General features: G+C 63.4%; 54 protein-coding genes and 1 tRNA gene (2 of these 55 running past the window's edge). 26 read left to right on the forward strand and 29 right to left on the reverse strand.

Going from position 1 to position 57,025, the window contains the following annotated elements:
- Positions 1-617: the 3' end of an iron ABC transporter permease gene (locus HCO70_RS13095; protein WP_172296816.1), read on the forward strand. It extends 1,039 nt beyond the left edge of the window; the window shows 617 of its 1,656 coding nt (coding positions 1,040-1,656); the start codon falls outside the window, past its left edge; it ends in the stop codon at positions 615-617.
- 50 nt (positions 618-667) lie between these two features.
- Positions 668-743 (forward strand) — tRNA-Thr (locus HCO70_RS13100).
- Between the two features lie 450 nt (positions 744-1,193).
- Here the strand turns inward: HCO70_RS13100 and HCO70_RS13105 are convergent.
- Positions 1,194-1,919, reverse strand: coding sequence for a hypothetical protein (locus HCO70_RS13105; protein WP_172297409.1), 726 nt, complete (start codon positions 1,917-1,919; stop codon positions 1,194-1,196).
- A gap of 49 nt (positions 1,920-1,968) precedes the next feature.
- Between HCO70_RS13105 and HCO70_RS13110 the strand changes: the two genes are divergently transcribed.
- Complete coding sequence (locus HCO70_RS13110; protein WP_172296818.1) at positions 1,969-2,127, forward strand: hypothetical protein; 159 nt, start codon at positions 1,969-1,971, stop codon at positions 2,125-2,127.
- 176 nt (positions 2,128-2,303) lie between these two features.
- On the opposite strand, the gene HCO70_RS13115 is transcribed toward HCO70_RS13110, so the two are convergent.
- On the reverse strand, positions 2,304-4,253 hold the full coding sequence (locus HCO70_RS13115) for an FAD-binding monooxygenase (RefSeq protein WP_172296820.1): 1,950 nt from the start codon (positions 4,251-4,253) through the stop codon (positions 2,304-2,306).
- A 126-nt stretch (positions 4,254-4,379) separates the two neighbouring features.
- On the opposite strand from HCO70_RS13115, the gene HCO70_RS13120 reads away from it, so the two are divergent.
- The gene (locus tag HCO70_RS13120) at positions 4,380-4,850 is read left to right on the forward strand and encodes a MarR family winged helix-turn-helix transcriptional regulator (protein ID WP_172296822.1); all 471 of its coding nucleotides are present in this window, start codon (positions 4,380-4,382) and stop codon (positions 4,848-4,850) included.
- Between the two features lie 33 nt (positions 4,851-4,883).
- Here HCO70_RS13120 and HCO70_RS13125 read toward each other — a convergent pair whose 3' ends face one another.
- The 7 genes from HCO70_RS13125 to HCO70_RS13155 form a co-directional block, all read right to left on the reverse strand.
- Positions 4,884-6,185 (reverse strand): ammonium transporter, encoded by a 1,302-nt coding sequence (locus HCO70_RS13125; RefSeq protein ID WP_172296824.1) that lies wholly within the window; start codon positions 6,183-6,185, stop codon positions 4,884-4,886.
- Between the two features lie 35 nt (positions 6,186-6,220).
- Complete coding sequence (locus tag HCO70_RS13130; protein WP_172296826.1) at positions 6,221-7,312, reverse strand: glutamine synthetase beta-grasp domain-containing protein; 1,092 nt, start codon at positions 7,310-7,312, stop codon at positions 6,221-6,223.
- 70 nt (positions 7,313-7,382) lie between these two features.
- Positions 7,383-7,658, reverse strand: a complete 276-nt coding sequence (locus tag HCO70_RS13135) for a DUF1127 domain-containing protein (protein WP_172296828.1) — start codon at positions 7,656-7,658, stop codon at positions 7,383-7,385.
- Between the two features lie 34 nt (positions 7,659-7,692).
- The gene (locus tag HCO70_RS13140; RefSeq protein WP_172296830.1) at positions 7,693-8,256 is read right to left on the reverse strand and encodes a YgjV family protein; all 564 of its coding nucleotides are present in this window, start codon (positions 8,254-8,256) and stop codon (positions 7,693-7,695) included.
- A complete protein-coding gene (locus HCO70_RS13145) occupies positions 8,253-8,519 on the reverse strand; it encodes a DUF1127 domain-containing protein (RefSeq protein ID WP_172296832.1) in 267 nt (88 codons plus the stop codon). The genes HCO70_RS13140 and HCO70_RS13145 overlap by 4 nt, the downstream gene beginning before the upstream one ends.
- Before the next feature lie 129 nt (positions 8,520-8,648).
- Positions 8,649-9,347, reverse strand: coding sequence for an STAS domain-containing protein (locus tag HCO70_RS13150; protein ID WP_172296834.1), 699 nt, complete (start codon positions 9,345-9,347; stop codon positions 8,649-8,651).
- An 83-nt stretch (positions 9,348-9,430) separates the two neighbouring features.
- Positions 9,431-10,654, reverse strand: coding sequence for a cytochrome P450 (locus HCO70_RS13155; protein WP_172296836.1), 1,224 nt, complete (start codon positions 10,652-10,654; stop codon positions 9,431-9,433).
- 193 nt (positions 10,655-10,847) lie between these two features.
- Here HCO70_RS13155 and HCO70_RS13160 point away from each other — a divergent pair, with 193 nt between their 5' ends.
- Positions 10,848-12,419, forward strand: coding sequence for an alpha/beta hydrolase (locus HCO70_RS13160; protein WP_253913269.1), 1,572 nt, complete (start codon positions 10,848-10,850; stop codon positions 12,417-12,419).
- A gap of 298 nt (positions 12,420-12,717) precedes the next feature.
- Positions 12,718-14,817 (forward strand): ATP-binding protein, encoded by a 2,100-nt coding sequence (locus HCO70_RS13165; RefSeq protein ID WP_216665423.1) that lies wholly within the window; start codon positions 12,718-12,720, stop codon positions 14,815-14,817.
- A 3-nt stretch (positions 14,818-14,820) separates the two neighbouring features.
- On the opposite strand, the gene dtd is transcribed toward HCO70_RS13165, so the two are convergent.
- Together dtd and HCO70_RS13175 are read right to left on the reverse strand one after the other, a co-directional pair.
- Positions 14,821-15,264: a D-aminoacyl-tRNA deacylase gene (gene dtd, locus HCO70_RS13170; protein ID WP_172296840.1), complete on the reverse strand. Its 444-nt coding sequence runs from the start codon at positions 15,262-15,264 to the stop codon at positions 14,821-14,823.
- A gap of 4 nt (positions 15,265-15,268) precedes the next feature.
- Positions 15,269-16,189, reverse strand: coding sequence for a carbohydrate kinase (locus HCO70_RS13175; protein WP_172296842.1), 921 nt, complete (start codon positions 16,187-16,189; stop codon positions 15,269-15,271).
- A 149-nt stretch (positions 16,190-16,338) separates the two neighbouring features.
- Here HCO70_RS13175 and HCO70_RS13180 point away from each other — a divergent pair, with 149 nt between their 5' ends.
- Positions 16,339-16,755, forward strand: coding sequence for an Hsp20/alpha crystallin family protein (locus HCO70_RS13180; protein WP_172296844.1), 417 nt, complete (start codon positions 16,339-16,341; stop codon positions 16,753-16,755).
- Between the two features lie 36 nt (positions 16,756-16,791).
- Here HCO70_RS13180 and HCO70_RS13185 read toward each other — a convergent pair whose 3' ends face one another.
- Together HCO70_RS13185 and HCO70_RS13190 are read right to left on the reverse strand one after the other, a co-directional pair.
- Positions 16,792-18,207 (reverse strand): hypothetical protein, encoded by a 1,416-nt coding sequence (locus HCO70_RS13185; protein ID WP_253913270.1) that lies wholly within the window; start codon positions 18,205-18,207, stop codon positions 16,792-16,794.
- Positions 18,208-18,244: 37 nt separating this feature from the next.
- Positions 18,245-19,327, reverse strand: coding sequence for a TFIIB-type zinc finger domain-containing protein (locus HCO70_RS13190; protein WP_172296846.1), 1,083 nt, complete (start codon positions 19,325-19,327; stop codon positions 18,245-18,247).
- A 22-nt stretch (positions 19,328-19,349) separates the two neighbouring features.
- Between HCO70_RS13190 and HCO70_RS13195 the strand changes: the two genes are divergently transcribed.
- Positions 19,350-20,030, forward strand: a complete 681-nt coding sequence (locus tag HCO70_RS13195; RefSeq protein WP_253913271.1) for a hypothetical protein — start codon at positions 19,350-19,352, stop codon at positions 20,028-20,030.
- A gap of 27 nt (positions 20,031-20,057) precedes the next feature.
- Here HCO70_RS13195 and HCO70_RS13200 read toward each other — a convergent pair whose 3' ends face one another.
- The 9 genes from HCO70_RS13200 to HCO70_RS13240 form a co-directional block, all read right to left on the reverse strand.
- On the reverse strand, positions 20,058-20,549 hold the full coding sequence (locus tag HCO70_RS13200) for a cytochrome b (RefSeq protein WP_172296848.1): 492 nt from the start codon (positions 20,547-20,549) through the stop codon (positions 20,058-20,060).
- A gap of 70 nt (positions 20,550-20,619) precedes the next feature.
- A complete protein-coding gene (locus tag HCO70_RS13205; RefSeq protein ID WP_172296850.1) occupies positions 20,620-21,744 on the reverse strand; it encodes an SPFH domain-containing protein in 1,125 nt (374 codons plus the stop codon).
- A gap of 168 nt (positions 21,745-21,912) precedes the next feature.
- Positions 21,913-22,347, reverse strand: coding sequence for a globin domain-containing protein (locus tag HCO70_RS13210; RefSeq protein WP_172296852.1), 435 nt, complete (start codon positions 22,345-22,347; stop codon positions 21,913-21,915).
- 69 nt (positions 22,348-22,416) lie between these two features.
- Positions 22,417-23,322, reverse strand: coding sequence for a DUF2927 domain-containing protein (locus HCO70_RS13215; protein ID WP_172297417.1), 906 nt, complete (start codon positions 23,320-23,322; stop codon positions 22,417-22,419).
- 49 nt (positions 23,323-23,371) lie between these two features.
- Complete coding sequence (locus HCO70_RS13220) at positions 23,372-24,565, reverse strand: toxic anion resistance protein (protein ID WP_172296854.1); 1,194 nt, start codon at positions 24,563-24,565, stop codon at positions 23,372-23,374.
- 26 nt (positions 24,566-24,591) lie between these two features.
- Positions 24,592-25,473 carry a 5-bromo-4-chloroindolyl phosphate hydrolysis family protein gene (locus HCO70_RS13225; RefSeq protein ID WP_172296856.1) on the reverse strand — a complete coding sequence of 294 codons (882 nt, stop codon included), beginning with the start codon at positions 25,471-25,473 and terminating at the stop codon, positions 24,592-24,594.
- Between the two features lie 3 nt (positions 25,474-25,476).
- Complete coding sequence (locus HCO70_RS13230) at positions 25,477-25,680, reverse strand: hypothetical protein (RefSeq protein ID WP_172296858.1); 204 nt, start codon at positions 25,678-25,680, stop codon at positions 25,477-25,479.
- Between the two features lie 195 nt (positions 25,681-25,875).
- Positions 25,876-26,718 (reverse strand): pseudouridine synthase, encoded by an 843-nt coding sequence (locus tag HCO70_RS13235; RefSeq protein WP_172296860.1) that lies wholly within the window; start codon positions 26,716-26,718, stop codon positions 25,876-25,878.
- A gap of 38 nt (positions 26,719-26,756) precedes the next feature.
- The gene (locus HCO70_RS13240) at positions 26,757-27,227 is read right to left on the reverse strand and encodes a GNAT family N-acetyltransferase (RefSeq protein ID WP_172296862.1); all 471 of its coding nucleotides are present in this window, start codon (positions 27,225-27,227) and stop codon (positions 26,757-26,759) included.
- 110 nt (positions 27,228-27,337) lie between these two features.
- Here HCO70_RS13240 and HCO70_RS13245 point away from each other — a divergent pair, with 110 nt between their 5' ends.
- From HCO70_RS13245 to HCO70_RS13255, 3 genes are all read left to right on the forward strand, one after another.
- Positions 27,338-27,790, forward strand: coding sequence for a nucleoside deaminase (locus tag HCO70_RS13245; protein ID WP_253913272.1), 453 nt, complete (start codon positions 27,338-27,340; stop codon positions 27,788-27,790).
- 72 nt (positions 27,791-27,862) lie between these two features.
- Positions 27,863-30,490, forward strand: coding sequence for an AAA family ATPase (locus HCO70_RS13250; protein ID WP_172296864.1), 2,628 nt, complete (start codon positions 27,863-27,865; stop codon positions 30,488-30,490).
- An 80-nt stretch (positions 30,491-30,570) separates the two neighbouring features.
- Positions 30,571-30,843, forward strand: a complete 273-nt coding sequence (locus HCO70_RS13255) for a DUF4242 domain-containing protein (protein WP_172296866.1) — start codon at positions 30,571-30,573, stop codon at positions 30,841-30,843.
- Between the two features lie 203 nt (positions 30,844-31,046).
- Here the strand turns inward: HCO70_RS13255 and HCO70_RS13260 are convergent, their stop codons facing one another.
- On the reverse strand, positions 31,047-31,505 hold the full coding sequence (locus HCO70_RS13260; RefSeq protein WP_172296868.1) for a DUF2267 domain-containing protein: 459 nt from the start codon (positions 31,503-31,505) through the stop codon (positions 31,047-31,049).
- A 76-nt stretch (positions 31,506-31,581) separates the two neighbouring features.
- On the opposite strand from HCO70_RS13260, the gene HCO70_RS13265 reads away from it, so the two are divergent.
- Entirely contained in the window at positions 31,582-33,357 is a 1,776-nt protein-coding gene (locus tag HCO70_RS13265) for an SLC13 family permease (RefSeq protein ID WP_172296870.1), read from the forward strand.
- 91 nt (positions 33,358-33,448) lie between these two features.
- Here HCO70_RS13265 and HCO70_RS13270 read toward each other — a convergent pair whose 3' ends face one another.
- Positions 33,449-34,324 carry a porin gene (locus HCO70_RS13270; RefSeq protein ID WP_216665424.1) on the reverse strand — a complete coding sequence of 292 codons (876 nt, stop codon included), beginning with the start codon at positions 34,322-34,324 and terminating at the stop codon, positions 33,449-33,451.
- A 650-nt stretch (positions 34,325-34,974) separates the two neighbouring features.
- Complete coding sequence (locus tag HCO70_RS13275; protein ID WP_371742215.1) at positions 34,975-37,254, reverse strand: NADP-dependent malic enzyme; 2,280 nt, start codon at positions 37,252-37,254, stop codon at positions 34,975-34,977.
- A gap of 416 nt (positions 37,255-37,670) precedes the next feature.
- On the opposite strand from HCO70_RS13275, the gene HCO70_RS13280 reads away from it, so the two are divergent.
- The 6 genes from HCO70_RS13280 (at position 37,671) to HCO70_RS13305 (ending at position 43,326) form a co-directional block, all read left to right on the forward strand.
- Positions 37,671-38,063, forward strand: a complete 393-nt coding sequence (locus tag HCO70_RS13280; protein ID WP_172296876.1) for a cytidine deaminase — start codon at positions 37,671-37,673, stop codon at positions 38,061-38,063.
- Positions 38,064-38,066: 3 nt separating this feature from the next.
- The gene (locus HCO70_RS13285) at positions 38,067-39,374 is read left to right on the forward strand and encodes a thymidine phosphorylase (RefSeq protein ID WP_172296878.1); all 1,308 of its coding nucleotides are present in this window, start codon (positions 38,067-38,069) and stop codon (positions 39,372-39,374) included.
- Complete coding sequence (locus tag HCO70_RS13290; protein ID WP_172296880.1) at positions 39,374-40,570, forward strand: phosphopentomutase; 1,197 nt, start codon at positions 39,374-39,376, stop codon at positions 40,568-40,570. Before HCO70_RS13285 ends, HCO70_RS13290 begins: the two co-directional genes overlap by 1 nt.
- Positions 40,567-41,559: an adenosine deaminase gene (locus tag HCO70_RS13295; RefSeq protein WP_172296882.1), complete on the forward strand. Its 993-nt coding sequence runs from the start codon at positions 40,567-40,569 to the stop codon at positions 41,557-41,559. Before HCO70_RS13290 ends, HCO70_RS13295 begins: the two co-directional genes overlap by 4 nt.
- A complete protein-coding gene (upp, locus tag HCO70_RS13300) occupies positions 41,552-42,184 on the forward strand; it encodes a uracil phosphoribosyltransferase (RefSeq protein WP_172296884.1) in 633 nt (210 codons plus the stop codon). The genes HCO70_RS13295 and upp overlap by 8 nt, the downstream gene beginning before the upstream one ends.
- Positions 42,185-42,255: 71 nt before the next feature.
- The gene (locus HCO70_RS13305; protein ID WP_172296886.1) at positions 42,256-43,326 is read left to right on the forward strand and encodes an SPOR domain-containing protein; all 1,071 of its coding nucleotides are present in this window, start codon (positions 42,256-42,258) and stop codon (positions 43,324-43,326) included.
- A gap of 60 nt (positions 43,327-43,386) precedes the next feature.
- Here HCO70_RS13305 and HCO70_RS13310 read toward each other — a convergent pair whose 3' ends face one another.
- Complete coding sequence (locus HCO70_RS13310; RefSeq protein WP_253913274.1) at positions 43,387-44,202, reverse strand: hypothetical protein; 816 nt, start codon at positions 44,200-44,202, stop codon at positions 43,387-43,389.
- A 15-nt stretch (positions 44,203-44,217) separates the two neighbouring features.
- Complete coding sequence (locus HCO70_RS13315) at positions 44,218-45,735, reverse strand: malonyl-CoA synthase (RefSeq protein WP_172297421.1); 1,518 nt, start codon at positions 45,733-45,735, stop codon at positions 44,218-44,220.
- A 246-nt stretch (positions 45,736-45,981) separates the two neighbouring features.
- Between HCO70_RS13315 and HCO70_RS13320 the strand changes: the two genes are divergently transcribed.
- The gene (locus HCO70_RS13320; protein WP_172296890.1) at positions 45,982-47,607 is read left to right on the forward strand and encodes a long-chain-fatty-acid--CoA ligase; all 1,626 of its coding nucleotides are present in this window, start codon (positions 45,982-45,984) and stop codon (positions 47,605-47,607) included.
- Here HCO70_RS13320 and HCO70_RS13325 read toward each other — a convergent pair.
- Entirely contained in the window at positions 47,604-48,257 is a 654-nt protein-coding gene (locus HCO70_RS13325; protein WP_172296892.1) for a GntR family transcriptional regulator, read from the reverse strand. The two genes, HCO70_RS13320 and HCO70_RS13325, sit on opposite strands and share 4 nt — an antisense overlap.
- A 184-nt stretch (positions 48,258-48,441) precedes the next feature.
- Here HCO70_RS13325 and HCO70_RS13330 point away from each other — a divergent pair, with 184 nt between their 5' ends.
- The 7 genes from HCO70_RS13330 to HCO70_RS13360 all read left to right on the forward strand — a co-directional run bounded on the left by HCO70_RS13330 (position 48,442) and on the right by HCO70_RS13360 (position 55,919).
- On the forward strand, positions 48,442-49,464 hold the full coding sequence (locus HCO70_RS13330; protein ID WP_172296894.1) for a TRAP transporter substrate-binding protein: 1,023 nt from the start codon (positions 48,442-48,444) through the stop codon (positions 49,462-49,464).
- A gap of 96 nt (positions 49,465-49,560) precedes the next feature.
- Positions 49,561-50,382: a TRAP transporter small permease subunit gene (locus tag HCO70_RS13335; protein WP_172296896.1), complete on the forward strand. Its 822-nt coding sequence runs from the start codon at positions 49,561-49,563 to the stop codon at positions 50,380-50,382.
- Entirely contained in the window at positions 50,375-51,970 is a 1,596-nt protein-coding gene (locus HCO70_RS13340) for a TRAP transporter large permease subunit (RefSeq protein ID WP_172296898.1), read from the forward strand. The genes HCO70_RS13335 and HCO70_RS13340 overlap by 8 nt, the downstream gene beginning before the upstream one ends.
- Before the next feature lie 109 nt (positions 51,971-52,079).
- Complete coding sequence (locus tag HCO70_RS13345; protein ID WP_172296900.1) at positions 52,080-53,588, forward strand: UxaA family hydrolase; 1,509 nt, start codon at positions 52,080-52,082, stop codon at positions 53,586-53,588.
- Between the two features lie 16 nt (positions 53,589-53,604).
- Positions 53,605-54,030: an EamA family transporter gene (locus HCO70_RS13350; protein ID WP_216665425.1), complete on the forward strand. Its 426-nt coding sequence runs from the start codon at positions 53,605-53,607 to the stop codon at positions 54,028-54,030.
- Positions 54,031-54,079: 49 nt separating this feature from the next.
- Positions 54,080-55,012 (forward strand): DMT family transporter, encoded by a 933-nt coding sequence (locus tag HCO70_RS13355; protein WP_172296902.1) that lies wholly within the window; start codon positions 54,080-54,082, stop codon positions 55,010-55,012.
- 13 nt (positions 55,013-55,025) lie between these two features.
- Entirely contained in the window at positions 55,026-55,919 is an 894-nt protein-coding gene (locus HCO70_RS13360; RefSeq protein ID WP_172296904.1) for a sugar kinase, read from the forward strand.
- 8 nt (positions 55,920-55,927) lie between these two features.
- On the opposite strand, the gene argE is transcribed toward HCO70_RS13360, so the two are convergent.
- Positions 55,928-57,025: the 3' portion of an acetylornithine deacetylase gene (argE, locus tag HCO70_RS13365; RefSeq protein WP_172296906.1), read on the reverse strand. The gene runs 57 nt beyond the window's last position; only the last 1,098 of its 1,155 coding nucleotides appear in the window; the start codon falls outside the window, past its right edge; it ends in the stop codon at positions 55,928-55,930.

The raw sequence follows: 57,025 nt of genomic DNA on the forward strand, positions 1-57,025 counted from the left end.
GCGGATCGGCGGCGGCGATCACGGTGGTGGCGGCGTTGTTCCTCGTCTACGGCCTGCGCCAGTCGCGAAACCGCCTGCCGAAACTGCTGCTGCCGCTGACCACCATCGGTTACGCCGCGCCGGGGGCCGTTCTGGGTGTCGGCCTGCTGATCCCGATGGCGGCGGCGGACAATGCCATCGCCGACGCGGTGGAGGCACTGACCGGCGCCGATATCGGCCTTCTGATGACCGGCTCGGCCTTTGCCATCGTCTATGCCTACGCGGTGCGGTTCTTCGCCATTGCTCAGGGGGCGGCGGACGCCGCGATCGGGCGTGTCTCGCCGAGCCTGCCGATGGCGGCACGGTCGCTGGGTCGAACCGCGGGCGGCACCCTGCGCGAGGTCTACGTGCCGCTGATCCGCGGGTCGGTCGGCACCGCGCTGCTTCTGGTCTTCGTCGATTGCGTCAAGGAACTGCCCGCAACGCTGCTGCTGCGCCCGTTCAATTACAACACGCTGGCCACCCGCGTGCACGAGAAGGCGTCGCTGGAACAGATCGGCCAGGCCTCGCCGGCTGCCCTGCTGGTCGTGGCCGTCGGGCTGCTGGCGGTGCTGATGCTGGCCCGCGCCAACCGTTAGGTCTTGCGGGACGGCGCCGGACTGCGTAGATCACCCGCACTTGCAGCCGTGCCGGCATAGCTCAGATGGTAGAGCAGCGGTTTTGTAAACCGAAGGTCGGGGGTTCGATCCCCTCTGCCGGCACCACCCTCACCGATTCACGCGACACGTTTCGATCCCGAAGGACGCTGGGCTCAGCACATGGGCGAGACGAATGCGTGGTTTCGTTGGCTGAGACAGGGCGCATTTGTGCCGTTTTGGACCGTTTGAAAAGGTTCGGCGAGCCTGACGCGGCGGAAAGTGATGCCTATACAAAAGGTTATCTATGAAGGCACACTTCGATCCCATATCCAGAATGCATTGATACCAAAGTCGATTCTGGGTGTGTGCGTGTGCTGAGTGAGATGTTGGGTGTTTATTTTCCAGTAACGGATACCGCTTTCTTTTACGTGTCAGCCGCTCCGGCGTACATGCTGGCATAATAGATCCTTTCTCGGCCCGGCAGAGCGACTGTCCTGCCGGGCTGACTATCAATTTGGGGGCAGGGAGCCTCGCCATCCGGCGGGGCTCTTCATTTTTTCGGCTATGGCCGTGCCACTAAGGGAACAGCAGCTTCGCCGTGAAATTCAGCGTGTCCGCCGGCATGACCCCGGCATCCGCAAAGTTGTGTTCGTAGGCCAGAGTGAACTGAACCGGCGTATCGCCGATCGGTTGCAGTTTGTTGATTGCCACGCCCAGAGGCAGGCTGGACCATTGATCGGCCTCCCAGTCATACGTGATCGACATGTCCGAGGTGCCCAGAGACCAGCCGTTTCCAAGCGAAACGTTCACGATCGGCTGGATGATCGAAATGTTCACGTCCGGCATCGACTCGTCGCCGCCCACGGTAAAAATGTTCTGGTTGAACACGCCCCACAGCCCCCAGTCGGCCGATGCGATGAAACCCGCCGCCGGTCCAATCCCCCATTTCTCGGCGCTCAGCCCGTCCGATCCAGTCGGCAGCAGCGCCACGGCGCCAACACCGAACCGGCCCCAGGGCTGCTCGAAGGTCGCGAGATTGAAGATCGTCGCGTCCGACCATCCCGTGCGCCCGCTCGGGCTCTCGGTGACATAGGGCAGAGTGACCCGGAAGATGTTATCCACGCCGCCCAGCTGGAACGGAATGGCGGCGCGGAACTGCAGGAGGTTCTTCGTCGCATCTTCATCGTTGTGGTAGTTGTAGGTGTAGAAATCTTGCAGTTGAATTGCCGTGACGGACGCGGTGGGATCGTTCGCGGCCTGGCCGAGATCGTCCTGCGCCACTGCAGCCCAGGAAGAAAGCATTGCTGCAACGGCAGTTGCGGCCGCTGCGAAACCGCGCGGAGATACGTTCATGGAACTCATCGAAAAACCCATAGGTTTGATATTGAGGGAAAATTCTGGCTACCGAACTCGGAAGAGAACAGTCGCAATGGCGCGCGGCTGGCACGAAAACTGGGAAGAGTTTGGCCCTGAAACTGCGCTGCATGACTGCCTCGCGCCCACCAAGTAAACGGGGCCATGATCTCACAACTTCAGGTTTATAACAACGCTTTCGGCATTGCCCTTTTGATCATGCGGTCCGGGAAAGGTCCCCTCATTGCCGTTGCCGAGCAAGTGCCCTCCAAACGTCGCCGGGACCTGCAACGACAGGTCCGGGCGATTAGCGCATGGCTCAGCCGAGTTCTGCTATGCCGGTTCCATCGCTTTGACCGGCGCGGCCACCGGCAACATAAACGCATCGAAATACGCGGCCAGCGCGCCGTACCCGTCCAGCGGCAGCACCTGCGCCACGTACTGATCCGGCCGCACCAGCACCATGCACCCCTTCGCACGGTCGATGCCCCGCAGATCGAAGATATCGCGCCCGCCGCTCAGGTCCGCGCAGAACATCTTCTCGTAATCGCGAAGCCCGTGCCGGCCCTTCGCCGGCAGCAGCAGCGTGGGCATGTCCTGCAGCCGCAGGTCCCGGTGGTTCTGCTGGAACACCGCGCGCACATCTAGGATGGAGTCGATATCGGCCCCCTCGGCGGTGTATTTTACCACCGGAGACGCCGGATCGTCCGCCAGCCAATCGCACAGCTTCCCGACCGCAGATCCCACTGCCATAGGATCCCCCGCATCCGCAAAGGCATACAGCCGCCAGCGCCCGTCCGCCTCCGCCGCATGGCCCAGATGCATCGGCTTCGCATCCCCCAGCCGGATCGCCGGCGCCGAATGGAACCGCGTCCCGATCACGAACCCTTCCGCCAGCCCCTGATGCTCCGACGTCCCCGTCAGCAGCGACGGCGCATAGACCGTCGCCGTCCCCGCCGTGTACCGCCCGTGCTGCACGAAATACCGCTGCACCTCCTCCGGATCGACCCCCGGCGCCTCCGGTTCGTCCGAGGACCGCAACGGCGCGCTCAGCATCTTCGCCCATTCCCGGTCGAAATCGATCAGGTTCTTCGCGATCGCCTGCCGCTCGTCGGAATAGGAATGCAGCAGTTCCGGCTTCGCCTGACCGCGCAGCACATGCGCCAGCTTCCAGCCCAGGTTGAACGTGTCCTGCATCGACACATTCATGCCCTGGCCCGCTTTCGGGCTGTGTGTGTGGCAGGCATCGCCCGCGATGAACACATGCGGCAGGCGCGTGTCCAGTTCCGCCGCCGGCACATCGTCGAACTTGTCGGTCAGCCGCTGGCCGATCTCGTAGACCGACCACCACGCCACCTCCTTCACATCCAGCGAATAGGGCCGGAACACCTTCTGTGCCGCCGCGATCAGTTCTTCCAGCGTGATGTTCCGGCTGCGCACCCGCTCGTCCTGGCCCAGTTCGTCCAGTTCCACGTAGATCCGCACAAGGTACCCGCCCTCGCGCGGGATCAGCACGATGCTGCCGCCCTCGGTCGACTGGATCACGTTCTTCAGCCGGATGTCCGGGAAATCCGTTACCGCCAGCACATCCATCACGCCCCAGGCCTGGTTCGCGGAATCGCCGCGCAACTCCCGCCCGAGGAAGCCGCGCACAGCACTCCGCGCGCCATCGCAACCGACAACATACCGCGCCCGAAGTGTCTTGAGCTGCCCTTCATGCGCCGGGTCGGTGTGTTCCAGCGTGACCGCCACCGGATAATCGCCCTCGCCGATCTCCATCCCCGACAGCCGCCGCGAATAATCCGGCACCAGCCGGTTCGGCGACTTGCGCATGATGTCGAGGTAGAAATCATGCACCCGCGCCTGGTTCAGGATCACGTGCGGGAATTCCGACAGGCCCTCTTCCACGTCGTCCACCCGGCCGCTCCGCGCGATGTTCCCCGGCGCTTCCGTGTCCGGTTTCCAGAACGCCGTCTCGCTGACCCAGTAGGCCTCGCGCAGCACCCGCTCGGCGAACCCGAACGCGTTGAACATCTCCATCGTGCGGCAGGCGATACCGTCCGCCTGACCAAGCTGCAGCGGCCCGTCCTTCTGCTCCACGATCCGGACCGAGATATCAGGAAAGGCGGCAAGCTGCGCCGCCAGCGTCAACCCGGCTGGCCCGCAGCCGACGATCAGGACATCCACCGTCTCCGGCATGCCGCTGTCCTGCGATTCGGCGCCCGGGGCTGGCTGCGCGAGGTCGGGATCACCGGTATGAAATCCGTTGAGATGAAACTGCATGGACCTTTCCTCCTCCACTCGCGGCCAGTGCCGCCCAGGTCGATTTTCGCGCCAATCCTGCGATCGGCTATTTACTCAGCATACTGATTGTCAGTATACTCGTCAATAACCGGAACGGAGGAGACGATGCAGGAAACCAACGACATGCCCGGCCACCTGATCCGGCGGTTGCAGCAGGCGGCGGTGGCGATCTTCTATCGCGAGGTCGCGGAAACGGATGTCGACGTCAGCCCGGTGCAGTTCGCGGCCCTCGACGCGGTATCGAAGGCGCCCGGCATCGACCAGGCGACGCTGGCGGGGCTGATCGCCTATGACCGCACGACGATCACCGGCGTGGTCGACCGGCTGGTGGCCAAGGGCTACCTGCAGCGGACGCAGAGCGAAAAGGACCGGCGCGCCAAGGTTTTGAAGGTCACCGAAAAGGGGCAGGCGGCGCTGCTACAGGTGCGCCCGGCGGTCATGGCAGCGCAGACAGTGATGCTGCGTGGTCTCGACGAGGCAGAGGCCGAAGCCTTCATGACGCTTCTCAGGAAAGCACTCGGCGCCGTCAACGAACTCAGCCGCGCGCCGATGGTCGCCCGCGAAAACGCAGGCTGAACGGGGCGGCCGCAGCCGCCCCGCCCGAAGGTCTTAGCCGAGGTTGTGGGCCGCCAGCCCGAACTCGGCCAGGTCGCCGCCTGCCTGCTCATCGGCATCGCGCAGCCGCGCGCCCATGGCCGCATCGATGATCTTCCAGACCACCCACGAGGCACCGCCGACGAACAGCGCGACCGCCGCAACGCCGATCAGCTGCGTGGCAAAGCTCGCGTCGGGGTTCGACAGAGCGACGGCCAGCGTCCCCCAGATCCCGGCGGCAAGGTGAACAGGCACCGCGCCCACCGCGTCATCCAGACGGGCCCGCTCCATCAGTCGGGCCGCGCCCATCATGATCAGCGCACCCACCGAACCGATGGCCAGCGCCAAGGCGACCGACGGCGCCGACGGCTCCGCCGTGATGCTGACCAGCCCGGCCAGCGCGCCGTTCAGCATCAGCGGCAGGTCCAGCTTGTGGCGCATCAGCCAGCTCGCCAGCGCCATCGTCACCACGCCCGCAGCCGCCGCCGCGTTGGTGTTGACGAAGATGTTCGCCACCGCCACCGCATCGTCCACGGACGAGAAGGACAGCTGCGATCCGCCGTTGAACCCGAACCAGCCCAGCCAAAGGATGAAGGTCCCGAGCGTGACATAGGGCATCGAGGTCGGCGCGATCGCCAGCGGGTTGCCCGCCGCGTCGAACCGGCCCATCCGCGGCCCCAGCACCATGATCCCGGTCAGCGCAACCCAGCCGCCCACCGAGTGCACGATGGTCGAACCGGCGAAATCGCTGAAGCCGATCTCGTAAAGCCAGCCGCCGCCCCAGGTCCAGTGACCGACGACCGGGTAGATCGCCGCCGCCAGAACCAGCGTCGACAGCGCGAACGGCCAGAACCGCACCCGCTCCGCCAGACCGCCCGAGACGACCGATGCCGCCGTCGCGACAAAGACCATCTGGAAGAACCAGTCCGCCGCCGAGGCATGGCCAGAGATGTCCTCGCCCGACAGCGCGGCCGCGTCGTCGGCGCCCCAGATGTCCGGAATCCCGAACAGCCCGGAAACGGACGTGCCGTACATGACCTCGTAGCCCACGAAGTAGAACGCGATCCCCGCCAGCGCGTAGAGCGAGACGTTCTTCGCGCAGATCGCGGTGACCGACTTGCCGCGCACGGTGCCTGCCTCCAGCATCGCAAAGCCCGCGGCCATGAACATGACCAGAGCGCCGCACAGAAGCAGGAACAGCGTGTTCAGGATGTAGGCGGCAACGGCATCGGATAGTGTCGTGCCTGCCGCCGCTGGTCCGGCGGCCAGCAGGGCCGCCAAAGCGACCATGCCGGCACCGGTAAACCGATGTCTCATCGTTAAATCCTTAAAAGATAATCTTTAGTTGAAACTCAGTCGGCCGCTGCCGCGACCTGCGGCATCCGGTTGGCGTTGTCCGCCTTAACGCAGACGGTTTCCACCAGGCACATCACCACGCGGTAGGGGTCCGCGTTGGCACCCGGGCGGCGGTCTTCGAAATAGCCGAAGCCGCGTCGCGCCACCGGCTGCGGGATGCGGATCGACGCGCCGCGATGCGCCACGCCAGAGCGGAAGTCCTCGATGCTGCAGGTCTCGTGCAGCCCGGTCAGCCGCGCCGCCAGCCCGGCGCCGTAATGCGCGATGTGATGCGCGTGCCGCTTCGACAGCGCCTGAACAGCGGCCTGGATCGCCGCCGGGCCGGTGCGCCGCTCGCGCGTTGCGGCGGTCGAGAAGTTGGTGTGCATCCCGGCGCCGTTCCAGTCGCCCATCATCGGCTTGTTGTCGAACGAGATCCGATACCCGAACCGCTCCGCCTCGCGTTGCAGCAGGAAGCGCGCCAGCCAGACATGGTCCGACATGGTCAGCGCATCCGCCGGCTCGCCGTCGATTCCGCGGAACCCGATCTGGAACTCCCACTGGCCCGGCATCACCTCGGCATTGATACCGTAGATCACGATGCCCGCATCCAGACAGGCCTGCGCATGCGCATCCGCCAGCTCACGGCCATAGGCGACATCGGCGCCGACGCTGCAGTAATAGGGCCCCTGCGGCGCCGGGAACCCGTTCACCGGAAAGCCCAGCGGCCGGCCATCCCTGTAGATGGTGTATTCCTGCTCGAACCCTGCCCAGGGATCGGCCTCGGCCCCGGCCTCTTCCAGCACCCGGCGCAGTTCGGCCCGGTGGTTGGACGCATGCGGCGTACCGTCGGCATCCTGCACCTCGCAGAGCACCAGGTAATTGCCCTCGCCCCGGCGCGGATCCTTCACCACGCGCACCGGCTCCAGCAGGCAGTCGGAATCCTCGCCGCGCGCCTGACCGGTCGAGGACCCGTCAAAGCTCCAGCTCGGAAAATCGCCCGCCGTCGGGTTCTTCGGCACGCAGACGACGCGCGCCTTCGACCGGATCTGTTGCGTCGGCTGGGTTCCATCCAGCCAGATGTATTCGGAAAAACCGTTGATTTGCATAAGTATCTCCAATGTTTTGGGTTTCAGTAGGTGTGAGACCCGGCGCGCGGACAGCCCGCGCGCCATCGTCTCAGAAGTAGGAGCGCTTCATCGCAACGATGACCTGGCCCCGATCCAGCCCGAGATCCTCGAGCAGGTAATCCGGCAAATCCAGAAGACGCCGGTATTCGCGTCGGAAACGAAAGTATTCGAAAATATTGCGCGGCTGGGAAAGATCGCGCCGCTGAACCGGTGCGCCCGCTTTCCGGCGGATCACTGTCCGGGAAGGTTTCGCACGCGGCGAAAGGTACTCATAAAACATCTCCAGTCCTCCTCCTTGGGGTTGGATGGTGCCCGCCCGCTTCACGGATGGGCGCGCGGCATTGCCTGTCCTCCTCCGGTCAGGCGGCGGCGGGCATTCCCGCCGTGGCGGCCGGGCGCCATTCGATGGTCACCCGCACCAGCATCGTGAAAAGCGCGGCAATCCCGGTCGTGAAGGCGCCGATATCGGCCGCCAGCGCGATCCATGCCCCGCCGATGAAATCGTGCAGGATCCAGAAGAACCCGCCCGCTAGCAGCAATAGCCGCAGATGCAGCTCGTTGGTCTGCATCCGTCCCAGCGCCAGCAGGCTCAGTGCGATCACGCTCAGGGCGGAAATCGGCCCCTGCCAGAACACCAGCCCGCACAACACCATCGCCGCGATCAGCGCATAGCCCAGCCGCGTCATCGCGGCGCTGCGGCCCGCGAACAGCGCCGCGCCGGTCTGCACCAGACCCAGCAGGTTGGCCAGCGCCGCCACGGCGATGCCCAGCAGCGCGTAATGCGCGGCAAAGAACACCCCGGCCGCGATCTGCACCAGCAGGATCGCCTGCCTGTCGCGGCACATCGGCGCCGCCGTCAGGCAGATCATGGCTCCCAGCCCGGTCAGCAGAGCGGGAAGCTCCATTCCCAGAACCAGCGTCACGGACGGTCTCTCCGCAGCGCGCGTTCTTCCTCAAGCGCCTGCACGATGTCGTGGCGGCAAAGTCCGATATCGTTCAGCAGCGCGTCGGACATGTCGAACAGGGCGGCGCAGTCGCGCGCGTCCTTCCGGTCCTCGCGCCACAGCCGCACGGTGCGTGCGGCCCAAAGAAACGGGGCCTGCAGCGACTCGATGATCGCATGGGCCGGGGCGCTGGACAGGGTGGTGAACGTCAGCGCGACGACGGGAGATTTCTGAATGGTCATTACTATTTTCCTCCTCAAGAAAGGCATCCTCCGACGCGCGGCCGCAGCGGCACAGTCTCAGTGGCCGCCCGGCCAGGGGCGAGCGCGCCGGAGGATCTGGTTGAAATCGGGGTTAGGGTTGCGCCGCCGTCAGGCGACCGACCCCTTCAGTTCGTGGACGGAGCCGCCGGCCCGGGGCTTCACGCAATCGTCGGTCGTGATCCCCAGATGACGCAGAAACGCGTCCTTCATCATCGCGGCATCGGAAAAGCCGCAGATGATCGCGACCCGGTCCAGCGGGATCCGGTCGTCGGACAGAAGAAACCGCGCATAGTCGATCTGCATCGACTCGACGAAACGGCCCAGCGGAACCGACAGCTCCGGCTCCGCCGTGCGGATCGGATCGAAGGCGCTGACATTGGCCCACTCCTTCGGGGCTTCTGCCGGGCTGGTCAGGAACTCGGCCAGCGACATGACGTCCGGCGTGGCAGCCTTGGGGCGGCCGGGCGCGGCCTGCGCCATCGCGGCCATCGACGCCTCGCGCGTGGGATCGCATTTCAGCAGGTGGTTGAAGCTCAGGCTGCGCAGCAGCGCTTCGGCCGACTTGTCGGCGCCGCAGATACGCATCTGGCCGTCCGCCGAATGCAGCAGCTTCGACGCCACGACCAGGCCGCGCACGCCGGCGCGGGTCAGCGTGGTGACGCGCGACAGGTCGACGATCAGCCGGTCGCGGCCGCACTGCACCTGCTCGACCAGTGCGTCGTAAAGGGTTCCCGCGGCAGTCCGGTCAACGGTGCCCGAGACTTCGAAGATCAGAAATTCGCCAATGATATCAAATGAAAGTTCCATACTAAAATCCTTACTTGGTAGGGGACTGATCCTCCCGAAAATGCGGGAGGAGTTACGGGTTAAATGAATGCGTTTGTCTTGGGCTAGGGGATGCGAACCTGCATCGGGGTGATCCGGCGGAGGCTGCGATAGCCCTGCAGTTTCGGCGCAACTTCCAGCTCGATATCGGGCGCTCCGGCGATCAGCGCCGCCAGGCTTTCCTCCAGTTCGATCCGCGACAGCACATCGCCGATGCAGCGATGCGGTCCCAGCCCGAACACCGAATGCAGTTTCGGATGGTCGGTCCGCGTGATGTCGAACCGGTCGGGGTCGGCGTACAGCGCCGGATCGCGCAACGCCGACATCGTGCTGGCCGACAGCATGACACCGGCCGGCAGCGTCACACCAGCGATCTCGACCGGCGCGACGGTGAACCGCGGCACAGAGGCGGCCGGCGGCTCGTATCGCAGCCCCTCGGCCACCGCACCGGGCAACAGCGAGGGCTCGCCGCGAAGCATCTCCCACTGCTCGGGGTGCTGCAGCAACAGCGTCGTCAGCATGGCGAAACCCGCGCGGGTCGTATCGCTGCCGGCGATGACGATGCCGATCACCTGGTTCACAAGGCTGTCGAACGGGATCACCCGGTTTTCCTGCCAGTCGGTCACCAGCATCGACAGCATGTCGTCGCACGGTTCGTCGAGGCGCCGCAGCAGGTGCTCCTCGACATAAAAGAACAGTTCCGCCGTCGCGGCCTCGATCACCGAGTGGTGGTCGAGCGGGTAGGGCGGCACGACGGCCCGCGTGGTCTCGTAGACAAGGGTCGTGAAATAGGGCGCGTCCGATTCCGGCAGCCCCAGGATCAGCGCGATCATTTCGGCCGGCATGCGCGACGCCATGGCCTCGACAAAGTCAAAGCTCTCGCCTCGCGGCAGTTCGGCCACGATCGCCGCGGCCTTGGCGCGAACCTGACCGCGCGATGCCTCGATCGCGCGATGGGCAAAGCTCCGGGCAAACAGGCTGCGCAGGGTGCGGTGCGTCTTGCCGTTGCTGAACAGAAAGAAGTCCGACATCAACCGGGACACGGCGCCCTCGGGTACGCGGTTCAACCGGGCATAGTCCGCCCCCTCGATCTGGACCGTCCGCGAGTCTGTCAAAAGCGACAGGACGTCCTCGCCGCGCAGCGCAAGGTATTGCTGCTCGCCGACCTCGATCACCGGATAGTGATCGCGCAGACCCGCGAACATCGCGTGCGGGTTCTGCGAGAGGGTTAACGGGTCAACAAAAAGCGCCGAAGCGCCATCGGCCCCGAAGGGCACTACCTTATTCATTTTATGCTCCAGTTACGGTATGTAACGGCCAGCACCGCCGAGTGTTTTTCCCGGTGTTGGGGACGGCTGGACTGGCCGCAGGCAAATTGCCGCTGCGGAAGCCATGTCCAACCCGACCGTTGTTGTCACCGTTGTGCGACCGGTGTTAATGGCGCGTTCGGAACGTTGTTTTTTGCATTTTACGGAGTGGGAATTGCCCGAAACCCTTGAGATCTCGCTGTTTGGCGAGCTGCGCGTGGCGTCGCAAGGACAGCCCGTCGCACTGCCCGCGTCAAAGAAGGCGCGGGCCCTGTTGGCCTTTCTGATTGCCACCGGCCGGCCGCACCGGCGCGAACGTCTGTGCGAACTTTTCTGGGACCTGCCGGACGATCCGAAGGCCGCGCTGCGCTGGTCGCTCAGCAAGCTGCGCAAGGTCGTTGACGGACAGGACCACCCCCGCATCGTTGCCGACCGCGAGCGCGTCTATTTCGATGCCGACGGGGTCGAGGTCGACTTTCGCGAGATGCACACACGGCTGCGCCGCCATACCGGGCCGATTCCGGTCGAGGAACTGGAGCAGATGGCGCACCGGCTCGAGATGGTGTTTCTCGATGGTCTCGACGGCAGCGGCGACGATTCGTTCGAGTCCTGGCTGACTGCCGAGCGCGAGGATTCGCGCGCCGCCCGCGTCGCCGTTCTGCAGCAACTGGCCACTCACCCTGACATGCCGCCGATCCAGACCCAGAAATGGATGCGTCTCTGGGAAGAGGAAGACCCGTTCGGCGTCGAGGCCCACCGACGCGCCAGCCCCGAACCCGAAGCAAAGCCCGTCGCCACGCCGGAACCCGTCGCGGCTCCGGTCTCGGAGTTGTCAGCGCCCGTCGCTCCCGTTCCGGCCAGCAAGGAGGAACGAGTCGCACGGTCCCGCGCCCGCGCCCTTCGCGCACAGCGCATCGGATTCTGCGACGTCCCCGACGGCACAAAGATCGCCTATGCCACCATCGGCGAGGGTCCTCCGCTGCTGAAGGCAGCGAACTGGCTCAATCACCTCGAATTCGACTGGAACAGCCCGATCTGGGGCAAATCCTTTGCCGAGATCGCCCGCAACCGCACCTTCATCCGCTATGACGAACGCGGCTGCGGCCTGTCGGACTGGGAAGTCGACGATCTCAGCTTCGATGCTTTCGTCGAGGATCTCGAGGCGGTCGCAGACAAGCTCGAGCTGGAACGCTTCCCGCTCCTCGGCATCTCGCAGGGTGCCGCGGTCTCCATCGAATACGCAGTCCGCCACCCCGAACGCGTCAGTGCATTGATCCTGCTGGGCGGCTATGCTGCGGGCTGGCGCTATCTGGCAACGCCCGACGAACAGGCCCGCCGCGAGACCGTGCTGACCCTGACCGAACTGGGCTGGGGCACCGACAACCCCGCTTACCGCCACATCTTCTCGCAAACCTTCATGCCCGACGCGAGCGCCGAAGATCTCGCCTGGTTCGACGAGTTCCAGCGACAGACCACGTCGCCGAAGAACGCCGCGCGGTTCCAGGATGCCTTCGGCTATATCGACGTCCGCCACCGGCTGGCCGAGGTCAAGGCGCCGACCATCGTGCTCCATTCGAAACACGATCAGCGTATCCCGCTGGAACTTGGCCGCGACCTGGCGACTGGCATTCCGGACGCTCAGTTCATCCCACTGGAAAGCCGCAATCACATCCTGATTGACAGCGAACCCGCCTGGAAGGATTGCGTCGAGGCCATCGGCCAGTTCCTTCTTGAAAAGAACATCTGAATAGCAGGATCACGGCATGCAGCCGCCCCGCGGGCCGGTTCTCGCCGGCCCGCGCCACCGTCGGTAATGGCGCATGCCTCAGTTACGAAAACATGCATTTAACTGTCATCTTTGCGCGATGACACTCCTCGAATATGGTTGACCGTGGGGAAATGGAACGAGACAGTACTTCCGGGTACCGTCAGTGCAGTTGTCCGGTCGCCGCCTGTTGCCAGGGCGTTTTTCGGCCGCGGGGAGAGTGAGCGTCTGAGTGCCGCAAAGTAGCAGAGACGAAACTCCGCAGACCGCCTCGCATGCAATGGATTTCGCGCGGTTTGTGGATCACCTCCTGGAACTCTTCTCCATTCTTCTGGTGGTCGTCTTCCTCGCCACGGTTTTCCAGATGCTCCAGCACGGCTTCAACTGGATCCTGGCGATAGAACTCGTGCTGCTGGCGGTGCTGCTGTTCATGCTCAACATGACCGGACTGCTCAGCAAGAAAGTGCGCGTGGCGGCATTCCTCATTGCCACGATGGTCATCGCCAGCAGCTTCCTTGTCCGGAACGGGCTTGGCCCGGTGCCGGTGACCGCGATCTGCTTCGTGATCATGATGGCCGCCCTCCTGGCAGGCTCCCGCTATGCGCTGGCCCTGATGGCGGTTCAAGCCCTGATATTCTCGGCCGTAGGAGTCGCTTTCGTGCGCGGCTGGCTGACCGCGGCGCCGGACCTCGCGGCATTTTCCGCCGATCCCGTCCAATGGTTCATTGCGGGCGGCGTGGCGACAGTGGTGTCGCTGGTCCTGATCCTCGCCGTGCACAGCCTTGTCGGCTACTGGAAAGGCGCCAGCAAAGCGGCCCTGCGCGAGTCCGAGCAGGCGCAGGCCCTGGTGGAAAACGCGCCCGAAGCGATTGTCATCTACGATCTCGATACCGAACTTGTCACGGCGATGAACCCGATGGCCGAAGAACTGTTCGGCGCCCGCCGCGAAGAGATCATCGGCAGGAAATCCGCGACCGATCTCAGCCCGCCGGTACAGCCCGACGGTGTCGCGTCGCGCCTTGCCGCACAGCGGCATTTTCAGCGTGCGCTGGACGGGCAGGTCCCAAAGACCGAATGGGTCGTGCGGCGGCCGGACGGCAAAGAGATTCCCTGTGATGTTTCGCTCTCGCGGCTGCCCCCGGCCGACCGGCGGCTGATCCGGGCCTCCCTCATCGATATCCGCGACCGCAAGTCGGCGCAGGCCCGGCAGGAGGAATTGCAGACCCAGTTGGCCCAGTCGCAAAAGCTGCAGGCCGTAGGCAAGCTCACCGGCGGTGTCGCCCACGACTTCAACAACCTGCTCGCCGTCATCCTCGGAAACCTCGAACTGCTGCAGGAAGGCGAACATGACGACGAACAGACGGCCCTGATCGAGGCCGCCATCGGCGCCACCCGGAAGGGCGCGGAACTCACAAGCTCGATGCTGCGCTACGCCCGCCGCGCCCCGCTGGAGCCGCAGGTCCTCGATCTGAACGCCGTGGTGCGGGAGACCCGCAACTGGACCACCCGCACCATTCCCAAGACCATCGCGGTGGAAACCTCGCTACTCGCCGGGCTCTGGCCGATAGAGGCCGATCCCGGCGCCACCGAAAGCGCGCTTCTGAATCTGATCCTGAACGCCCGGGATGCGATGCCCAATGGCGGTCGGCTGACCATCGAAACCAACAATGTCCGGATCGACGGCGAATACATCCACGAGCGCAACGAAGAGGTGGAGCCCGGCCGTTACGTGATGCTCGCCGTCAGCGATACCGGCACCGGTATCCCGGCAGAGGTGCTGGACAGGATCTTCGACCCGTTCTTCACCACCAAACCGCCCGGCACGGGGTCAGGCTTGGGCCTGTCGATGATCGAGGGCTTTCTCAAGCAATCAGGCGGCACCGTCCGCGTCTATACCGAGCCGGGTCGGGGCACGACCTTCAAGCTGTATTTCAGGGCCTGCGAGAACCTGAAGCTCGAGCCGCCGAAACCGCCGGAAGTTACCATCGGCGCGACCGGCGGCCAGAAAATCCTGGTGGTCGAGGACGAACCGCAGGTGCTCGACGTGCTGATCGCGGTGCTGGACCGCGCCGGTTATGCGGCGCACGGTGTCACGACCGGAGACGAAGCCCAGAGCATCTTTCTCGACGACCCCGGCTTCGACCTGGTGCTGACCGACATCGTCATGCCGGGGGAACTGCAGGGTCCGACGCTGGCCCGGTCACTACGCGACAGGAACCCGGACCTGCCGGTGGTCTTCATGTCCGGATACGCCGCCGAAGCGACCGTGCACGGCAACGGATTGCGGCCAGAGGATATCCGCCTGATGAAACCGGTGCGCCGCGTTGAACTGCTGCAGGCCGTCGCAACCGCGCTCGGAACTGCGGTCGAAACGTCGTGACCGTCAGGCCGCGGTGTCCATCCAGATCGTGACCGGGCCGTCATTCAGCAGGCGCACCTTCATGTCCGCGCCGAAGGACCCCGTCGCCGTCTCGATCCCCTGCGCCCGGACCTGTCCTGCGAAATACTCATAAAGCCGTTCGCCCTCCGCCGGCGGCGCGGCGGTGGAAAATCCCGGCCGGTTCCCGCGCGAGGTATCGGCGGCCAGCGTGAACTGGCTGACGACCAGAGCCGCGCCTCCGGTGTCCAGAACGGACCGGTTCATCTTCCCCGCCTCGTCCTCGAAGATCCGCAGCTTGGCGATCTTCGCCGCCAGCTTGTCCGCCTCGGCCTCGCCGTCGCCCTGCATTGCGCAGATCAGGATCAGCAGCCCGGCGCAGATCTCTCCGATCACCTCGCCATCGACCGTCACCGACGCTTCGGTGACCCGCTGGATCAGCGCCCGCATGCGTCTAAAGCTCGCTTGCCCAGGGCGGGTTCGCGCCCGCCCGGCTGACCGTGACAGCCGCGGCCTTTACGCCAAGGCTCAGCGCGTCGGTCAGCACCCGGTCGTCCAGGTCGGCCAGCGCGTCCTTGGTCAACGCACCGGCCCCGTCCAGCGCCGCCAGCACGCCCGCGTTGAACGTGTCGCCCGCGCCGACCGTGTCTGCGACCTCGACCTTTCTTGCGGGCACGAAAACCTCTCCGCCCGCCGTCACACCGTGGGCGCCTTTGGCCCCTTCCGTGATGCAGACGATCTTGGGGCCCTTTTGCAGCATCGCGCGCGCCAGCGCACTGGTCTCGCCTTCGCCCATGATCCAGTGCAGATCCTCGTCCGACACCTTCACGATATCCGCCAGCGCCACCATCCGCTCGATCCGCGCGCGATAGGCGGTCTCGTCGGTGATGAAAGAGGTGCGGATATTCGGGTCGATCATGATCGCGCGGCGTCCCGCCTCGCGTTCGGCCAGCGCCTGGAACGCCGAACCGCAGGGTTCGCCTACCAGGCTGATCCCGCCGAAGAACAGCGCGGAGGTGTCGTCATCCAGCTTCGGCAGGTCGGCCGCCGTCATCATGCGCAGCGCCGTGCCCTCGTCGTAAAAGGCATAGGTGGCCTGACCGTCGACCAGCTTCACGAAGGCGAGCGTGCACGGTCGTTGCACGACCGGCGCATAGCCCGTGTGAACCTTGCTTTCCGACAAAGCGTCCCGCAGCATATCCCCGAACAGGTCCGCGCTCAGGCCGCAGAAGAAACCCGAAGGTGCCCCCAGACGCCCCAGTGCAATCGCCGTGTTGAACACCGCGCCGCCCGGGTAGGGCGCAAACGCATCCTCCCCGTTCTTGGTCTCTCGCGGCAGCATGTCGATCAGCGCCTCGCCGCAGCACAGGATCATCGCGGGCCCTCCTTTCCGGTTCCCGAACCTCTATCGCCACAGGCCCTGCGGGGCAATCCGCGCCCTGCGGCATGATGCGCATCAAGGCGCTCTTGAACCGGAAATGGTAGAATTCCCATATTAAAACAAAGACGAAAAGGAGGACTGACATGGTTGAAAAATCCCATACTTCGGGCCTCTGGCCCTCTCTCTACGAACCCTTCCGCTCCATCGGGCAGCGCGTGTCCGACTGGCTCGCGCCCGCATCCGAAGCGTCGGCCAGCGGCGATGCCTATGTGATCTCGATCGAGCTTCCGGGCGTCGACGAAAAGGACATCGAACTGTCCGTCGACAACAACGTCGTCACCGTGAAGGGCGAGAAGAAGACCGAGCGCGAGGAAAAGGGCGACACCTGGTACTTCAGCGAACGCCAATACGGCGCGTTCCAGCGCAGTTTCCGGCTGCCGCCCGACGCCGACGAGTCGAAAATCGGCGCCGACCTGAAGGACGGCGTGCTGACCGTGACCGTGCCCAAGGCCGGCCCGGAAAGCGCGAAGGCCACGAAGGTCAAGATAAACAAGGCGTAACAGCCCGTTAGCGACGGCGCCCCACGGGGCGCCGTTTTACATCGCGGCCCAGATCAGAACCCAGCCTGACAGCAGCACGCCGGTCAGAGCGACGTAGCCGAGGTTCCAGTTCAGCCCCACATGCCGCGCGGTGACCCCGCCGAAATTGCCCACCAGCAGCGTGGTCGCGGTGTAGGGGGAAGTTACACCGCTCATCGCCCACCCGGCGGTGATCGCGACGATGATGTCCGTCGGCGTCAGCCCCAGTTCCGCGGGCGATGGCAGTACCGGTGCCACCAGCGACACCGCAAGGATCGGGTTCGCCCCGATCTGCCCCGCCAGCGGGATACCCCAGATCAACACCAGCAGGATCACCCACCCCGGCACCACCGTCAGATCCAGCCCCGAAGCCTGGATCACCGGCACCAGCAGGTGAGAGCCCATCGTCCCGATGAACCCCGCCATCATCAGCAGAACCAGTTCGCTCCGGTATTTCGGCAGATCTCGCGCGAAATATCCGCCGCCGCGCCCCGCCAGCGCCCGGCCTCGGCCGGTCTCCGACTGGATCAGCACCCAACCGGCCGCGATCAACGGCACGACCACCATCACGACTCCCACCGACCGGATACCGGTGGTCACATGCAGCCCGCCCACCAGCACCGCCAGCAGCACCAGCAGCAGTAACAGCGGCAGCATCAGCGCCCAGCTGCCCTCCGGCTCATACCGGCGCGGCCCGGTGGCAGTGCGGATTCGCGGCTTGAAGATCGTGTCCAGCGCCCAGCCTGTCACGATCAGGATCGCGGCGCTCACCAGGCACGGCCCCACCGCCTTGGCCCAGCTCGATCCCGGCACAACCGAAAGCGATACGGCCATGGCGAAGGCCAGCGGCGACCACGGCAATGACGAAATGAACCCGCGCTGGATCGCCAGCAGCATGCGCCTTATCCGATGCCCCCGGATCTCCTCGTTCGGCTCGGTCCGGGCGCTGGTCATCGCAAGGCTGCCCAATAGCGCGATAGCCCCGTAATTCAGCAGCAGCGCAAAGATATGCGCCCCGCCGGTCAGCGCCAGATACCTGCGCCCCGGCGGCTGTTCCGCCAGGAACTTGCCGCACCGCGCGATGGCGGGCGACGTATCGGCGGCATGCCTCAGCGAGGTCAGCGCCGTGAAGAAGGCCGCGATGAAACTCGCCTTGCCCAGCGCAATGACCAGATCCTCGCCCCATGCCGCGCTGGTCAGCGCCAGCGCGACCGTCAGCAGGACGCCGACACCGACGAAAATCCTGCCGGTGCGCCCGACGAAGGGTGTCATCAGGGCCAGTGCCGCGATGGCGAACACGCCCGAAACCGGCTCGAAAACCGCCAGCCCGGTCCATTCTGTCCCGATCACGGCAAGCAGGACCACCGCCAGCACGAACCCGGTCAGACGGTCCGCGACCGGCGCGGCCGTTGTGGAAGGTGTGTCTTTCGTCAAATCCGGTCGTCCGCGATACTCATCAAGCCGCTCGAAGTCATTGCGATTGCGCCATGAAATACCCCACTCCAATCGCAACGATCAGCCCCAGCATGACAGCCACGGCGATCTTCCACGCGGAATACGGCCGCTCGCCCTGAACCCGGCCCGAGCGTCCGTTGACCACGAAACGATAGGTCTTTCCCTGGTACTTGTAAGCTGCCAGCCACACCGGCAGCAGGATATGCTTGAACGTCACGCCGGACACCTGCGTATCGATCCGGTGAATCCGCTGCCGGTCGCCGCCGATATCGAACCGCACGTCCCGCTCGATCACCCGGTCCATATAGGCCCGCGCCTCGTGATACCCGTCGCCCAGCTCCACCTGGTAGGCCTCGGCCCGGAACCCGGCCAGGTATTCCGGGCTGTAGGGGATCAGCGCCTCCAGATCCCAGGGCTGCAGCGCATCGGTATAGGATTTCGGCAGCGACTTCGACGCCAGCACCAGCACGTCGTCGAAGAACCGTGCCACCCGCCCGCGTTTCGACGACCAGCGCACACGCGCCTCCCGCACCTGTTGCGTCTTGCCGTCCCGCGTGACCGTCCGCGTCACGTAATAGACCGTGCCGCGCTCGCCCGAATACTGCGACTTCGTGTCCGCGTCATAGGTCCAGAACGGCACGTAGATGCCCTGCATCTTGCGCCCCTTGCGGGCGTATTCCTGCAGCCCGTTCGGCGCGAACCACAGCCGCCCCAGCCAGTCCGTCATCGCCTTGCGCGCCGTGCGCTCGTCCAGCGAAAAGGGCAGCAGGGCGCGCGGCTTGATATGCCTGTTTACCCCGGTGCCGGTGACCACCGGCGTCGCGCAGAACGGGCACTCCTTGGCGTGCACCGTCTCGTCGAATTCGACCTGCGCACCGCAGTTCGGGCATTGCAGGACCCGCGTTTCCTCGATCTCCGCCTCCGGCAGCGCCGCATCCAGCGCCGCCTTGAAGTCCAGCTCGCGGATCGCCTGAACCCGTTCGCCCTGTTCCAGCAGCACCTCGTTGCCGCAATGATCGCAGATCAGCTTGCCCTCGGCGGGCGCAAACCGAAGGTCGGCGCCGCACTGGTCGCAGGGAAAGCGGTGCTCTTCTGTCATGGATCTCTCCGGTGGGGCAGGCATGCAGAAACTAGTGCGCTTCTGCGCGGGGGGAAACCGCGTTTTCCTGCCGATCGCACGGGCCCATGATTGCATCGCGACGACCGGTGCGTATGGTGCGCCCGAGATCGACGCAGGGAAATTCCCGATGAGAAACAGGCTGATCTGCCTCTGCCTGGCAGCCGCAACAGGCGGCGTCCTTGGTGGCCCCGCCGCCGCGCAAAGTGTTGCCTACCGTTTCGAATGGGTCGGCGAGGGCGGTTTCGTGATGCGTGGCGGCCTGTCATTCCCGGCGGACTTGATGGGCTCTCAGGTGGTGCTCGAGGAGGACGTCGACTGCTTCGTGATCGAGGGCGAGCGCGACGGCCAGCCGCTGGGGCGCTGGGCGCTGGGCATGCTGGAAGACGACACGACCTGGATGCTGACTTTCGACCCGGTGGTCGAGGAATTCATCGTCTACGGGCCAGAGGCACCGATGCCGCAGGCCTGGAACATGGACGGCTTGGGCTACGACTGCGGCGCCGAGGGTTTCGGCTTCAACATCGGCAACGCGGCGCAGGATCTCTGCGTCAATGGAGAGCTGATGGTGGCAAGCCAGGTCGATCCCAGACGGCCCTTCCCGGTGGAACGCGACGACAATTTCGCGTTCCCGTCCGACGCCTGCCACGGAACCATGCTCATGAGTTCGCTGGAATCTGACTGAGGCGCCGCCGTTCAGCGGCGCACCACGTCAGCCGCGGGCTCGGATCATGCGGGTAAGCGTGCCATCCCGCATCACGTACTGATGGAAGATCGCCACGGCCGCATGGGCGAGCGCAAGAATGACCAGCAGATTGCCGATGGTCTCGTGAACTTCCCCGGCCTCGCGAAGCCCGAAATACCACGCGGCGCTGCCCGACAGCGGCACAAACAGCATCAGCAGATACAGCAGGCGATGCCCCCAGACAGCCGTGATCTCCATCCATTTCGGCGTGCCGTCCGCAGGCTCCGGCGCGCCCTGAACGGCCCGGACGACAAGCCGGATCAGCACCAGCACGAAAACGGCGGTGCCCAGCCAGACATGCGGCGGGTTGTCGGCAAATCCGGTCCAGCCGGTATCGCGGATCGCGCGCGTCGCGTCGCGCATCTGGTCGTGGCTGAACCACGCCGCGGCGATCAGAACAGCGACCAGCCAGTGAAGACTGATCTGCAGGGTCGAATATCCGGCTTTGCCCTCGGGCATGGCTGAGTCCTTTCCGGTAAAACGGCGCGCTTCGAGGAATACTACGCGGCAGCGCGCCGTTTCCGTCGCCTCAAATGCCCGGAGGCGGAGGCGGCGGCATCACCGTGAAAAGCTGTGCCAGTTCGTTCACATCCTCGGCCTTCATCCAGCCGTCCTGCCCGGCGGTCCAGACAAAGCTTTCGCGCGTCAATTCTCCGGCTGCTGCCATCCGCCCCAGCGACGCCTTCGAAAACGGCCCCTTGGTCGCGCCATTCTCGGCGATGTGCCAGACTTTCTCGGCCGGCGGCGGTGGCGGGGCAGGGGCGGCTGCCGCCTGCGGCGCGTGCTGCGCCTGCGGTACCGCGCCCCAAGGTCCCATGTTCTGCGCCATCGCCATTCCCATCCCGGCACCCAGCCCCGCGGCCATCCCGCCGCCCGCCGGGTTCTTCGCCGCCGCGGTCATCGCTTCGGCCGCCGAGAACTGGGTGTATTTCCCAAGATCGCCCACCACGCCCATCGAGGTGCGCCGGTCCAGTGCCTCCTCCACCGCGGGCGGCAGAGAGATGTTCTCGATGTAGAATTCCGGGATCGCCAGCCCGTACTCTGCGACGATGGGCGAGATTTCCGCCGCGATCATCTTGCCCAGATCCGCCGTGTTCGCCGCCATGTCCAGCACCGGGATGCCGGAACTCGCGATCACCCGCGAAAACTCCTGCACGATGATGTTGCGCACCTGGAACGAAATCTCGTCCATGGTGAACTCGCCGTCGGTCCCGACGATTTCTGTCATGAACTTCGCCGGATCCGTCACCCGCACCGCGTAGGTCCCGAAGGCGCGGATCCGCGTCGGCCCGAACTCCGGATCACGCAGCATGATCGGGTTCTTCGTGCCCCATTTAAGATCGGTGAACCGCGTCGTGTTGACGAAATAGATCTCGGACTTGAACGGCGATTTGAAACCGTGGTCCCAGTGCTGCAGCGTCGTCATGATCGGCATGTTGTTGGTCTCGAGCATGTAGAGACCGGGCGTGAAAACGTCCGCCAGCTGCCCCTCGTGCACGAAAACCGCCGCCTGTCCTTCTCGCACCGTCAGCTTGGCGCCGTACTTGATCTCGTGGCCATGCCGCTCGAACCGCCAGACCATGGTGTCGCGGGTGTCGTCGACCCAGTGAATGACGTCGATGAATTCGCCGCTGAGGAAATCGAAAATGCCCATCGGGGACCTCCGCAATGCTTTTGCCGAAGGTGTAGCGCATCGGCGCAGGACGGACTAGGGAAACCGGCTATACCCCGGCAACAGTGGCGAAAAGCTGATCGTGCGGGACTGCAGGGCGGGGGGTTCGTGACCCGGTGCAGCTGTCGGATGGCGTGTGCCGGCCCCATATTACCCTGCCACCGTCCGCGGCGACGTGGCATCGCGCGCGCCGTCGAGCATCGCACCCGCGGCAATGGAATATAGCTCCGACCACGCTGCCATGTCCGTTTCCGACCAGTTCGGCACCTGTTCGGCAAGCGTTTCCAGCAGCGCCTGCGCAACGACCCCGTAATGCGCCTCGACCGCGCCGTACCCGGCGTGACGACGGCCCAGGTCGCCCAGTGCCGGAACGAGAGCTTCAAGGTTGTCCAGCATCTGCACCACCAGCGCCAGCGTCTTCTGCAGCTTTACCGCCTGCGCGGTAATGTCATCCTCGAACAGCGGCCGCACCTCCGGCGCCAGATCGAACAGCCGGGCATAGAATTCGCGGGCAAATTGCGGTGTCGCGATCTTCATGTTCGCGAAACCGGTCCGGATACGAAGTTTCTGGGTGTCGTCGAGCATCGCGGTACCCTCCGTTGGCGCAGCGAAGGGTAGGGCCGATAATCTGAAGATCGGGTTAGGGCCGGGCGATCAGGATTCGCCGCCCAGTAGCTCGGCGGCGATCACTTCGGCAACCGGACGCGCCTCCTGCTCCGTCATGTTGCTGCGCATCCGCGGATCGTAGAGCATCTGCAGCAACATCTCGTCATGCGTCGTCAGCAGCCCGAATTCCTCGTCGTCGTTGAAGATCGACGGCCGCGCCTTGGGGCTGTCGTTCGACAGGCCCAGACCCTGCGCCAGTTCTTCGTGGAAGCAGGACAGGCGCAGCAGATCGGGATGCTCGCCGCGGATCACCGCCACGGCCTGCGTGTAAGATCCGTCATCCCGCGCATCGCGTGCGAAGACCAGACAAAACGTCGACCGGCGCATGTTTTCCACGGTACTGATCGCGCCCTGGCTGATATCCGGAATGATCTTGCGCAGCTCAGGGCCGATATTCCGCCGCTCGTCCTCGTTGACGACAAAGACATGGTAATTGGCGTTGCGCCCGTTGGTCATGGTGATCGGCAGCCCGCTGACCCGCGACAGCCTGGCCGCATAGGATGCGATCGACCGCCGGTCGATCTCGCGCTGGTCCTCGGGCACCGTGGCACCGAAATTCACCTGCATGCGCACCGGCTCGTTCCAGCGGTGCAGCCGGCTTTCGGTCTGCTGCGGCACCAGCCTGCCACCGATATTCGCGAATTCCTCGTAAAGCGCGATGCGGATGAAGTTTTCGACCAGCTGACGCTCGGAAAACGGCGTGTCCGGGCCACCGCCATCGGTGCGCAGCAGGCCCTGCGCCTTCAGATCGGCCTCGACCCGGGCGAAATAGGCGGCGAGCTCGCGGCTTTCCTCCGACGGTTCAACCGGATCTGCCTCGACCGGGGCTTCCGGCCGGGTCGCGGGGGGCGGAGAGGTCAGCAGGACATTGTCGCAGCCCGACAGAACCAGCATGCCCGCCAGTGCAATCCCTCCCAGTCCCCTCGGCCGCGGCACCCGTTCCTCAGTTGCCGGGTACGGCAGAGCCGACGGTGTCGCCCGATTTGTCCTTGCGGGCCTTGGCGGATGCGAGCGTGTCGCGCAATTCCTTCTCCATCTTCTGCAGGTCTTGCTCGGCGGCGGCGCGACGGGACTTGCCCTCGTCGGCGATCTGTAGGCTTTCCTCGATGGTGGCGATCAGATCGGCATTCGCGGCCTTCACCGACTCGATGTCGAACACGCCCCGCTCCATCTCGGTGCGCACGGCCGCGTTGGCCTCGCGCAGGTTCTTTGCATTGGCGGTCAGCAGTTCGTTGGTCAGGTCGTTCGCCTCGCGCACTGCCTTGGCGGCTTCCGAGGAACGCTGGATCGTGACCGCCTGCGCAAGCTGCGTCTCCCACAGCGGCACGGTGTTCACAAGGGTGGAGTTGATCTTGGTGACCAGAGACTTGTCGTTCTCCTGCACCAGCCGGATCGACGGCAGCGATTGCATCGTCACCTGACGCGTCAGCTTGAGGTCATGCACCCGGCGCTCCAGGTCGTCGCGGGCAGAGCGCATGTCGCGCAGCTCCTGCGCCTTCATCACGCCCTGATCCTCGGCGGCGGCCTCGACTTCCTTTTCCTTCGCAGGGATCGTCTGGGTGTCCAGCTCCTCCAGCTTCTCCTCGCCGGCGGCGATGTAAAGGCCCAGCTCGTCGTAGAAATCCAGCGTCTTCTCGTACAGCACGTCGAGCGACTTGATGTCTTTCAGCAGTTTGTGCTCATGGCCAAGCAGGTTGTCGGTGATCTTGTCGATCTGGCCCTGCACATCCTCGTAGCGGGCCACGAACTTGGCCATCGGGGCCATTTTGCCCGTCAGTTTCTCCCACCAGGTCTGCTTGCGCCTCACGTCCAGTTCGGACACCGAGAAGCCGCGGATCGCGGTGACGATATCGCGCAGCGAATCTCCGGCGGGGCCGACATCCTTGTTGCGCACGTCGGTCAGCATCGCCTGGCTAATCTGCTGCAGTTCCGCCTGCGCGGCAGAGCCGAAGCCGATGATCGAATTGGCGTCGCCCATGTCGAGCTCGTCCATCCGCTTGCGGATTTCCGCGGCGACCGGCGCGTCGGCCTCCTTCAGGGGCACCAGCTCGCCCTTCGGTTCCGGCAGGATCACCGCAGTAACCTTCTCGACATCCTTGAGCGCTTCCTCGGCCTTCTGACGTACAGACTCAGTCATGGTTCAGACCCCCTGGTTCCCCAATGCTATTCCGGCCGAACGCCTTCACGGGCCAGCCTGTCACGTAATACTTCTATCTCGATATCCAAATCGGTTCGATTGTCGGTCAACAGCTTCTCTGTCTGTGCGCTGAAATTCGCCTCGAGGTCGTCGAGAAGCGATTCATAATCAGCACGCGCGCTTTCATCCCGGGTTCGTGCGTAGAGGTCCGCAAACTTGACCGTCGCATCCCGCACGCCCAACAGGTAGACGCTCAGGTATTTCCGCGCGCCGGTCAGGTCGCGCGGGTCGTTTTCCACCGTCCGGAACATCTCGCGCACCGTCGCCTGAAACTGCGACACGCGCCGCTCCAGTTTCCGGTCTCCGGCGCGAAGGATGGCGTCGGACATTGCCTTGAGGTGCTTTTCCGCCTCATCGACCGCGCGCGCCACGCGATCCGACTGGAACTGGTCGATCCCTTCGGCGCCCTTGTCGCGCATCGGATCCGGCCCGAAGGCCATGAAATGCAGGATAACACCCAGACCGGCGAAAATTGCCGGGTTCAGCAGGCTGGCCTCCGCGCTGTATCCGGCGATCGCAAGCCCGGCCCCGGTCATGATCGAACCGAACATCTTCCGGGGAAAGCCCGGACGCCGCGCCACCCGGCGCGCGTCATATTCGGCCTCGGCCCGCAGCCCCTCGCGCGTCAGCCATGCAGCCAGCATCAGCACGCCGAACCCGACGATGTTCTGCGCCATGCCTAGCGGTTCGTGGAAGAAGGCAGAAACGATCAGCGGCAGCGGCACGATGAACAGCAGGTTTGCCCGCACGGTACTGGGCCATTTGCCGCGAAAGCCTGTCCGCGGGGGCGCTCCGCTCCCTCCCGGTGTGCCATCCGGGCTGTATTTGCCGCCATACCTTTCGGCCATCGGTCAGGAGCCTCCGCCGAAGGACACGTACAGGATCAGCCCAAGCAGAAGCACATATGCGATTTTCGGCAACATTCCGCTCTCCGCTATGTCGAGCCCGCTGGTCTGGCCCGCGCCCCTCGTCACAGCACGCACCGCCGTGGCCACGATAGCAAAGCCGATCAACAGAATAACGACGAAGAGAAGGGCCAGGAACAGCCTAATCACGGGGGGTCTCTCCTTTGACTTAGGGGCATCGTAGGCGAATTCCGTCGGGTCGGCCAGACGGCCCCTGCGTCATCATGCAAGGTGGCCCGTCACGGCCGAAGTTGGCCATTGAAAGCTGTCCGTTCCCATGAGCAATCGCTCGGCCTGCCCGAATTCTTTCTGAAAACCCGCACCGGGGAAATCGCAGTTTCCCGACTATTGCCGCCGACCGCGCGGGCTCTTGCGCGGCGAAGCACCCGGCGCGGCTTTGTGCGGCCGCTTCGGCCCGCCCGGACCCCGGCCACGCACCGCCGGTTTCGCCTCCTCCGGCGACATGCCCAGCTGATCGCGCAGCACGCGGCCCTTGATCTCGCTGACCTCACCCGAGGCGAGGTTCCCCAGCTGGAACGGACCGTAACTTACCCGGATCAACCGGTTCACGCTCAGCCCCACGGCTTCCATCGCTCGCCGGATCTCGCGGTTCTTGCCCTCGCGCAATCCCACCGTCAGCCACGCATTCGCGCCCTGCTGCCGGTCCAGCGACACGCTCATGCCCTGGAAACGTTCGCCCTCGATCTCGATCCCGCGCCGCAGCGGATCCAGCATCGCCTCGTCCGGCGCGCCCTTGACCCGCACACGGTATTTCCTCAGCCAGCCGGTCGAGGGCAGCTCCAGCCGCCGCTTGATCTCGCCGTCATTGGTCAGAAGCAGCAGGCCCTCGGAATTCAGGTCCAGCCGCCCCACGCTCATCACACGCGGCATGCCTTCGGGCAGGGCATCGAACACGGTCTTCCGGCCCTGCTCGTCCTTCGCGGTTGTCACCAGACCCGGGGGCTTGTGATACAGCCACAGCCGCGGCGGTTCCGGCGCGGCCAGCGGCTTGCCGTCCACCTCGACCCGGTCCTTGTCCGTCACATTAAGGGCAGGGGAGGTGATCGCCTTCCCGTTGACCGAAACCCGACCCGCCTCGATCATCCGCTCCGCCTCGCGCCGGCTGGCGACGCCGGCACGCGCCAGCACCTTTGCGATCCGGTCGCCGGGAGGGGTGGAGTTTTCCATGGTGTCCTCTACCGCGCGCAACCGCGCGGGGCAAACGCTCACAGCGGTTTGCGCATCCGGTAATTGGTCAGCTTCACGTCCTGGCGCGTCACCTGCTGCTCCGCCACGGTGACCCAGCCCATCTTTTCAAAGAGCGGCCGCGCCACCTTGCTGGCCTGCACCGTCAGCTCGCACAGCCCCTGCTTCCGCGCCCGCGCCTCCACCGCCTCGTACAGCCGCCGCCCGATCCCGTGCCCCGCCGCCGAAGGCAGGACGAATGCAAGGTCGATATACCCGGCGTCATCCAGCGTCATGAATCCCAGCGGCTCGCAATCCCGCTCCGCCACGAACCCGTCCACGCCCTTCAGGCGCCGGCGCCAGACCGCCGGGTCCACCGTCAGCCCGCCCCAGGCCAGCCGCTGCGAATAGTCGTAGTGGCCCCGCGACCCTTCATGGATGGCGCAGAAATAGATCCGCGCGACATGCGGCGCATCTTCAACCGTCAGCGGACGGATCCTGATCGCCGTCATACGGGGGCCCTCGTTACTGTCCGGCACATTCCTAGCGCTGCATGCACCCGGCGCAAGCCCGTCCGCGCCGCCGGACTGGCAAAACCCGACGCCATCGGCCAAGAAAGGCCATGAGCCGCTTCGCAAGCCATATGGAAACCGCCCTGTCCGAGGCCCGCGCCGCCGCCGCACGCGGCGAGGTTCCCATTGGAGCCGTCATCGCCGATCCCGGCGGCAACATCGTGGCGCAGGCCGGCAACCGCACGCGCGAACTGAACGACCCCACCGCCCATGCCGAGATCCTCGCGATCCGCGCCGCCTGCGCCGCCGCCGGTTCGGAACGGCTGCCGGGCCACACGCTCCACGTCACCCTCGAACCCTGCCCGATGTGCGCCGCCGCCATCGCCTTCGCCCGCATCGCGCGCCTCTACTACGGCGCCGCCGATCCGAAATCCGGCGGCGTCGCCCACGGCCCGCGCATCTTCACCCACCCGCAGATCCACCACGCGCCCGAAGTCTACGACGGCATCGCCGCCGCCGAATGCGAAGCCCTCCTCAAAGAGTTCTTCGGCGGCCTGCGCTGATCCGTCTCTCCCCGGTTTCCCGTTTTGAACGCCCCGTCCCATCAGCTATCATCCCCGCAAGGGAGTGGTGGAGTGACGAAAGGCGACCTCCTCGAACGCGATAACGATCTCGCCGCGCTCGAGGCGGCGTTCGCCGACGCCTGCGCCGGCACCGGCCGGATCGTGCTGGTCAGCGGCGAGGCCGGGATCGGCAAGACCTCCCTCGTCGAGTCCTTCGCCGCCCGCCACCACGACACGGCGCGCGTCCTGCGCGGCTATTGCGACCCGCTGCTGACCCCGCTGGCACTCGGCCCCTTGCACGACATCTCCCGCAGCCTCGGCACCGACCTCGCCGCACAGATCGACCGCGGCGCCCGTACCTCGACCCTCTTCGCGCAGCTTCTCGACACCCTCCTCGCCCCGATCCGTCCCGCGATCCTGGTGGTGGAGGATATCCATTGGGCCGACGAGGCGACGCTCGACCTGCTGAAATATCTCGGTCGTCGGCTCGACGCCGCCCGCGTCCTGCTGATCGCGACCTATCGCGACGACGAGGTGCAGCGCCATGATGCCCTGCGCCTGCTGCTGGGCGACCTCGCCACGGTGCGCATCGTCGAAAGGCTGCAGCTCGCCCGCCTAAGCCGTGACGCCGTGCGGGCGCTGGCCCGTGACCGCGCGGGCGACACGGATGCCATCTACAGCCAGACCGGCGGCAACCCGTTCTTCGTCACCGAGGTCATCGCGTCGGAAGCCTCCGGCGTCCCCGCCACCGTCCGCGATGCCGTGCTCGGCCGCGCCGCGCGGCTCGCGCCCGGGGGCATGGCGATGCTCGACCTTGCCGCTGTCATCGGCGCCCGTACCGAATACGCGCTGCTGGAACAGTTCCCAGATATCGCCGCCGCCGGCCTGCCGGAATGCCTGGCGCTCGGCCTGTTGCAGGACACCGGCACAGGCGTGGCCTTCCGGCACGAGCTGGCCCGCAACGCCGTGCTCGAGGCCATCGACACGCTCCGCCGCCGCGCGCTCTGCCGGGACGTGCTGGCGGGCGCGATCCGCGCCGGGTACGCGGAACAGGGATACGCCGCGCGCCTGGCGCATTATGCCGAGGGCGCGGCCGATGCCGGGGCGGTGATCCGCTACGCCGATGCCGCCGGACGCACCGCCTCCAGGGTCGGCGCGCATCGCGAAGCCGTGGCGCATTTCCACAGCGTCCTGCGCTTCTCGGACGGGCGCAGCACGGCCGAACGCGCAACCGCCGCGACGAACTACGCCCGCGAATGCGCCGTGGTCGACCAGCTCGCCGACGCCATCGCCGGCTACCGGCAAGCCGTCGCCCTCTGGTCAGATCTGGACGACCCCCTCAAACACGGCGAAACGCTTGCCGCGCTCGCATGGCCGCTGGTCCGCCACGGCGCCACGGCAGAGGCCGACACGGCGGCGGCAGAGGCCATCGCACTCCTGGAGCCGCTGGGCCCCACCCGCCAGCTCGCCCATGCCTACCGCACCCAGGCGCATCTTCGGATGCTCGACCGCGACACCGCCAGGGCCGTCGAAATCGGCGGCAAGGCCATCGCCATGGCAGGGGGGCTGGGCGATATCCCGACGCTCGCCGGGGCCGAGATGGTGGTTGGCGCGGCACGGCTCGTCTCCGACGATGCCGGTGGCCGCGCGCAGCTAGACCGCTGCCTCGATCTCGCCCGCGACAACGGGCTCGACGAACTCACGGCACTGGCGCGGATGAACCTCGGCTCGGCCTATGGCGAACAGTACCGTTTCGCCGAGGCCGAACAGGAACTGCTCATTGGCCTCGCCTTCACCCGCGACCACGACCTCGATCACTCCGGCCATTACATGTCGTCCTGGCTGGCGCTGACCCTGTTGTTCCAGGGCCGCTGGAAAGAGGCTGCCGAACGGGCCGCCGACCTTCTCGACCAGCCCGATCTTGCCGCGATCAGCCGCATCATGGCGCTGGTGGCGCTGGGCCGGATCCGCACCCGGCGCGGCGATCCCGGCGCGCGGGAGGCACTGGACGAGGCGCTGACACTCGCCCGCAGCACCGCCACCCTGCAGCGTCTCGCCCCGGTCCATGCCGCGCGGGCGGAAATGGAATGGTTCGCGGGCGACCCCGGCGCCGTCTCCGCCGAGGCCAGCGCCGTTTTCGACCTCGCCGCCGCCCGCCGCCACGCCTGGCATAGCGGCGAATTCCTCTACTGGCGCAGCCTCGCGGGCGAAACCCTGTCGCATTGCGACTGGGCCGCCGCACCCTACGCCCTGCAGATCGCGGGCAACTGGAAGGCAGCCGCCGGCCTCTGGCGCGCCCGCGGCTGCCCCTATGAAGAGGCGCGCGCGCTCGCCGCAGGCAGTCAGACGGCACGGCTCCGTGCCCTGGAACTCTTCGACGCGCTGGGCGCCGCTCCCGCCGCCGCCAGCCTGCGCCGCACAATGCGCGCCGACGGCAGGCGTCAGGTCCCGCGCGGCCCGCGTGCCAGCACCCGGAACAACCCCTTCGGCCTGACCAACCGCGAGATGACCACGCTCGGCTACCTCGTTCGCGGCTTCAGCAATGCCGGGATCGCCGACGAGCTCTTCATCTCGGCCAAGACGGTGGATCACCACGTCTCCGCGATCCTCGGCAAGCTCGGCGCCGCTTCGCGAAAGGATGCGGCCGAGATCGCGGTGCAGGAGGGCCTCTACGCGAAAAATGGGGAAGAGCCCGCGTAAAATGGGGAACGCCTCCCGATGTGGCGCGCGCAGCATCCCGCCATTCTCTCCTCGTCAGTCAGACCAAGGAGAATGACACGATGAACAGATACCTTGTCGAACGTACCTTTCCCGACGGCCTCGGCCTCATGCCGACGCAGGAGGGCAACGGCGCCGCGCAGACCGTCGTGGCCAACAACGCCGCCAAGGGGGTGACCTGGGTGCATTCCTACGTCACACCGGACAAGAAGCGCACCTTCTGCATCTACGACGCGCCATCGCCCGAGGCGATCCGCCAGACCGCCGACACCAACGGCCTGCCGGTGGAGCGCATCACCGAGGTGCGGGTCCTCGACCCGTATTTCCACTACTGACCCGGGTGCGGCCGCGGTTCGCGGCCGCACCACCCTCCCGCATGGCAGAGAAATCCGCATGCTTCTTCTGGTCAGAAATATCCCCGCCGGAGGCTCCCGAACCCACCACGCGCGCACCGCCGGGATGCTGGCGTCCCCACCCTACGTTTCCGCTAACATGCCTGAAATCAATGACTTGACCCCCCGTCCCCATGGGGACGCCCTCAGCTGAACCGCCGCCCCAGCTCCGCCGGATCGCTCACCTCGACCGCCCAGAACGCCTCCGCCTCCGGCCCGATCCCCGCCAGCACCCGGTCGAAATCCACCAGCCGCACCTGCCGCCTGACCGCCCAGGCCACCGCCTCGATACAGTCATCCGGGGTCAGGTTGTGGTCCTTCCGGACCGCCTTCGCCTCCGCCACCAGCGCCGCCCGCGGCCCCCATTCCACCGGCCCCGCGCCCACATCCCAGCGATAGACGAACATCGCCCTCAGAACCGCCGGCAGCTCGTCGGCAAAGGCGATCCCCTCCGCCACCGTCAGCCGCCGCCGGAACACCTGCAGCACCCCGTCCGTCGCGGTATAGGCCATGTTGTCCGAGACCAGCCCCATCCGCTCCTTCGCGTCGTCGAGAAAGGCGCGCCAGTCCTTGCTGGCCGTGCGATAGGCATGGGGCATCGGCATGCCGCCACACTGCCCCTGCCGCCCGCCCGTCGCAACCGGTTCCGCTCCCGCGCGTTCCCCTCTAGGCTCGGCCTTCATGACCCAGGACCAGATCATCCTCTTCGCGCTCTTCGTCGGCGTCTTCGGCCTCCTCCTCTGGGGCCGGTTCCGCTATGACCTCGTGGCCTTCTCCGCGCTGATGCTCGGCGTCGTCCTCGGTGTCGTCCCGACCGAGGAGGCCTTCTCCGGCTTCGGCCATTCCGCCACCCTGATCGTCGCTCTGGTCCTGATCGTCTCCGCCGGTCTCACCCGTTCCGGCGCCGTCTACCTTATCACCCGCACGCTGGTGGACAGCTCCCGTTCGCTCGGCACCCATATTGCCATCATGGGCGGCGTCGGCGGCGTCCTCTCGGCCTTCATGAATAATGTCGCCGCCCTCGCCCTGCTGATGCCGGTCGACATCCAGACCGCCCACAAGGCCGGCCGGCCGCCCGGCCTGTCGCTGATGCCGCTCTCCTTCGCGACGATCCTAGGCGGCATGGCCACCCTGATCGGCACGCCGCCCAACATCATCATTGCCTCGATCCGCGCCGACTCCCTCGGCGAAAGCTTCCGCATGTTCGACTTCGCCCCGGTCGGCGGGATCACGGCGCTGGTCGGGCTGGCCTTTGTCGCCCTGATCGGCTGGCGCCTGATCCCCCAGAGCGAAGCCAAGCAATCCGCCGGCGCGCTGGACCTGACCGACTACATCGCCGAACTCACCGTGCCGGAGGAGTCGAAACACATCGGCAAGCGCCTGTCGGAACTGACCGAAGAGGCTGAAAAAGCCGACGTCGCCATTCTCGGCCTCGTGCGAAATGGCAAGCGGCTTTACGGGCGCCAGGCCAACGCCGTTCTGGAAGCACAGGACGCGCTGGTCCTGCAGGCCGAGCCGAAGGCGCTGGACGAGTTCCGCGCCGCGCTGTCGCTCAGCTTTGCCGAGAAGGAGCGGGAAGAGAAGCTGCTGGCGGACGGCGAGGGCCTGTCGAAGATCGAGGTCGTCGTTCCGGAAGGCGCCCGCATTTCAGGCAGGGCGGCGATGACCATCGGTCTGAACTGGCGCCGGCGCTCAGTACTGCTGGGTATCTCACGCAAGGGCTCCGTGATCCAGAGCCAGGTCAGACGTACCCCGATCCAGCCCGGTGACATTCTGTTGCTGCTGGTACCACAAGGGCAGGAAGCGGAAGTGACCGCCTGGCTGGGCTGCCTGCCCCTGGCAGAGCGCGGGCTGGCAGTGACGCAGGACAGCAAGGTATGGCTCGCCATAGGCATGTTCGGCGCGGCCGTGGCTGCGGCATCCTTCGGGCTGATCTATCTGCCCGTCGCGCTTGGTCTGGTCGTGATCGGCTACACGCTCGCCCGGATCGTGCCGATTACCGAAGTCTACGACCATGTAGAGTGGCCGGTTGTGGTGCTGCTTGGTTCGATGATCCCGCTTGGGGCCGCGCTCGAAAGCTCGGGTGGTACCGAGTTGATTGCCAATGCATTGGTCGGTCTGACCGGAGGCATGCCGGCCTGGGCGATCCTGACTGTGCTAATGGTCGTGACCATGACCCTGTCGGATGTATTGAACAACACGGCCACCGCCATCGTCGCGGCACCGGTCGGCATCCAGATGGCGCAGATGCTGGAGGTTAGCCCCGATCCGTTCCTGATGGCTGTCGCGGTGGCCGCGTCCTGCGCATTCCTTACGCCCATCGGGCACAAGAACAACACGCTGATCCTGGGGCCTGGCGGCTATAGATTCGGCGACTACTGGCGAATTGGACTGCCGTTGGAAATTCTGGTCGTGTCGGTGTCGGTGCCGGCGATCCTGGTCTTTTGGCCATTATGACGGAACAGGCGCTCGCAATAGTGACGTGAGCGACGCCCAGAACATCAAGAATGCCGGCCTCTTCCCGCGATGCAGGCTGGCAGTCAGACTGTCAGAATGCCGACACGGCGCCTGAACTGATCGCGCTGCGACGGCTATTGATAACGCCACCGGCCACCGAGTTCAGCGGAAGGTAGGTTCCGGAGCCCGACAGCGGGATCGTCAGGCCGAATCGAACCGTGTTCATTTCGCCGTCGCCAAGCGAAGAATCCAGGTTCGACCGCGCGTATTCCAGGCTGGCGGTCAGTGGGACCTTGAAGGTATCGCCGAAATAGTAGCTGCCGCCGATGCCGAACGTGCTGATATCTCCGTCTTCGGTCGGGGTGTCGACCGAACCGAAACTCGCCCCACCGAACAGACCCCAAGACTGGTTAATCTGGTAGGTTGCGGCGAACTGATAGAGGTCAGCATCGCCGTCCCCGCCACTGGTATCCGCACGAGTCTGAATGGTGTTTGCGGCCAGCGTCACGCGGTCCGACAGGATGTAAGTCAACCCGAGTCCGTAATCGGTGACATCGGACCCGTCGGGCAGGGCGCCCTCGGTGTCCGAAATGCCGTAAAACGCGCTGAAAGACCAAGGGCCGGTTTCATATCCGGCGGTGAGGCCGTAGGAGGTCGCCTCCGTGTCGATGGAGAGGCCTGTCGCCGCGACCGTCGCATTCTCCAGATAAGCTCCGGCCGAGAAACCGCTGCCGAAGCGGTAACGTGGTGCCAGCCCGATCATGGATCCGTCCGTATCGCCGGTGATGTCGCCTGGTTCCGCCCTCAAAAGGCTCAGATCATATTCAAGTACAAAGCCGGAGCGGTATGAAACGTCCCCGGATGCGTCGAGCGTGTAGAAGACAACCTCGCCATTGCCGTCGGAAAGATTGCCGCCGCCAACGCCGAGTGTAACGGTGTTGTTCCAGTCCTGCGCGTTCGTAGCCATGGGCAGAGCAACCGCAGCAGAAAGCGTAAAAACGCTGATGACCTGTTTCATTCGATGCTCGATTTATCGTTTTGATTTGGATCGATCATAGCCGAAATATCGCCCAAGATTGAAGGTTTTGAAGCGCAAAGTTAACAAGTGGGCTGACCAGTGTGGCAATGTCGGCACTACCGGCATTTCTTTACTATGCCGGAAATCCATTAAATCAGGAGTGAAATCCTGTACTGGGCAGTGGTTACCAATCAGAAACTGGTTGTTTTGATACAGAATGGAGATAACCGGATCTCGGTTTGTGCATCCGTCGTTGTAGTGGCCCAATTAGAAATCACAATCTTGCCTGCTCCGGCTTACGTGAAAGGTCACAATAACTCCGGACGCAGTGCAAGCTCGTGTGTGTCGCTGCTTGCTAGATTACCCGCACCAGCATGAAGATGCCGAAGGTAATCGCCAGAAACGCGATGTCGCCAAAAGGTATACTGAAGGCGCCTGCCGTGCCCATTTTCTTGTCCTCGAAAGATGGCCCCCACGAAGCAGATAGGGTGAAGATGGCGCGACCGAAAGCTACCGATTTCGGCAGGTAACCTTTTGCATAGGAACGAAAAATTCAGAGCCGATCGAACCGTTCCAGTGACGCGACGGCAGTTGCCGTGCTATCCGTAATGCGCCACTGGCGTGCCTGCTATGGCGGACATGTTCAACAGTCCGCGGGCGGTGATCGAAGGGGTCACGACATGGGCGCGGTTGCCCATGCCCATGAGAATCGGTCCAACCTCCAGCCCGTTCGCCTTCATCTTGAGAACGTTGCGCACACCGCTCGCCGCGTCGGAGGACGAGAAGATCAGCACATTGGCTGCTCCGTCGAAGCGGCTGCCCGGAAGGAGGCGGTCGCGGAGTTCCTGATCCAGCGCTGAATCGACATGCATTTCGCCGTCGAAGGCAAAGTCGGCCTGATACTCCTCCAGAAGCTCCAGCGCGCGGCGCATTCGGCGGCCGCTTTCACTGTCGAGATTGCCGAATTGCGAATGCGAACACAGTGCGATCTTGGGTTCGACGCCGAAGCGGCGAACATGGCGAGCGGCGCCAATCGCGGTTTCAGCGATCTCTTCGGCCGAGGGCGTCTGATGTACTTGCGTGTCAGCAATGAACAGCGGGCCGTCCTCGAGGATCATCAGCGAGAGCGCGCCGACCGGGTGCAGGTGCCGGGTCGCCAGCACCTGGCGGATGTAATTCAGGTGCCAGCCATACTGGCCGAATGTACCGCAGATCATGCTGTCGGCCTCGCCCCGATGCACCATGACGGTGCCGATGGCCGTAGTGTTCGTGCGCATTATCGCGCGGGCGAGATCCGGCGTTACACCTCGGCGAGCCATGATCTGGTGATAGGTCTCCCAGTATTCGCGGTAGCGCGGGTCGTTCTCGGGATTGACCAGGTCGAAGTCTCTGCCGGGGCGGATCGAAAGGCCCGCACGCTCGCAGCGGGTTTCCACCACCTCGGGCCGGCCGATCAGAATGGGTGTATCGGTGGTTTCCTCGATCATCGCATTGGCGGCGCGGAGCACGCGTTCGTCCTCTCCTTCGGCGAAGACGATATTGCGCTTAGCGGTTGCAGCAGCCTGAAAAACCGGGCGCATGATCAGGGCGGATCGGAAGACCGACCCGTCGAGGCGGCTTTTGTATGCATTAAGGTCTTCGAGTGGACGGGTTGCCACTCCTGACGCCATTGCTGCCTTTGCCACGGCAGAGGCGACAACGCCGATCAGTCGGGGGTCGAAGGGTTTCGGGATCAGGTAGTCGGCCCCAAAGGTAAGTTGCTCGCCCTGATAGGCTGCAGCGGCCTCGGCGCTCGTCGTGGCCCGGGCCAGCGCGGCGATTCCTTCAATGCAGGCGATCTGCATCTCGTCGTTGATCTCGGTCGCGCCTACATCCAGCGCGCCGCGGAATATGAAAGGGAAACAGAGGACGTTGTTGACCTGGTTCGGGTAGTCGCTGCGTCCGGTGGCAATGATCGCGTCCGGTTTGGCTTCACGCGCCAACTCGGGCAGAATTTCGGGCGTCGGGTTGGCGAGGGCAAATACGATAGGTCGGTCGGCCATCTTCGCAACCATCTCTGGCTGCAGCACCCTTGGTCCGGAGAGGCCCAGGAACATGTCCGCGCCGCCAATCACGTCATCCAGCGTCTTCGCTCCGCCAGGCTGGGCATAGGCCGCCTTTTGCGGGTTCATGTCCACGTCACGGCCCTCGTGGACCAAGCCGTGGATGTCGCAGAGCCAGACGTTTTCGCGTTTCACGCCCAGCTTCAGCAGCATGTTCAGGCAGGCAATCCCTGCTGCCCCGCCGCCGGTCGAGACGATCTTGATATCCTCGACTGACTTGCCGGCGACACGCAACGCATTGGTGGCCGCCGCTCCCACCACAATGGCTGTTCCGTGCTGATCGTCGTGGAAGACGGGGATATTCATTCGCTCACGGCACAGCTTTTCCACGATGAAGCAATCCGGCGCCTTAATGTCTTCAAGGTTGATTGCGCCGAAGGTCGGCTCGAGTGCGCAGATGATATCGGCCAGTTTTTCCGGATCGGGTTCATTCAGCTCGATGTCGAAGCAGTCGATATTCGAGAACTTCTTGAACAGGACCGCCTTGCCTTCCATCACGGGTTTCGAGGCGAGCCCCCCGATGTTCCCCAGGCCCAGCACGGCCGAACCGTTCGAAACGACGGCAACGAGGTTTCCGCGCGCGGTATACCGGCTCGCAGTTTGCGGATCTGCCTTGATTTCAAGGCAAGCTTCGGCAACGCCGGGGGAATAGGCAAGCGACAGATCGCGCCCATTAGCCAATGGCTTGGTGGCGCGAACCTCTAGTTTCCCAGGCTTTGGATTCTCGTGGTATGACAGTGCGTTCTGGCGGAACGCATCGCTGTGTTGTTCTGACACGGCCTCTTCCCCGTAACGGCTTCGAGGCTTCCTTACCCAGATTTCCAGTTGGCCGAAACGGGGTGAATACGCCGCAATGCAGCAAGCGTTTGAACGAACTTTGCTGATAGCGTTGTTGGGTGTTGCCCTCATCGGCTACTGCAGCGGTCAGGTTGCCGGAGAACGACGCGTCAGTTTCTTCCGCCAGTTTTTCAGCTTCACAGATTGCTTGTTGGTCATCAGTTCGTCGATTCAACGGTTTAGATAACCGCGGTCATCCGGGCGACTGCTACTGCATGAGGCCGTGCTACATAGCGTGAACCAACTCTGGCCATCGTCAGAGTCGTACTCCGCCGGATCATGTTGCTCTCGGTGCTTCTGGTCTTGCGCTTCGACCTCCGCCGCAGCAGGCTGGTCCGAAACGGAAAGGCCCGCCCATGTCGTTGCTGGAAGATGCCGCAAAGGTTCGCGAAAACGCTTATGCCCCGTATTCCGGTTTCAAGGTCGGCGCGGCGCTGCGGACACTCTCGGGCAATGTCTATACTGGTTGCAATGTCGAGAACGCGGCCTATCCGGAAGGCACCTGCGCCGAGGCCGGAGCCATCGCTGCGATGGTTGCCGCAGGAGAGACCGAGATCGCAGAGCTATCGGTTATCGCCGATAGTTCCGAACCAGTAGCGCCCTGTGGTGGTTGCCGCCAGAAGATTGCGGAATTTGCCAAGCAGGACGTGGTAGTTACACTGGCTACGACTTCTGGCCTAACCCAGGGTATTACCGTGCGTGACCTGCTGCCGGGTGCATTCAACGCCGCCGCGATGGACAAGGGCTGAACCGTGGACGCGCGCGGCATCCTCGCGCGGTTGCGCCGGGGCGAACCCCTGACAGACGAAGACATTTCGTGGTTCGCAGAGGGCCTGGCCACAGGTGCGGTCGAAGATGCGCAGGCCGGCGCATTCGCGATGGCTTTGTGCCTGCAGCCGCGGACCGAACAAGAACGCGTGGCATTGACACTCGCGATGCGAGACAGTGGTCACGTGCTAGACTGGGATTTGCCCGGACCTGTGCTCGACAAGCATTCTACCGGCGGAATTGGGGATTGCGTCTCGCTTCTGTTGGCCCCTGCGATGGCAGCGCTTGGCACCTTCGTGCCAATGGTCTCGGGCCGTGGACTTGGCCACACAGGCGGCACACTCGACAAGCTGGAAGCGATTCCGGGGCTCAGCACCGAGATGTCCGAGGCCAAGTTTCGCGCGATTGCCGAAGAGGCCGGCTGCGCTATCGTCGCCGCTTCGGCGGATACCGCCCCCGCCGACCGCCGGCTTTATGCGGTGCGCGATGTTACTTCGACAGTGGAGTCAATTGATCTCATCACTGCCTCGATCCTGTCAAAAAAGCTGGCGGCCGGATTGGAGGCGTTGGTCCTGGACGTCAAGGTCGGCTCAGGCGCATTCATGAAGTCGATGGCGGAAGCCGAGGCGTTGGCCGAGGCACTGGTTTCCACCGCCAATGGTGCCGGCTGCGCTGCCTCGGCATTGATCACCGACATGAACCAGCCCTGTGTTCCCGCGGTTGGCAACGCGCTGGAAATTATCGAGGTAATGGAGGCGCTGGCTGGGGGCGATACCGCCAATCTGATCTGCGACCTGACAGCCGATCTTGGTGGCGAGATGCTTCGCCTGGCTGATATGGCCGAGACCCGCGCCGAAGGGGCCGAGATGGTGCTGCAGGCCATCGGCACCGGGGCCGCCGCCGAACGGTTCGGCCGGATGATTACCGCGATGGGCGGACCGGCTGATTTCGTTGATCGATGGCGTGACAGGTTGCCTTCCGCTCCTGTCTTTGCAACCGTTCCGGCGCCGGAGACCGGTTTTCTTGTCGGGGTCGATGGCGAGGCGCTGGGAAATGCAGTTGTTCGCTTGGGCGGTGGGCGGATGATCTCCGGTGATCGTATCGATCCGTCTGTCGGCCTCTCAGACATCGCGATGCTGGGTGATCCTGTGGATGCGGGTGCGCCGCTGGCCGTAGTCCATGCCGCAAACGAAGATGACGCGGCAGAGGCCATCTCCGCGCTTGCGTCCGCGTTTTCCATTGGTGAAGAGGTGCCTGATCTCCCACCCACGGTCTACAGGAGTGTACCCTGATGCCGCGTGCCTTCCTCATAGTCCTGGACTCCGTCGGCTGCGGCGGCGCGCCGGACGCGGCGGATTTTGGCGACGAGGGATCGAACACGTTGGCTCATATCGCACAGTGCTGCGCTGAGGGAAGAGCGGAAGAAGGTCGGACCGGATCGTTAACACTACCAAATCTGGATGCCCTCGGCCTCGGTGCGGCGATCCGGCTCGCCAGCGGCGCGGAAACGCCCGGGCTCGACGCGACGCCGCAAGGTCTTTGGGGGGCCGCGACAGAGGTATCGCCGGGCAAGGATACGCCGTCCGGACATTGGGAACTGGCGGGAGTACCAGTGCCTTGGGACTGGCACTATTTCCCCGACATCCAGCCCTGTTTTCCAGAAGACCTGGTCGCCAAAGTCTGCAATATCGCCGCAACTGACGGCATCCTCGGCAATTGTCATGCGTCCGGCACTGCCATCGTGGCCGAACTTGGGGCTGACCACATCCGCACCGGCTGGCCGATCTGCTACACTTCCGCCGACAGCGTCTTCCAGATAGCCGCGCATGAGGAACATTTTGGCCTCGAACGCCTTCTCTACCTCTGCAAGCGCCTCGCGCCCACGCTCCACGCGATGAAGGTCGGTCGGGTCATCGCCCGGCCTTTCGTCGGGACAGAGGCCGACGGGTTCACCCGCACCACCAACCGCAAGGACTACGCCATCGCGCCACCCAGCCCGACGATCTGCGACTGGGTGCAGGACGCGGGCGGCCGAGTTCAGGCTGTGGGTAAGATCGGGGACATTTTCTCGATGCAGGGCATCGACGAGGTCCGCAAGGGCGCCGATCTTGCCCTCTTCGAACATCTTTGCGATTTCGCCGCCGAAGGCCCCGACTGTTCCTTTACCTTCGCGAACTTCGTCGAATTCGACAGCCTCTACGGCCACCGCCGCGACGTGTCCGGCTATGCGCGCGCGCTGGAGTGGTTTGACGCCGCGCTGCCACGCTTCCTGGGGTACCTGAAAGCCGGCGACCTCGCGCTCTTCACCGCCGACCACGGAAACGATCCCACCTGGGCCGGAACCGACCATACCCGCGAACGGGTGCCCGTGGTGGGTCATGGCCTCGGCCAGCGCGACATCAGCCAGGTGGCCTTTGCCGACGTCGCCGCCTCCATCGCCGCGCATCTCGGCATCCCCGCCCACGGCCCCGGGAGGTCATTCCTGTGAGCCTGAAGGACCTGCCGAAAGTCGAACTTCACCTGCATCTCGAAGGCGCCGCGCCGCCTGCTTTCATTGCCGGGTTGGCGAAAGAGAAGAACCTGGACATCTCCGGCATCTTCAAGCCCGCCGGTACCTATGATTATGTGGATTTTTGGCATTTTCTCGAAATCTACGAGGCTGCCACATCGACGCTGCACTCCCCCGAGGACTATCACCGCCTTACACTCGCCGTGCTCGAGGAAAGCGCTGCAAACGGAGTAATCTATTCGGAAACCTTCCTCAGCCCCGACTTTTGCGGCGGCCGCGATTTGGCGGCTTGGCGCGAGTATCTCGCGGCGATCCGTGAAGCGGCGGACGAGGCAGAGCGGACAATGGGTATCACCCTGCGGGGCATCGTTACCTGCATCCGGCACTTCGGACCCGAAAAGGCGAAAGAAACCGCGCTATGCGCGGCCGAGACGGCGGGCGATTGGCTGGTGGGTTTCGGCATGGCAGGCGACGAACTGAAAGGAAAGCCCGGCGATTTCGCCTACAGCTTCGACATGGCGCGCGAGGCCGGGCTCGGCATCACCGTCCATGCCGGCGAGTGGGGCGGCGCTGACAGTGTGCGCAATACGCTGAGCGATCTGCGGCCTTCGCGCATTGGTCACGGCGTCCGCGCGATTGAGGACCCGGGCCTTGTGGATAAACTTGCTGAGGAAGGCATCGTGCTGGAGGTTTGCCCCGGTTCGAACGTCTTTCTTGGCGTGTACCCGAATTGGTCCGATCACCCTATTCAGAAGCTACGGGAGCGAGGCGTGAAGGTCACTGTCTCCACCGACGATCCACCGTTTTTTCACACCACGATGGCGCGTGAGTATGACCGACTGGCCGAGACTTTCGGTTGGGAAGAGGGCGATTTCGGTGCACTGGCGACGGACGCCATCAACGCTGCCTTCTGCGACGAAAACACCCGCACGCGGATACTCAAGCAACTGGAGCCTGCCGATGTATGACCACCTGACGATCGTTCGCCATCCGCTGGTACAACACAAACTGACTATCATGCGCGACAAGGACACATCGACGAAATCATTTCGGCAACTCCTGCGCGAGATAAGTCTTTTGCTCGCCTATGAAATCACGCGCGAGATGCCAATGACGACCAAACGCATCGAAACGCCTCTCACCGAAATGGACGCACCGGTCATCGAAGGTAAGAAGATGGCCCTGATTTCGATCCTACGGGCCGGAAACGGCTTGCTCGACGGCGTGCTCGAACTGATTCCGGCGGCTCGTGTTGGTTTTGTGGGGCTCTATCGGGACGAGAAAACACTCCAACCAGTACAATACTACTTCAAGGTTCCCGACGGTCTCGACGAACGACTTGTCATCGCGGTCGATCCGATGCTTGCCACTGGCAACAGCTCCGCCGCCGCCGTCGACCTGCTGAAACAAGCAGGTGCAAAGGATATACGCTTTCTCTGTCTGCTCGCTGCGCCGGAAGGTGTCGCGCGAATGAAGGAGGCGCATCCGGACGTGCCCATCGTCACCGCTGCTCTGGATGAGAAGCTGAATGAGAAAGGCTATATTGTGCCGGGTCTAGGCGATGCCGGGGACCGGATGTTCGGCACGAAATAGCCGGTTGCGCCTCTTTACCGGCGGATGCTTCTGATGCATCCTGCCGAAGGATAAATTGCGTTGAGGACCAGATGATTATGCGATTTCGGACGATTCCGGCCGGTGTCATATGCCTGGCGCTCTTGGCGGGAGGCTCCACTGCACAAACAGCTGGCGTCGCTGATGGCCCGGTGGAAACTCCGCCGGCGGATTTCGACGGTACTCAATATGTCGATAGCCGCGGGTGCGTCTTCGTGCGCGCAGGCTACAATGGTGCCACGGCTTGGGTGCCACGATTGACCAGTGAGCGAGAGGCGCTTTGTGGTCTCGATCCGACGATGCCGGCAACGGAGCATGCTTATGCTGGTGCCGTGACGTCGCCGGATCTGACGGCATCGTCGCTCTTGCCAGAACAGCAGCTTTTCACACTTCCTGAACCGGAGGTTGTGAACCTGCCCGTCTCACCGGCTGTCGTTTCGGCGCCGGTTGCGGCGCGACCGGCCAATTTTGTGTTTTCAACTCGTGGGACTCTCACCACCGCTTGCCCGAGCCTCTCGTCGAAGGCGCAGGGCTGGGTGAAGAGCCACGGCCTCATTGTCGTCTGCTTGCCGGCAGACGCCCTAGTCGCCGATCGGCGCGGAGATGGATCCAACGTTATTCATGTGCCGAAGCCCTTTCCGCTCCGTCCACCCGCAGGATGGGAGTTTGCATTCGAAGACGACCGACTGAATCCATATCGTGGTCATCGCACCTATGAAGGGCTGATGGCGATGCGCGGCATTTGGACGACCGACATACCGCGCGAATTGCGCATGGGAGGTGGTTCGAACTATCGCGTCGTTGCCGCCACGCGTGCGTCTGACGGTACTTACGTTTTGGCGACGAAGGGCATTGAGCCCGCCACGCCAGTAACAGCGCCTGTCACGGTTGCGTCGGCAAAGCGCTACGTGAGGGTCGGGCTGTTTTCTACGGAAAGCGCTGCGCGCAAAGCCGCCAGCCATCTTAAAGGTCTGGGCCTGCCACTGCGTTTGGCGACGGTTTCGAAATCCAGCGGCGATTACAGAGTGCTGCTGGCTGGGCCCTTCGGTTCCACCGAAGAGCTTCAGAGCGGCCTGTCCGCAGTACAGGATGCGGGCTACACCAAGGCGACCGCGCGGGACTGATCTGAATAGTCCGTCGGATGTCGAAGGCTGTCACGGAGATTGCTCCGTACATTCCGCGTGTCACGCCCGAGAATAACGCATGTAGGCGAAACGTTTTCCGTCGGGCGCCCAGCAAGGCACATTGATCGAACCTTGACCGCCATGAAAAGCCGCGGCTGTCCGAGGTGGGCCGCCCTCTGACGGCATGACCCTAAGTTCGACATCCTCGCTGCGCGGGTGGCCGGTCACATGCGACCGATATGCTAGATATAGCACGTGCCGCCCATCCGGCGAAGGATGCGGGAACCAGTTCACCCGCTCGTCGTCAGTCATTCGCTGTAGAGCACTTCCATCCGAGTGCATCCGCCACAACTCCGGTAACCCGCCATGGTGATCGGAGTTGAACCAGATCCAATCACCGCCCGGCGTGTAATCCGGTCCGTCGCGGTGTCCGGGTCCCTCGGTGAGTTGCGTCTCCTCGCCGCCCTCGACCGGAATCGTGAAAATCTGGAAAACACCGTCTCGCCTTGCGGTATAAGCCAACCGAGCGCCGTCCGGCGACCAGCCGTGCCAATAGGATGGCACGTTTTCCGTCACGCGCATCGGCTCGCCACCAGTAATGGGCAGGGTATAGATGCAGGACTCCCCGGGTGCCGCATTGTCGCTTATCGCGAGCATCGTGCCGTCCGGCGATATGCCATGGTCATTGTTGCAATGCGTGCAGGCGCGCGTGTCGATGCGCTGTAGCTCGGTGCCGTCCAGATCCAACCGGTACATCAGCCCGCCGCCGTTCACTATCAGGAATGTTCCGCACGGCGACCAGTTCGGCGCTTCGATCAGATCGTCTGTTTCATAGGCGACGACTTCTTCGCCGCTGTCGATATCGTGCAGGACCAACGTACTCTGCATCAATCAGGCTCCCTTGAAGACGTGGGCAAACTGCTCGCGAAGAGTGCTTTTTTGCACTTTTCCCATAGTATTGCGCGGCAACTCTTCAACGACGGCGTAGCAACGCGGCTGCTTGAACCCGGCGAGAGTTTCACGCAACGCATCGGCGATACAGGAGGTTTCAAGCGTGGTGTCAGCCTCAGGCACCAGAACCGCGACGACGCTCTCGCCGAAATCCGAATGCGGCGCGCCGATCACGGCGCTTTCTTTCACACCGGGTAGGGCATCGATCAACAGTTCAATTTCCTTCGGATAGACATTGAAGCCGCCAGAGATGATCAAGTCTTTGCCGCGTCCGACGATCTGTACATAGCCGTCAGCGTCCATCAATCCCAGGTCGCCGGTAATGAAGAAGCCATTCTCGCGCAGCTCTTCCTTCGTCTTTTCCGGCATCTGCCAGTAGCCCTTGAAGACGTTGGGTCCGCGCACTTCGATCATGCCGATTTCGCCGGGCGCCAATTCCTCGCCGGTATCCGGGTCGGTTACCTTCAGGTCCACACCAGGAAGCGGATAGCCAACGGTGCCCGCGCGGCGGTCGCCATCATATGGGTTCGACGTGTTCATGTTCGTCTCGGTCATCCCATATCGTTCCAGGATGCGGTGCCCGGTGCGTTCCTCGAACAAGCGGTGAGTTTCGGCCAGAAGCGGAGCCGAGCCGGAGATGAACAGTCGCATGCCTTTGACCAAATCCCGGTCGAAACGTGGATCGTCCAGCAGCCGGGTGTAGAAAGTCGGAACGCCCATCATCGAGGTGGCACGGGGCAGGGCGGCGATTACCGCGTCCATGTCGAACTTCGGCAGGAAGAGCATCGAGCCGCCGGCTAGTAAAGTGATGTTCGTAGCCACGAACAGGCCATGCGTGTGAAAGATGGGTAGGGCGTTCAGCAAAATGTCTTTGTCTGTAAACTTCCAGTAATCCCGCAGCGCTTCTGCGTTGGAGAGCAAGTTCGCCTGTGTCAGCATAGCCCCCTTGGAGCGTCCGGTCGTGCCCGATGTGTAAAGGAACGCGGCAAGATCATCGGCATTTCGATCAACCGTCACGAAGGTTTCCGGCTGTCCCTCGGCCTTTTTCGTGAACGATCCGGAGCCGTTCGCGTCGAGCGTCATCAGTGCCGCATCATTGGTTGCCGCTATGGGCGCGAGCAGGGCTTCGGCTGAGCTGTCGCATAGCACCAGTTTCGCGCCGGAATTGCTGACGAAGTACTCGACCTCGGCCGGTGTGTAGGCGGTGTTCAGCGGTAGAAAGATGATGCCAGATTGCACGCATGCGGCGTAGACCGCGAGGTTCTCTGGCGACTTGGCGATCTGCACGGCCAACCGGTCGCCTGGATTCAGCCCAGCAGCGGACATCACATGGGCATAGCGCGCGGCCTGGCGTTGAAAAGCGTCATGAGTGACAGTGCGGCCATCCGGCATTTGTAGAAACACGGTTTGCGCGCCGGAGTACCGTCCGAACATCGTGTCGTAGAGCGGGTTAGCCATGAATCCTCCCGGGGCGTTTTGCCGCGAAGGTATCGGGCAAAGCCGGGCTGAGTGCAACGGAACGCGGATAAAGACCTCGGTTCTCGCGATCGAAGAGATGACCCATGCAAGCGACGATGCCGGAACCCTAGCGGAACGGCAGGCGCCGACCTCCAATAACAATCGGCCGAAACATTCTGTGTTGCAACGCGTTGTCGCAACAGGAAACATACCGCCAGGGAGAACGAATTTCGGAGGAGGCACGCTATGCTTGGCCAGATGATGAACCGTCCGCTAAGAGTTGCGGATATCCTCAGCTATGCCGAAGATATCCACGGTGACGAGGGAGTTATCTCGTCAACCGTGGAGGGAGGGATACATCGCGAGACCTATCGCGAGATGGCTGCGCGGTCGCGCCAACTGGCCAAGGCACTATTTTCGATCGGAATCCGGGAAGGTGATCGTGTGGCGACGCTGGCCTGGAATGGATTCCGACACATGGAACTATATTACGGTATTCCTGGCATTGGCGGGATCTGCCACACGCTCAACCCGCGGCTGCCGGCGGAACAGCTGATCTTCATCGTCAACCACGCTGAGGACAGGGCGCTGTTCCTGGATTTGACCTTTGTTCCCGCGGTAGAGAAGCTTGCGGCGCATTTTCCGAAGGGCATGCTCTATATTATCATGACTGACCGGGCACATATGCCGGACACCTCGCTGCCCGGCGCGTTATGCTATGAAGAGCTGCTGGCGGCGGAGGATGACGGATACGAATGGCCGGATCTTCCCGAGGATACCGCAGCCGGGCTTTGCTATACCTCGGGCACTACCGGAAACCCTAAAGGCACTCTCTACACTCACCGCAGCCAGGTCCTGCATGCCTTCATGGTATGCGTAGCAACGCAGGACGCGATGCATACCGGCCGCCGAATTCTCCCAGTGGTGCCGCTGTTTCACGCAAACGCCTGGGGTCTTGCCCACGCGACTCCGCTGGCTGGTGCGTCTCTGATCATGCCGGGACCTCATCTGGACGGCGCGTCTTTATTTGATCTGATGGAGGCGGAGAACGTGTTCTCCGCGTGGGGCGTTCCAACAGTCTGGCTAGGGCTCATGGCCGAAATCAACAAACGTGGCCGCCTGCCTGAGGGCTTCGGCGAGGTGGTGATTGGGGGATCTGCCGCTGCGCCCTCGTTGATCGAAGCATTCGAGGAAAAGGGTGTCGACGTGATCCACGCGTGGGGCATGACCGAGATGTCGCCGATCGGCACCTTGACCAAGCTTGAGCCGAACATGCAGGCTCTGCCGCTGGAGGAACGCCTTAAATTGAAATCCTACCAGGGCCGCCGCGCATTCGGCGTCGAGATGAAGATCGTGGACGAGGATGGAACCCGACAGCGGCACGATGGCAAGGCAGTCGGAGAATTGTTTGTGCGCGGATACAATGTCATGTCCGGCTATTACCGTAGCGAAGAAAGCGCCTTAGATGCCGAGGGCTGGTTCGGAACAGGTGATGTGGCTGCGATCAGGCCGGACGGTTTTCTCTGTATCACGGACCGGACAAAGGACCTGATCAAGTCGGGCGGCGAGTGGATCAGTTCGATAGACGTGGAGAATCTCGCGCTCGCTCATGAACAGATCGCAAATTGCGCCGTGATTGCCGTCCCACATCCGAAATGGGGCGAGCGCCCGGTGCTTGTGGCGGTACCTGCCGATGGATGCACACCTGACACCGGCGACGTGCTACGCCATCTCGGTGAGCACCTGGCAAAATGGCAGTTGCCTGATGACGTGATTTACGTGGACTCGCTTCCGCTGACGGCGACCGGCAAGGTGTCGAAGCTGACGCTCCGCCAGGAATATGCCGATCACAAATTACCGGGAATGGACTAGGCCGCCGCCGCGTTCGCCAGCAGATTTCGCGACAGGTGATCTCGGATCGCTGATCGGCAGGCTGAAGCGTCCCGGTCAAGGGCAGCTTCCAGTATCCGCTGATGCTCGGCGACATTGCTGCCGTGATGACTGTAGCCGCGTTCGGGCGTAATGATCTGTTGGCGGAACATCGAATAGACATTGCGAAATGTCTGTTGCAGGATCGGCAGTTCCGCCGCCCCCATCAGCGACAAATGATATTCCAGTTCGGCGGCGTTCCATGGCCGCAGCAGCGCCGGTATGTCGTCGGTCCGCGCAATCCGCGCCTCGATATGCGACAGCTTGTGATGCGCCGCGGTCATCTGCGCCTCCCATTCGATGCCACCATTGGCAATTGAGCGTGTGACTCCTTGTTGTTCGAGCAGGATACGGAATTCAGTCAGTTCGTGGAGCCGCTGGTCCGATGAGGCAGCGACACGAAATCCTCGCTGATCCTCGTATTCCAGCAGCCCAACCGCAGACAGTCGCAGCATGATCTCGCGGACGGTGTTCGGGGAGACCTTGAACTCTTCGGCCAGCAGGGCGGGTCGCAGTTTCTCGCCAAGACGATAATGCGCCATTGTCAGTCGATCATGCAGGATCGTCATCAGTTCTGGGGTCTGGGGTTTCACTCAGCCGGTCCTGTGTAAATGGTTGAACATTCTTAGACATTAATTTTGACAAAGCCAAGAAATTTCAAAATTTTGCGGAATGAAGAATTTCTGTTGGCGGGTCTGTGATCGGTTGTTACAAATGATTTGCGTTGGCGCAGAAGGGGGGAGGACCCGGACGCGCAGGACCAAAGGGAGGACTACAATGAAGACTATTCTGAAGGCGGCATTCGCCGCCGGAGCGGTTGCGCTTGCCGGCAGCACGGCTATCGCGCAAACCACCAATCTGCGGATCCAGACTCACTACGCGCCCGAAACTGTCTCGGGTAAGCTGGCTGCGGAATTTGCTGACAACGTGCAAACTATGTCGGGTGGCGATATCGCCATCGAGATGTTCTATTCGTCGCCAGTCGTTGCGACGGTGGAAACTTTCGACGCGGCGGCGAACGGAATTCTCGACTGCGACATGACCGGTGGTGGATACCAGACCGGTAAAAACCCCGCGTTCCAGTTCGTTGGCGACATCATGGGTGGATACGCCACACCATACCAGCAGCTTTCATGGCTGTACTACGGCGGTGGCCTCGACGCGGCACAGGAGTTGTACAACCAGTACGGCATGCAACTGGTCGGATGGTGGGTCTATGGGCAGGAATCTCTTGCCTCGACCAAGCCGATCCGCAATGCCGAAGACTTCAAGGATTGGAAGTTCCGCTCGCCCCCGGGTATGGAAACCAAGATCTTCGAAAAGCTCGGCGCGTCGCCGATCGTGATGGACTTCACCGAGATCTTCACCGCGCTTGAAACAGGTATCATTGACGGCGCCGACGCCTCGGGCATTGCCAACAACATGGGCATGGGTCTTTACGATATCGCCGGGCACGCAAACTTCCCGGGCTTCCATTCGATGCCCTCGGATCACCTCGCGTGCAACAAAGCCGTTTGGGACGCGATGCCGGAAGAGCACCGCCGCATCATGTCGGTGGCCATGGAAGCGTTGGCTCTGCGCACCGCACTGACCTTTGAAAAAGCTAATGCCGAAGCGGTGGCCCAACTCAAAGAGCAGGGCATCGAGATCCACACCTGGTCCGACGACGACCTGCAGGCGTTCCGCGACGCCGCTCAGGCGACTTGGCCGGAGTTTGCCTCCTCGCCGGAAGCCGAGGCGTTGGTCGAAAGCCATATGGCCTACCTCAGGCAGCTCGGCCTCGTGTCCGAGATGAACTGAGGCGGGCGGTTGTCCTGACCTACACGATGTCGGCGAGCCCGTTAATGGGCTCGCCGTTTTCGACACCGCGGAAAACGCGGGGACCGGGAGGCATCCATGGAACATGATAGCGTCTGGCTCGGACCGCTTCGCGGGCCGGTCCGTTGGGCGATGATCGGATGTAGTGCGCTGACACTCTTGCTTTGCAGCTACCTGATTCTCGGGCAAATACTCGGATACAGCGACGCCGGCATGTACGAGATGATCCGGCCCAAAAACAAACCGCTGATAACGGCGACCCTTATAGCGTTGACACTGTCGCTGTTGCTTACGTCCATTTACCTTTCCGACCGCCGCGGCTCGATAGAAATCGAGCCCACGGGCCCCTTCGACATTCTGTCACTGATCTGCGGACGGCTGGCCATGATCGGGATCCTGCTGACCGTCCTTGTCATGTTCTACGAGGTGGTCGCGCGGTACATCTTTGAAAAACCGACGCTCTGGGCGAACGAGTTATCGCTCTGGATCGCTGGTTTCATCTTCCTGCTCGCCGGGCTCTACGCCATGCAGCAGCGCAGCCATATCCGCATCTATGTGATCTACGACATCATGCCCCGCTGGATGCAGAAGTTGGCCGACTGCCTGACAGTGCTGTTCATCTGGATCTTCACAATCTGCATGATCTGGGGCGGCTATAACGAGGCGCGCGACAAGATATTTCGGATGGAGACATTCGGCACCGCCTGGGATCCGCCACTCCCGTCGACCATGAAAGTAGGCATCCTGGTGATCATCTCGCTAGTGTCCATCCAGGCGCTTTCCAACCTGATCGCCGACTGGAACAAGGAGCCCGACCATCACTCGCCGCTCGACGAGATAGACGAAACCGAGATCGAGAACATCAAGGCCACGCTGGGCGAGGAGCCGAAGAATGGTTGATATCGGCACCCTTAGCTTGATCCTGCTGCTGGCAATGTTCGCGTTGCTCGCCATCGGTATGCCTTTGGGTTTTGCCTCGGCTTTTCTGGCGGTGATGACGTTGGTGATGAAATTCGGGCCGGAGCTACTGTTCTCGAATTTCGGACGCGGTCCCCTCGCGGTCCTGGGGCAATCCGTTTACCGCCAGATGACGAATTACTCGCTCATCTCGGTCCCGCTTTTCATTTTCATGGCCGCTTTGCTTGAACGCTCAGGTATCGCGCGCGACATGTACCAGTCACTGAACGCCTGGCTTAGCCGCGTTCGCGGCGGAATCGCCGTGGTTACGTCGATTATGGCGGTCATCATGGCCGCGATGTCCGGGATCATTGGCGGCGAAGTGGTACTTCTTGGCCTGATCGCGCTGCCGCAGATGCTGCGGCTGGGTTACAACCAGAATTTGGCAATCGGGACGATCTGCGCCTCCGGTTCGCTTGGTACGATGATCCCGCCCTCGATCGTGTTGATCTTCTATGGCTTGGTCACGGAAACCTCGATCAAAGCGCTGTTCACAGCGTCATTCCTGCCGGGTTTCATGCTGGCGTCTTTCTTCATCATCTACATCCTGATCGTAACCCGAGTGAGCCCGGAAAAAGCGCCGTTGCCGGAGCCCAACCCCGACGATCCCACGGCAGGCGCGAAGTTCCTGATGTTCATTGCGTGGCTCACTCGATTTGCCGCATGGGTAGCGCTGGCATTCATTGTCCTGCTGCTCGTGACTTCGCTGGTGAGCGGCGCCAAGCTGGATGACGATGGGCTGACAGCGTGGCAGGCAAACTGGCCGACAATACTGAAACTCATCGTTGTTGTAGTTGTCGGTTTCGTCGTCCAGTTCCTGTTCGGCGCCGAACGTTCCCGCGAAGGCTGGAACCGCGGCAAGGGCCTCAACGCGCCTTTCATCGTCGTCGGCACCGTGCTTGGCTCGATATACGGCGGTATCACCGGCATCACCGAGGCCGCCGCGATGGGCGCGATCGCCGTGTTCGTGATCGGGCTTGTCCGGAAAGAAATGACGTTCGAGATCGTCTGGGACAGCGTAATGCGCACTCTCAAGTCGACCGGGACCATCATTTGGGTCACCATCGGCGCCGCGTCCCTTGCTGCCGCCTACACCCTGGCGGGCGGTCCACGTTTCGTCGCTGAACTGATCGTCGGCGCCGAGATGCCGACCATGTCGATCATCTTGGTAATGATGCTCATCTTTCTGATAATGGGCATGTTCATGGATTGGGTCGGCATAGTGTTACTGATCATGCCGGTCTTCCTGCCCATCGTCCTGAAATTGCCGGTAGAGGAACTGGGCTTCCTCGGCACACTTGAACCCAAGAACGTCGCGATCTGGTTCGGAGTGGTGTTCTGTATGAACATGCAGGTCAGTTTCCTGTCGCCTCCGTTTGGCCCAGCCGCCTTCTATCTGAAGTCGGTTGCGCCGCCGAACATCTCGCTGACGGATATCTTCAAGGGCTTCCTTCCATTCATCTGCATCCAGATCCTCGCGCTCTCGGTCCTCCTGATCTGGCCGCCAATCGTGGAACTGCTGCTCGACTAGGCCGGCAGCCGCGGGGGCTGGAACTTCCCCGTCCCGGCGCGCTAGATATTGTTGACACCTCGATGTCACGGCACGGCGCGGGAATGCGCCTCACCCAAGAGGTTTGAACATGGACTACGTACGCCTTGACCCATCTGACAACGTCGTAACCGCAACCCGCGCGTTGGGGGCAGGTGTGACAGTGGAAGACGTCACAACTACCGGCCTGATCCCCTCCGGCCACAAGATCGCTACCCGCGCGATTGCCAAGGGCGAGCCGGTGCGAAAATACGCTCAACTCATCGGGTTGGCGCATGAAGACATCTCCGCGGGAGACCACGTCCATACCCAGAACCTCGATTTCGTCGGCACGGATGTGGATTACGAGTTCGGCACCGATCAGCGCCCCGTCGCCATGTTGGCCGAGGCGGATCGCGATACCTTCATGGGCTACCGCCGCGCGAACGGCTCGGCCGGCACCCGGAACTACATCGCCATCGTCACCTCGGTGAACTGCTCCGCAACAGCTGCCCGCCGCATTGCCGACTATTTCACCCCCGACATTCTCGCCGACTATCCGAATGTCGACGGCGTCGTCGCCTTCGTCCACGGCACCGGCTGTGGCATGGCTGGCGATGGCGAGGGTTTCGAGGCGCTCCAGCGTGTCATGTGGGGGTATGCCCGACATCCGAACCACGCCGGTGTTCTGATGGTAGGTCTGGGCTGCGAGATGAACCAGATCGACTGGCTGCTTGAAGCGTACGGTCTGAAGCAGGGCCCGACTTTCCAGGTGATGAACATTCAGGGTGTCGCGGGCCTGCGTAAGACCATCGAACTTGGCATTAAGAAGGTCGAGGCGATGCTCCCCATCGCCAACGATGCCCGCCGAGAGCCTTGCCCCGCCTCTGATCTTAAGGTCGCCCTGCAATGCGGCGGCTCCGACGCCTGGTCCGGCATTACGGCCAATCCCGCTCTTGGCTACGCTTGCGATCTCCTCGCGGCGCAGGGCGGCACGGGAGTTCTTGCGGAGACACCCGAAATCTACGGCGCAGAACACCTTCTGACCCGCCGCTCCGTGTCTCGGGAAGTCGGCAAAAAACTGGTGGGTATGATCCAATGGTGGGAGGACTACACCGCCCGAAACATGGGATCGATGGATAACAACCCGTCGCCGGGAAACAAGAAGGGCGGTTTGACCACGATTCTGGAAAAGTCACTTGGAGCAGCGGCCAAGGGCGGCACCTCGCCGCTGATGGGTGTTTACAAATATGCTGAGCCGGTTACCGCGAAAGGATTTACTTTCATGGATTCCCCCGGCTACGACCCCGCCTCTGTCACCGGACAGATCGCCGGCGGCTGTAATATGGTCGTTTTCACTACCGGCCGTGGGTCCGCATTCGGGTCGAAGCCGGCACCAACGATCAAGGTAGCGACTAACACCGAGATGTACGGCCGTATGATCGACGACATGGATATCAATGCGGGCGCAATGCTGACTGACGGCGTTTCTCTGGAGGAGAAAGGCCGGGAGATCTACCGCAAGATACTGGCAGTTGCTTCTGGCGAGGTATCCAAGTCCGAGGCGCAGGGCCTTGGTGACTACGAATTCGTGCCTTGGCAAATTGGCGCGGTGATGTAGTCCGGTGCTGGCGTCCTTGAGTTCTGCCTGGTTGTTTTGGGCGCTGCTGGCCGCGGTCTTTGCGGCATTGACGGCGATCCTCGCTAAGGTCGGCGTTTCGGCTGTCGATCCTGATCTGGCAACCCTCGTTCGGACCCTTGTCATTTTGGCGCTGCTTGCAGGATTTCTCGCCGCAACCGGCCGCCTGCGCGCCGTTGGCTCGTTGCCTGGACGGACGTACCTCTGGCTAGCACTCTCCGGCGTGGCGACCGGGGCGTCCTGGGTATGCTACTTCCGCGCGTTGAAGTTGGGCCAAGCTTCGCAAGTAGCGCCCATCGACAAGCTATCGGTGGTGCTTGTGGCAATACTCGCGGCGTTGTTTCTCGGCGAGAAGCTCAGCGCCGCTGGCTGGACCGGCGTGGCGATGATCGCCGGAGGAGCGATCCTCCTGGCGCGCGGCTGATGCCTGTGCTGCGGCGCATCCCCCCATCGCTCAGACCGGCCTGACAGGTATGGCCACTGCTCTCCCCCGTGAAGAACGCACCGCGTTTGGTCTCGCCATTATGGCGCTGGCGGTTACCTTTTTCACTGCCATCGACACCTCCGCGAAATGGCTGATCCTAGCCGGTCTCGCGCCGCTGCAGGTGGTCTTCATCCGCTACGCCGGCCACTTCGCGGTGGCACTCGCGGTCTACCTGCCACAGGGCGGCCTCGCCCAGTTCCGCTCCGCCGCGCCCTGGCGCCAGACGCTCAGGGCCGTTTTCCTCCTTGGAAGCACCGTCTTCAACTTCCTGGCCCTTAGATCCCTGCCGATTACTCTCACGACCACGATCATGTTCGCGACGCCGATCGTCGTCACTCTTCTCGCAATTCCGATCCTTGGAGAAAGGGTGGGCATCCACCGCATCGTTGCCGTGTGTACCGGGTTTTTGGGTGTCGTCGTCACGGTTCAGCCGTGGGGCGTCGATTTCTCGCCCGAGGTCTTCCTGTCGCTCGGCGCGCTATTCTGCGCATCTGGCTACTTCATTCTGACAAGGATGCTGGCAGGCATCGAAAGCAACGCCACATCGCAACTTTGGGCAAGTGGTCTCGCCACATTTGCGCTCGCCCCCTTCGGCATTGCGAAATGGGTCGCGCCGCAGGACGCGGGCACCATCGCCGTGATGCTCGGCATCGGCGCGCTGGGCGCGGTCGGCCACATCTTCGCGACACTCGCCCACCGCCTCGCCGAAGCCTCGATCCTCGCGCCTGTCGTCTACATCCAGATTTTCCTAGCGGCCTTCGCCAGCATCCTCGTCTTCGACACCTGGCCCACAGTCTGGACGCTTGGCGGCGGCGGGATCATTATTGCCTCCGGCCTCTATATCTGGCACCGCGAACGGCAGCGCAGCGGCGTCAAGATGCGCGCGGTCCGCGCCAGCGCATACGGGCCGAGACGGAAGTGACCGGAGGAGAAATATGCGGATAGCCTGCATCGGTGAGGCGATGGTGGAACTGTCGCTGGAAGGTCCGGACTCCGACCGCGCCCGCCTCGGTTTCGCCGGCGACGTGCTGAACACGGCGATCTACCTGAAGCGTCAGGCGCCCGAGCTTCAGGTCGATTTCGTCACCCGACTCGGCCGCGATGCCTTCTCAGCCCGGATGCAAGACTTCATTGCGTCTGAAGGTATCGGCACTGGCGCGATCACCTTCAGCAAGTCCCGCAATGTCGGCCTCTACGCGATCTCGACGGACGCCTTGGGTGAACGCTCGTTCACCTACTGGCGCGATACCTCCGCCGCCCGCGAAATGTTCCAGGCGGACAAGGGCGCGGACTTCTCCGCGCTCGACGGCTACGAAGTGATCTACCTTTCCGCCATCACTCTCGCGATCCTGCCGGCCCAAATAAGGTCGGATCTTTGCAGCTATCTAGGGGACTTGCGCCAGAAAGGTGGCCGGGTTTCGTTCGATTCGAACTATCGTCCCCTTCTCTGGCCCGACCGCACCACGGCGCAGGCCGCAATCACCGCGATGTGGGAATCCTGCGATCTCGCACTGCCCAGCGTCGACGACGAAATGGCCATTTTCGGCGACCCCGACGCCGCCTCCGTCATCACCCGCCTGCAGACCTGCGGCATTGCCGAAGGCGCCCTCAAACAAGGTCCCGAAGGACCGCTTTCGCTCGGTGATCCCGTCGATGCCACCTACCGGCCAGCCGAAACCGTCATCGATACCACTGCCGCAGGAGACAGCTTCAACGCCGGCTATCTCGCGGCCATCCTCACCGGTAAATCCCAAGCGGATGCCCTACAGTCCGGCCACGACCTCGCCGCCAAAGTCGTCGGAGTCAAAGGCGCCATCGCGCCGCGCTGACCCGGATCCTAAAGCCGCTCTCCCAGCCGCTCCAGCATGCCCAGGCACATCTCAAGCTGGTCGTGCGACACAAACTCGTCCGCCTTGTGTGCTTGCGTGATAGAGCCTGGCCCGCAGACCACCGTGTCGATTCCCATCGACTGGAACAGCCCTGCCTCGGTCCCGAACGGCACAAGATCCGTGCCATTCGCGCCGGTCAACTTGCAGACCAGATCCCGCGCCGCGTTCACCGTCATGGGCTCAAGCCCCGGCACCTCGCCCAGCGTGTGGGTCGCGATCCCCGCATCCGGGTCCACCGCCCGCATCGCCGGCAGCAGCACCTCGTCGCAATATTCCGCCAGTTCCGCCTTCACGAAATCCGCGTCCGCCGTCACCACCGGCCGCATTTCCCAGGCGATCTCCGCCTTCGCCGCGATAACGTTCGGTGCGAACCCGCCATTCAACGATCCGACATTGATCGTCGTCCAAGGTGGCTCGAACCGGCTGCCTTCCGGCGTGCGCTCTTTCAGCCTGTCCTTCAGCTCGATCAGCCGCATCACATAGCGCGCCGCATATTCCGTTGCGCTCACCCCGCGATCCGGGGCAGAACCATGCCCTTCCAGCCCGGTGAACTCGGTGTGGTACTCGTAACAGCCCTTGTGTCCCTCGATCACCCGCATTTCGGTTGGCTCGCCGATGATGGCCAGCGACGGCCGCAGCCCGCGGCCCTGCAGCACCTTCACCAGCGCCTGCGCGCCAAGGCATCCGACTTCCTCGTCATGGGTAAAGACGAAATGCACCGGCCGGTCGGTTACTCGTTCGGCCAGATAGGGCGCCACCGCAACACAGGCCGCGATGAACCCCTTCATGTCGCAGGTCCCGCGCCCGTATAGCCGCCCGTCGCGTTCCACCATGTCGAACGGATCATGCGTCCACGGCTGTTCCGCCACAGGTACCACGTCCGTGTGTCCGCACAGCATCAGCCCGCCATCGCCCTCCGGTCCGATGGTCGCAAACAGGTTCGCCTTCGCACCGCTCTCGTCCTGCATCACTTCGATCCGCGCGCCCGCGGCTTTCAGCCGCTTTGCCAGATAGTCGATGCAATCCAGATTGCTGTCGGAAGAGAT

This window comes from Pseudoruegeria sp. HB172150, assembly GCF_013184805.1.
GTDB lineage: Bacteria > Pseudomonadota > Alphaproteobacteria > Rhodobacterales > Rhodobacteraceae > Psychromarinibacter.

Coding starts and splice junctions, on each gene's coding strand:
- HCO70_RS13105 (WP_172297409.1), bottom strand. CDS start 1,919: ATGCTTTCTTCCTGGGCTGCAGTGGCGCAGGACGATCTCGGCCAGGCC.
- HCO70_RS13110 (WP_172296818.1), top strand. CDS start 1,969: ATGGAACTCATCGAAAAACCCATAGGTTTGATATTGAGGGAAAATTCT.
- HCO70_RS13115 (WP_172296820.1), bottom strand. CDS start 4,253: ATGCAGTTTCATCTCAACGGATTTCATACCGGTGATCCCGACCTCGCG.
- HCO70_RS13120 (WP_172296822.1), top strand. CDS start 4,380: ATGCAGGAAACCAACGACATGCCCGGCCACCTGATCCGGCGGTTGCAG.
- HCO70_RS13125 (WP_172296824.1), bottom strand. CDS start 6,185: ATGAGACATCGGTTTACCGGTGCCGGCATGGTCGCTTTGGCGGCCCTG.
- HCO70_RS13130 (WP_172296826.1), bottom strand. CDS start 7,312: ATGCAAATCAACGGTTTTTCCGAATACATCTGGCTGGATGGAACCCAG.
- HCO70_RS13145 (WP_172296832.1), bottom strand. CDS start 8,519: ATGACCATTCAGAAATCTCCCGTCGTCGCGCTGACGTTCACCACCCTG.
- HCO70_RS13150 (WP_172296834.1), bottom strand. CDS start 9,347: ATGGAACTTTCATTTGATATCATTGGCGAATTTCTGATCTTCGAAGTC.
- HCO70_RS13155 (WP_172296836.1), bottom strand. CDS start 10,654: ATGAATAAGGTAGTGCCCTTCGGGGCCGATGGCGCTTCGGCGCTTTTT.
- HCO70_RS13165 (WP_216665423.1), top strand. CDS start 12,718: ATGGATTTCGCGCGGTTTGTGGATCACCTCCTGGAACTCTTCTCCATT.
- dtd (WP_172296840.1), bottom strand. CDS start 15,264: ATGCGGGCGCTGATCCAGCGGGTCACCGAAGCGTCGGTGACGGTCGAT.
- HCO70_RS13175 (WP_172296842.1), bottom strand. CDS start 16,189: ATGATCCTGTGCTGCGGCGAGGCGCTGATCGACATGCTGCCGCGAGAG.
- HCO70_RS13180 (WP_172296844.1), top strand. CDS start 16,339: ATGGTTGAAAAATCCCATACTTCGGGCCTCTGGCCCTCTCTCTACGAA.
- HCO70_RS13190 (WP_172296846.1), bottom strand. CDS start 19,327: ATGACAGAAGAGCACCGCTTTCCCTGCGACCAGTGCGGCGCCGACCTT.
- HCO70_RS13195 (WP_253913271.1), top strand. CDS start 19,350: ATGCAGAAACTAGTGCGCTTCTGCGCGGGGGGAAACCGCGTTTTCCTG.
- HCO70_RS13200 (WP_172296848.1), bottom strand. CDS start 20,549: ATGCCCGAGGGCAAAGCCGGATATTCGACCCTGCAGATCAGTCTTCAC.
- HCO70_RS13205 (WP_172296850.1), bottom strand. CDS start 21,744: ATGGGCATTTTCGATTTCCTCAGCGGCGAATTCATCGACGTCATTCAC.
- HCO70_RS13210 (WP_172296852.1), bottom strand. CDS start 22,347: ATGCTCGACGACACCCAGAAACTTCGTATCCGGACCGGTTTCGCGAAC.
- HCO70_RS13215 (WP_172297417.1), bottom strand. CDS start 23,322: ATGCTGGTTCTGTCGGGCTGCGACAATGTCCTGCTGACCTCTCCGCCC.
- HCO70_RS13220 (WP_172296854.1), bottom strand. CDS start 24,565: ATGACTGAGTCTGTACGTCAGAAGGCCGAGGAAGCGCTCAAGGATGTC.
- HCO70_RS13225 (WP_172296856.1), bottom strand. CDS start 25,473: ATGGCCGAAAGGTATGGCGGCAAATACAGCCCGGATGGCACACCGGGA.
- HCO70_RS13235 (WP_172296860.1), bottom strand. CDS start 26,718: ATGGAAAACTCCACCCCTCCCGGCGACCGGATCGCAAAGGTGCTGGCG.
- HCO70_RS13240 (WP_172296862.1), bottom strand. CDS start 27,227: ATGACGGCGATCAGGATCCGTCCGCTGACGGTTGAAGATGCGCCGCAT.
- HCO70_RS13245 (WP_253913272.1), top strand. CDS start 27,338: ATGAGCCGCTTCGCAAGCCATATGGAAACCGCCCTGTCCGAGGCCCGC.
- HCO70_RS13255 (WP_172296866.1), top strand. CDS start 30,571: ATGAACAGATACCTTGTCGAACGTACCTTTCCCGACGGCCTCGGCCTC.
- HCO70_RS13260 (WP_172296868.1), bottom strand. CDS start 31,505: ATGCCGATGCCCCATGCCTATCGCACGGCCAGCAAGGACTGGCGCGCC.
- HCO70_RS13265 (WP_172296870.1), top strand. CDS start 31,582: ATGACCCAGGACCAGATCATCCTCTTCGCGCTCTTCGTCGGCGTCTTC.
- HCO70_RS13270 (WP_216665424.1), bottom strand. CDS start 34,324: ATGGCTACGAACGCGCAGGACTGGAACAACACCGTTACACTCGGCGTT.
- HCO70_RS13280 (WP_172296876.1), top strand. CDS start 37,671: ATGTCGTTGCTGGAAGATGCCGCAAAGGTTCGCGAAAACGCTTATGCC.
- HCO70_RS13290 (WP_172296880.1), top strand. CDS start 39,374: ATGCCGCGTGCCTTCCTCATAGTCCTGGACTCCGTCGGCTGCGGCGGC.
- upp (WP_172296884.1), top strand. CDS start 41,552: ATGTATGACCACCTGACGATCGTTCGCCATCCGCTGGTACAACACAAA.
- HCO70_RS13305 (WP_172296886.1), top strand. CDS start 42,256: ATGATTATGCGATTTCGGACGATTCCGGCCGGTGTCATATGCCTGGCG.
- HCO70_RS13315 (WP_172297421.1), bottom strand. CDS start 45,735: ATGGCTAACCCGCTCTACGACACGATGTTCGGACGGTACTCCGGCGCG.
- HCO70_RS13320 (WP_172296890.1), top strand. CDS start 45,982: ATGCTTGGCCAGATGATGAACCGTCCGCTAAGAGTTGCGGATATCCTC.
- HCO70_RS13330 (WP_172296894.1), top strand. CDS start 48,442: ATGAAGACTATTCTGAAGGCGGCATTCGCCGCCGGAGCGGTTGCGCTT.
- HCO70_RS13335 (WP_172296896.1), top strand. CDS start 49,561: ATGGAACATGATAGCGTCTGGCTCGGACCGCTTCGCGGGCCGGTCCGT.
- HCO70_RS13340 (WP_172296898.1), top strand. CDS start 50,375: ATGGTTGATATCGGCACCCTTAGCTTGATCCTGCTGCTGGCAATGTTC.
- HCO70_RS13345 (WP_172296900.1), top strand. CDS start 52,080: ATGGACTACGTACGCCTTGACCCATCTGACAACGTCGTAACCGCAACC.
- HCO70_RS13355 (WP_172296902.1), top strand. CDS start 54,080: ATGGCCACTGCTCTCCCCCGTGAAGAACGCACCGCGTTTGGTCTCGCC.
- HCO70_RS13360 (WP_172296904.1), top strand. CDS start 55,026: ATGCGGATAGCCTGCATCGGTGAGGCGATGGTGGAACTGTCGCTGGAA.